Source organism: Rhodococcus sp. IEGM 1305 (assembly GCF_030058635.1).
In the GTDB taxonomy this organism is placed as follows: domain Bacteria; phylum Actinomycetota; class Actinomycetes; order Mycobacteriales; family Mycobacteriaceae; genus Rhodococcus_F; species Rhodococcus_F opacus_D.
Window position 1 is genome coordinate 1 of record NZ_JASHKX010000021.1, and the last position, 56,524, is coordinate 56,524.

The window sequence follows — 56,524 nt, forward strand, 5'->3', positions numbered from 1 at the left end:
CCGGGATCGCACCCGCCACCAGGTGTCCGAGGTCACGTCGCTGGGCCTGGTCCAGATGACGCGGAAGAAGCTGGGCACCGGGCTGGTCGAGGCGTTCTCGACGACGTGTGAGCACTGCCACGGCCGGGGCATCATCGTCCACGCCGAGCCGATCGAGGTGAAGACCTCCGAGGACAACGGTGCGCGCGGGTCGTCCCGCGGCGGCGACTCCGGTGGCTCCCGCAAGAAGCGGGGACGCGACAAGTCGTCCGGCGGGGAGACGTCGCAGCCTCCCGTGCACGAGGAGACCCCGACGGTGGACGCCACCGTCAAGCGGGCCCACCCGGTCGCTCTCGCGATGGCACACCACCATCACGAGGAGGAGGCCGCGCACGCACACAGCGGGCACGACGCGGAATCCGCCGAGCAGCCCGCCGCGGCGGTTCCCGAGCCCGAGCAGCCGGTCGCCGCCGAAGCGGAGACACCGGCGGCTGACCTGCCCGGCATCGAAGAAGCCGTGGCCGAAGCCCCGGCAGCGGTCGCTGCGGAAGCCGTCGTGGCACCCGAGGCGGATGACACCGTCGCCGAGGAAGCTGTGGTCGAAGAAGCCGTGGCCGAAGAGGCTGTAGCCGAGGAGTCGGCCGTCGAAGCCGCGCCGGCCGAAGCGGCTCCGGTCGCCGAGACCCCGGAACTCGTCGTGGAGCGCGAGCCCGAGCCCCAGCCGGAGCCGGTGGCCCCGCCGCGGCGAAGGAGCCGCCGGGTGTCGAGGGCAGCGGCGGCGCCGGTGTCCGAAACCCCGAGCGCCGGGACGGTGTTCGTGATCCCGACATCGGAGACCGGCGCGGAGCACGCACCGGAGCCGGAACCGGCCATGTCGGCGTCGGCCGTGAGCGCGCCGCCGGCGTCCTCGCCCGACGGCGCGGATTCGCAGGCAGCGCCGCGCAGGCCGCGTCGTCGCCGGGCGGCGGCACGTCCCGCCGGCCCGCCGGTGGACGCCGACAACTGACGAGGGAGCGCGGGAAGGCAATCGGCGCCGGTTTGTACGGAACGGTTGCCTTCCTGTAACCTTGACCAGTCGCTACTCGGCGATGAAGGTCAGCTGTGCCCTCACTTGTGAAGGCTGCGCGATCTCGACCGAGCTAGCCGTCACACCAGACCAGTCGCGCACACTGTGGCGCGAGCAAGTTCGAAGAAGCAAGGGGTAGCCCTCCGATGGCAACGTACGCGATCGTCAAGACCGGCGGAAAGCAGTACAAGGTCGCTGTTGGTGACCTCGTCAAGGTCGAGAAGATCGAGGGTGAGCCCGGCACTGCTGTCTCGCTTGCTCCCGTTCTCGTCGTCGACGGATCCGATCTGACGACCGACGCCGACAAGCTGGCCAAGATCTCGGTCACGGGTGAGGTCGTCGAGCACACCAAGGGCCCGAAGATCCGGATCCACAAGTTCAAGAACAAGACCGGCTACCACAAGCGTCAGGGCCACAGGCAGAAGCTGACGGTCCTCAAGGTCACCGGCATCAAGTAGCTAGAGCTTCAGAGCTGATTTCACCCGAGGAGGGTCAAGAACATGGCACATAAGAAGGGTGCATCCAGCTCCCGTAACGGTCGCGATTCAAATGCTCAGCGACTCGGCGTGAAGCGTTTCGGCGGCCAGTCCGTCAGCGCCGGCGAGATCCTGGTGCGTCAGCGCGGAACCCACTTCCACCCCGGCGTCAACGTCGGTCGTGGCGGCGACGACACGCTCTTCGCGCTCTCTGCCGGTGCCGTCGAGTTCGGCACCAAGCGTGGACGCAAGACCGTGAACATCGTTCCGGCGGCGGCAGAGGCCTAGTCCTGCCGCGAGTATGCATCGTCCCGTGAGGGACGTTTCAAGCTCCCAATAGGGGCGGACCTGGGTCGTGATACCCGGTCCGCCCCTATTGTTTTTTCACGAGTGAGATCAACACAATTGACTGAGGAAGGATCCGGCAGTCATGTCCCGATTCATTGACCGCGTCGTGCTGCACGTCAGCGCCGGAAAAGGCGGCAATGGCTGCGCCTCCGTACACCGGGAGAAGTTCAAACCGCTCGGTGGCCCGGACGGCGGCAACGGCGGGCGTGGCGGTGACGTCGTGCTCGAGGTGGACGGCAACGTCCACACCCTCCTCGACTTCCATTACCACCCCCACGCGAAGGCCACCAACGGCAAGCAGGGGATGGGTAGCAACCGTGACGGCGCCCAGGGCGACGACCTGATTCTGAAGGTCCCCGACGGCACCGTCGTCCTCGACGAGGACGGCCGGATTCTCGCCGACCTCATCGGCGTCGGCACCCGCTTCGAAGCCGCCCAGGGCGGCCGCGGCGGACTCGGCAACGCGGCCCTGTCCTCGAAGGCGCGCAAGGCGCCGGGTTTCGCGCTCCTCGGTGAGGACGGCGTCGAGCGGGAACTGGTCCTCGAACTGAAGTCCGTGGCCGATGTCGGGCTGGTCGGGTTCCCGTCGGCGGGCAAGTCCTCGCTCGTGTCGGTGCTGTCGGCGGCGAAGCCGAAGATCGCCGACTACCCGTTCACGACCCTCGTGCCGAACCTCGGTGTGGTGTCGAGCGGCGACACCACGTTCACGGTGGCCGACGTGCCCGGGTTGATCCCCGGCGCGAGCGACGGCCGCGGGCTCGGACTGGACTTCCTGCGCCACCTCGAGCGGTGCGCCGTGCTGGCGCACGTCGTCGACTGCGCGACGCTCGACCCGGGCCGCGACCCGATCTCCGACATCGACGCACTCGAGGCGGAACTCGCCGCGTACAAGGGCGCGCTGTCCGGCGACGCCGGGCTCGGTGACCTCGCGGACCGGCCGCGCATCGTGATTCTGAACAAGGCGGACGTGCCGGAGGCGGCCGAGCTGGCCGAGATGGTCACCCCTGACCTCGAGGCCCGCGGCTGGCCGGTCTTCACGATCTCGGCCGTCAGCCGAGAGGGATTGCGCCCGTTGACGTTCGCGCTCGCGAAGCTGGTTGCGGACTACCGTGAGGCGCACCCGAAGGCCGAGCCGAAGCGTCAGGTGATCCGCCCGGTGATCTCGAACGAGAACAGCTTCAGCGTCGTCGCCGACCCCGAGATTCCCGGTGGGTTCATCGTCCGCGGCACACGGCCGGAGCGCTGGGTGCGGCAGACGCAGTTCGACAACGACGAGGCCGTGGGTTACCTCGCCGACCGCCTCGCGCGGCTCGGTGTGGAAACCGAGCTCGTCAAGCAGGGTGCGGAGCCGGGCGCGTCCGTCACGATCGGCAACGTGAGCTTCGACTGGGAGCCCCAGACACCTGCCGGCGTCGATCTCACCCGCACCGGTCGCGGCACCGACCCGCGTCTGGATCAGGTCGAGCGCATCGGCGCGACCGAACGCAAGCACGCATCCAGGGTCCGTCGCGGTCTCGAAGGCCTCGACCCCGAAGACCAGTGAGCGCCACCCGGCGCACGATCGCGTCGGCGGGCAGCATTGTCGTGAAGATCGGATCGTCCGCGCTGACCAGCCTGGTCGGCGGGCTCGACGTCGGTCGACTCGACGCGCTGGCCGATGCGATCGAGGAACGGATGCGTGCCGGTTCCGACGTGGTCGTCGTGTCGTCCGGGGCCGTGGGTGCGGGTCTGGCCCCGCTGGGGCTGACCAAGCGGCCACGGGACCTGGCGACGAAGCAGGCCGCCGCGAGCGTGGGCCAGCTGGCGCTGGCCCACGCCTGGGGCACGTCGTTCGCCCGGTACGGCCGCACCGTCGGGCAGGTGCTGCTCACCGCGGACGACATCGCCCGCCGCGCGCAGCACCGCAACGCGCAACGCACCCTCGACCGTCTGCGCGCGCTGCACGCGGTCGCGATCGTCAACGAGAACGACACCGTCGCCACGGCGGAGCTGCGATTCGGTGACAACGACCGGCTCGCGGCGCTCGTCGCGCACCTGGTCGGCGCCGATGCCCTGGTCCTGCTGTCGGATGTCGACGGGCTGTACGACGGCGACCCCCGCAAGGGCAATGCCACGCTGATTCCCGAGGTGAACAGCCCCGAGGATCTCGACGGGGTGGTCGCGGGCTCGGGCGGCGCTCTCGGCACCGGCGGGATGGCGTCCAAGCTGTCGGCAGCGCGCCTCGCGGCCGATGCCGGTGTGCCGGTGCTGCTCGCCGCCGCCTCGGACGCCGGGGCAGCGCTGCGGGACGCCGGGGTGGGGACGGCGTTCGCGGCCCGGCCGTCGCGGTTGTCGGCGCGCAAGTTCTGGGTACGCCACGCCGCGGACGAGCAGGGGATCCTGCACATCGACGAGGGCGCTGTGCGTGCCGTCGTCACCAAGCGGCGGTCGTTGCTGCCCGCGGGGATCAGCGCGGTGTCGGGAAGGTTCTACGGCGGCGACGTCGTGTCGCTCCTCGGCCCCGACGAGCGTCCCGTGGCCAGGGGAGTGGTGGCCTACGACTCGGCGGAGATCAACGACATCCTGGGCAAGTCGACCCAGGAACTGCCCGCGGAGATGCAGCGTCCCGTCGTTCACGCGGACGATCTGGTGCCGCTCTGACGGTCACGCGGGCAGCGCGGAGGACGCGTCGAGCAGTGCGGTGAGTGCTTCCGAACAGCCGGCGTGGAGCGTGAGGGTGGCGAACTCGTCGCCGCGCGTGGCGCCCCTGTTGACGATCACGATGGGGATTCCGCGTTTGGCGGCGTGCCGGACGAACCGCAGTCCCGACATGACGGTGAGCGACGAGCCGGCCACCAGGAGTGCCTCGGCTTCGTCGACCACGTCGTAGGCGGCGGCGACCCTCGGTTTCGGGACGGATTCGCCGAAGTACACGATGTCGGGTTTGAGCAGACCGCCGCACGTCTCGCAGTCGACCATCCGGAAATGCTCGGTGCTGGTGATCACCGCGTCGGCGTCCGGTGCGATCTCCACTCCCTGTGCGGCAGCGACGGTTTCGGCGAAACCGGGGTTCGCGCGCTCGAGCCGGTCGGCGAGCGTGGCCCGCGAGATCAGGGTGCCGCACGTCAGGCACCGGACCTGGGCGTACGTGCCGTGCAGGTCGATCACCCGGCGACTGCCTGCCTTGGTGTGCAGCAGGTCGACGTTCTGGGTGATGACGGCACTCGCGGCACCCGCCCGCTCGAGCCCCGCCAGGGCGCGGTGGCCGGTGTTGGGCCGGGCGGCGTCCATGTGGCGCCAGCCGAGGTGGTTCCGCGCCCAATAGTGGCGGCGGAAATCGGGATCACCGGTGAACTGCTGGTACGTCATGGGATTGCGCGGTGGCGAATCCGGACCCCGGTAATCGGGTATCCCGGAATCCGTCGAAATGCCGGCGCCGGTGATCACACACAGGCGCCGGCCACCGAGTACGTCGATCAGTCGGGCGAACACGCACTCCAGGGTAGCGCCGGCTCAGTACCCGACGACAGGATCGATCAGAGCGGTGAGATTCTCACCGGCGACGAAGCGGGTGACGTTCAGCGCGACGTGCTCGGCGAATGCCGGGGGGCGCACCGACGGCGGGTTGGAATCGTGGGGGGTGATGATCACGTTGGGCAGATCCCACAGCGGGTGGCCGTCGGGAAGCGGCTCGGGATCGGTGACGTCGAGTCCCGCTCCGCCAATCGTGTTGTCCCGCAGCGCTTTCACCAGTGCATTGGTGTGAACGAGCGAGCCGCGCGCGACGTTGATCACCCACGCGGTCGGCTTCATCTGCGCGAATTCCGCCGCCCCGACCAGATGGTGCGTGGCGTCGGTGGCGGGAGCCCCGATCACGAAGTGATCCGCGCGGGCCCACACCTCGCCCAGGCGGGTGGTGGGAAGCGTCTCGATCGCGCCCGGCACCGGGCTGCCGGAGCGATTGACCGCGATGACGTCGGCCCCGACGCCCGCGAGCATCGGGATCAGTGCCCGGCCGATTCCGCCGGCACCGACGATGGCCACGGTGGTGCCCCGTAGGGTGCCGATCTTCGAATAGAACTCCTGCTGGCGCCAGGTCTTCGCCTCGAGGTGCTCCGGGAGTGCCCGCACCCCGGCCAGCAGCAGCGTCAGCGCGTGCTCGGCGACGGTGGCGGCGAACGCGCCCGCCGCCGACGTCCACAGCACGGTGGTGTCGGGTCTGATCACCTTCGCGGCGAACCACTCCTCGACACCCGCGGAGTTCAACTGCACCCAGCGGATGTTCTCGGGAAGCGGGTCCGGGAACCCGATCGGACCCGTGGTCCAGACCAGGGCGTCCGCGGAGTCGAGGGGGGCCACACGGGCACCGCCCCGGCGCACCGCATCCTCGAGGAGCGGGTCCGGGGCGGGTCCGATGGCTATAGCTGGAACAGCAGCGTCGTCGGCCATGGGGTCGAACTTACGCGGGAACCTCGATCAACGGGTAGACACCGTTTTCGTCGTGGACCTCACGCCCGGTGACGGGCGGGTTGAACACGCACAGCATGCGCATTTCGGTGTCGGGCTCGACACGGTGACGCTCGTGACCGTTGAGCAGGTACATCGAACCGGGGCCGAGTTCGTAGACCTTGTCGTTGTCGAGGTCGATCAACTTGCCGGTTCCCTCGACGAGCCAGACGGCCTCGACGTGGTTGGCGTAGTGGAACTCGTTGACCGAGCCCGCTTTGATCGTGGTCTCGTGGAACGAGAAGCCCACTTTGTCGCCGCCGAGGATGATGCGCTTGCTGCGCCAGTTTCCGTCCTCGCTGGTGATGTCGCGCTCGGTGTCGGTGATTTCTGCGGTGGTACGAACGATCATGTGAGTGTCAGTCCTCTCTCTAGCTGCAAACCTTGCCGGTGGCGTCGGCGAGAATCGCGAGTCCGTGGTCCAGTTCCTCGTCGGTGATGGTGAGCGCCGGCAGGAGCTTGACCACCTCGTCCGACGGTCCGGAGGTCTCCGCGAGCAGGCCCTCGTCGAAGGCGAGCTTGCAGACCTTGCCCGCGTTCTCCGGCTCGTCGAACACGAGACCCTGGACGAGGCCGCGACCGCGGGTGGAGACGGACCCGTCGAACTGGTTGGCCAGATCGGTGAACGCCTGGTGGATCTTCTCGCCCTTGGTCAGCGTCGTCTTGTGAAGGGTGTCGTCGGACCAGTAGTGGTCCAGGGCCACCTTCGACGTGACGAACGCCGGGTTGTTGCCACGGAACGTGCCGTTGTGCTCGCCCGGGCCCCACACGTCGAGCTCACGCTTGAACAGCGTCAGCGCCATCGGGAGGCCGTAGCCGCTGATCGACTTCGACAGGCAGACGATGTCCGGGGTGATGCCGGCGACCTCGAAGGAGAAGAACGGTCCGGTGCGTCCGCAGCCCATCTGGACGTCGTCGACGATCAGCAGGATTTCGCGCTCGGCGCACAGGTCCGCGAGGGCGCGCAGCCACTCTGCGCGGGCGACGTTGACGCCGCCCTCACCCTGCACGGTCTCGACGATCACGGCGGCCGGACGGTTCAGGCCACTGCCCGAGTCGTCGAGCACGCGGCGGAACCAGTGGAAGTCCTCGGTGACTCCGTCGAAGTAGTTGTCGAACGGCATCGGGGTGGCGTGCACCAGCGGGATTCCGGCGCCGGCGCGCTTCATCGAGTTACCGGTGACCGACAGGGCGCCGAGCGTCATGCCGTGGAAAGCGTTGGTGAAGTTGATGATCGACGAACGACCCGTCACCTTGCGCGCCAGTTTCAGTGCGGCCTCGACCGTGTTGGTGCCGGTGGGGCCGGGGAACTGGACCTTGTAGTCGAGACCGCGGGGTTTGAGGATCTTGTCCTGGAAGGTCTGGAGCAGGTCGCGTTTGGCCACGGTCGACATGTCGAGACCGTGCGTGATGCCGTCGCTGACGATGTAGTCGACGAGCGCCGACTTCAGGACCGGGTTGTTGTGGCCGTAGTTCAGCGAACCGGCACCGGCGAAGAAGTCGAGGTAGTCGCGGCCGTTCTCGTCACGGATCCACGATCCGGACGCCGACTCGAAGACGGCGGGCCAGCCGCGGCTGTAGCTGCGAACCTCGGATTCGAGGTTGTCGAAGATGTTCGTATCGAAGTTAGTCATGTTGCTGCATTCCTCCGGGGCATGCTCTTAGCCGATCGTGTACAGATCTTCGGCTTCGTGTCCATCGGGAAAATCGTTAGGGGAGAACAGTTCTTGCTTGTTGATCGCCGTATCTCGGCGACGCGCCAATGCTGTGAACAGCGCGATCGAGGCCTCGTTGTCGGGGCTGATCGTCGTTTCGAGATGGGTAATCCCTTCGGGTGCAAGTCGGTCGAGCAGCGCGCTCAGCATGCGACCTGCAATTCCCTTGCCGCGCTGGTCTGCGTCTACGGCGACTTGCCAGACGAACAGCGTCGCTGGGGATTCGGGGCGGATGAAGCCCGATACGAATCCCACGACGCGCTCGTCGACGACTGCGACGACCGACGAGCGGCTGAAATCTCTACACCACAACAGGTATGCGTAGCTCGAATTGAGATCGAGCACTTCCGTGTTCCTGGCGATCTCCCAGAGCCGGACTCCGTCAGTGATCTCTGGACTTCTGAACAACACCGCGTCCGGCGCGGTGGTCGGGATGGCACTCTTCTGAACAGGCGTCATTGGAAATTCGAACCTAACAACCATCCCCTTCGATTTCACGTGCCTCGCGAAATTGGACAGTTCAGGTGGCGGAGCTTTGCAGGTGAGACGTGCAAAGTGATGCTCATCACATTATGTAACTTTTGGGTGAACCGCAAGCGACACACTTCGCCTATTTGAGACTCGCGAGCGCGAAAGGGAGGACCGACGCGGCACCCGCCGCGCGGAGCGTCCGGGCGGCCATCGTGAGGGTCCAGCCGGTGTCCGTGAGGGTGTCGACGAGCAATACCGGTCCGGCGCCGGCAGGAAGGTCGGGGACCTCCCAGGCGTCGACGAGCCCGGCCACCCGGTAGGCGGAGTTGGCTGCGGACACCGGCGGATGCTCCGGGCGCAGCCGCAGAACTCCCAGGTCGGTGAGGCGTCCGACAGCGGCGAGCTGCCCCGCGATCGACGCCGACAGAAGGGGATGGGTGGCGGATTCGACCGCCATGACGGCGGTGGGCCGCTCGGCCCAGTCCCAGGAGGCCAGCACCTGGATGCAGGCCTTCAGGACGGCGTCGGGGGCAGGTCCGTCCGGTTCGTCGAGCAGGGCACGCAGCCGCTGTCCCCAGCCCAGGTCGGACAGCCGGCCCAGGACGCGCCCCGGTTCGGGGCCGTCCGTGATCTTCCCGGACAGCGCCACGCCGAGCTTCGCGAGGCCCGTAGGCCACTGTTTACGGGGCGCCAGGTCCACGCCTGGGCGCTCGAGACGCGTTCTGGTCTGTTGCACCGCCTCGGCGTCCACGGTCGCGTCGTGGCGCACTCCGGTGCAGTTGTCGCACCGGCCGCACTCCGAGGTCCCCGCCGCCAGACCCGGATCGTCGAGCTGCTCGCGCAGGAACGCCATCCGGCACGTGCTGATCCGCTGGTAGTCGATCATCGCCTGCTGCTCCGACTCGCGGGCGCGTTCGAGGCGCTCGTAGCGGTCCGCGTCGTACGTCCAGGGCTCCCCGGTGCCCACCCAGCCGCCGCGCACCCGGCGGACGGCCCCGTCCACGTCGAGCACCTTCAACACCATCTCCAGCCGGGTGCGGCCCAGCTCCACCAGCGGCTCGAGCGCCTGCGTGGACTGCGGCCGGTCGGTGTCGAGGACCTCGATCACCCGGCGTACCACGTGCTCCCGTGGGAACGCCACGGACGCGAAATAACTCCAGATCTGCTTGTCCTCGGATCCGGGCAGCAGGATGACCTCGGCGCGGTCGGTGGACCGTCCGGCACGCCCGACCTGCTGGTAGTAGGAGATGGGGGACGACGGCGCACCGAGGTGCACGACGAACCCCAGGTCGGGTTTGTCGAACCCCATGCCGAGCGCGGACGTCGCAACGAGGGCCTTGACGCGGTTGCCGAGCAGGTCCTGCTCGAGGGTCTCGCGCTCGGCGGCGTCGGTTTGCCCGGTGTACGCGGCGACCGTGTGGCCCTGCTCGGACAGCAGGCTCGCCAGATCCCGCGCCGCCGACACGGTGAGCGCGTAGATGATGCCCGAGCCGGGCAGGCTGTCGAGCTTCTGGGCGAGCCACGCCGCCCGGGCGGTGGCCTCCGGAATCTGCACGACCGACAGGTGCAGCGACTCCCGTTCGAGGCCGCCGCGGAGGACGAGGGTTTCGGCGCCGCCCACCCCGAGCTGCGTGGAGACGTCGGAGACGACGCGGTCGTTCGCCGTGGCCGTGGTGGCCAGCACGGGGATGCCCTCGCCCAGTTCGGCGATCAGTGTGCGGATCCGCCGATAGTCGGGGCGGAAGTCGTGACCCCAGTCCGACACGCAGTGCGCCTCGTCGACCACGACGAGGCCCGCGTCGGCGGCGAGGGAGGGGAGGACCTGGTCGCGGAAGTCGGGATTGTTGAGACGCTCGGGGCTGACCAGCAGCACGTCCAGTTCGTTGTCGGCGACCCGAGCGTGGATGTCGTCCCACTCGGTGACGTTCCCGGAATTGATGGTGGCGGCGCGCACGCCCGCCCGCTCGGCCGAGGCCACCTGGTTCCGCATGAGTGCCAGGAGCGGCGACACGATGACCGTGGGGCCGTGCCCGTGCGCCCGCAGGAGCTTCGCGGCGATGAAGTAGACCGCCGACTTGCCCCAGCCGGTCCGCTGGACGACCAGCGCCCGTCTGCGGCCCACCACGAGCGCCTCGATCGCCGTCCACTGGTCGTCGCGGAGGGTGGCGTGCTCGCCTGCCAGCTCGCGGAGCAGCCGTTCGGCCTCGTCACGGAGTGCGGGTTCGGTGGCGGTCGTCATGCCCCCATGGTGCACGACACGGGTGACACGCAGGATCCGGGCGACCGCAGGAGTTCGCTCAGGCGGGCAGCGCCGCCTCGATCTCGGCACGGGTGGGCGACGAGGTGGAGGCGCCTCGGCGGGTGGTGGCGAGAGCGCCCGCCGTGCACGCGAACGGGACGGCGGTCGCGGGCCCGCGTCGCCACGAGACGGCCAGGGCGCCGGCGAACGCGTCGCCCGCCCCGGTCGTGTCGACCACCTCGACCTCGGAGGAGTCGGTGTGGAGCGTTGTGCCGTCGCTGCCCGCGTAGTCCGCGCCCGACGGCCCCAGCGTGGTCACGACGTGGGAGACGGCGCCGGTGACCTCGGCGCCGAGTTGCGCCGCCTCGGTCTGATTGAGGAGGAGCACGTCGACCAGCTTGACGAGTTCGGCCGGAAGTGACTGCGCCGGTGACGGATTCAACATCACGACGGTGTCGTGTGCCGCGGCGTGTGCCGCCGCGGCAACGACGGTGCCCAGGGGGATCTCGAGTTGGCAGAGCAGGACGTCGGCGTCCGCGACGGCCGCGAGTTCGGCGGGGGTCAGATCCACCACGGTGCTGTTGGCGCCCGGAACCACGACGATGCTGTTCTCGCCGGCGGCGTCGACGGTGATCGCCGCGATCCCGCTCGGCCCGTCCACCTCACGCAGGTACCGCGTGTCGACCTCGGCGTCCACGAGGGCCTCCCGCAAGTCGAGAGCGAACATGTCGGAGCCGACGGCACCGATGAACGTCACGGCTCCGCCGGCCCTCGCGGCCGCGATCGCCTGGTTGGCGCCCTTGCCGCCGGGGGTGGCGGCAAAGGCGCTGCCCAGGATCGTCTCTCCCGGCGCGGGCAACCGTTCGGTCGCGGTCAGTAGGTCCATGTTGACGCTGCCGACCACGGCGACCCTGGGAGCGGACATACTCCGAGACTAGCCCGCGTCGGCGGCCGCCGTCTCCTGTGCGGGTGCTGCGGATGCGTCGCCCTTGGTGCGGCGGAGGCGCTTCAGGATGCGGCGGGCCTCGGCGTCCGTGGCCACGGCGGGCGGTGAACCCTCCAGCGGCTTCCGGGCGGTCTCGGAGATGAGCAGGACCGCGATACCGCCGACGACGGCCGCGACCATCATGTACATCGGCGCGACGAGGTCGCTGCCCGTCGCATCCTGCAACGCCGTGAGGACGAGGGGTGTGGTGCCACCGAAGATCGACACCGCGAGGTTGTAGCCGATCGCCAGGCCGCCGTAGCGGATTCCGGTGGGGAACAGCGCGGGAAGGACCGACGGGAAGACGCCGACGAACAGCAGCAGCAGCCCGCCGAGCATCGCGAGGCCGAGGAAGACGGTGAAGTAGTGCCCGACACCGATCAGCAGGTACGCGGGCAGCGACAGCGCGAAGAATCCGACGAAACCGGCCAGCAGCAACGGTTTACGCCCGACCCGGTCGGACAGCTTCCCGACGAAGCTGATGCACACCATCATGATGAGCATCACGATGATCATGAGGACGAGGCCGTGCGACTCGTCGTAGCCGAGCGTGTTCGACAGGTACGTCGGCATGTAGCTGAGCAGGCCGTAGTGCGCGATGTTGTAGGTGGCGACCAGGATGACGCACAGCACCAGCGGGCGCCAGTTCTCCACCAGGGTCTCGCGCAGTTTGCGTCCCGTGGATTCGTCTGCGAGCGAACGCTCTTCGGCCTGCTCCATCTGCTGGAACGCGGGCGTCTCCTCGAGCCGCAGCCGCAGGTACAGGCCGATCAGGCCCAGCGGACCGGCGAGCAGGAACGGAATTCGCCACGCCCAGTCCACCAGAGCGTCGGCGCTGACCACGGTGCTGATGATGGTGACCAGACCCGCGGCCGCGACATACCCCGCGAGGGTTCCGAATTCGAGGAAGCTCGAGAAGAACCCGCGGCGCTTGTCCGGCGCGTACTCGGCGACGAACGTGCTGGCGCCGCCGTACTCGCCGCCCGTGGAGAATCCCTGCACGAGCCGGAACAGCACCAGCAGAATCGGCGCTGCGAGCCCGATGGATCCGTAACTCGGGATCAGGCCGATGGCGAAGGTGCTGCCCGCCATCAGGATGATCGTGGTGGCGAGCACCTTCTTGCGGCCGATCCGGTCACCGAGCGGACCGAAGAACAGTCCACCGAGGGGACGGACGATGAACGCCGCGGCGAAGATCGCGAACGTCGACAGCAGCTGTGCGGTGCCGCTGGCCTCGGGAAAGAAGACCTTGCCGATGGTGGTCGCGAGGTAGGCGTACACGCCGAAGTCGAACCACTCCATGGCGTTACCGAGCATGGTCGCCTTGACGGCCCGTTTGACGGAGGCCTCGTCGGTGACCGTGACATCAGGTGATTCGGCCACCTCGGCCGACGTGATCGAGTGATCTGGTGCATTCATGTCGTGCGCTCCCCAGCGCAGTTATCACCCGCGCGGGGCACGTACCTGATGCACGCATCTTTTCGTCGCCCGCACGGCGATTGCTGGTCGGGTTCGGCAACCCACGGCCCTTCGGCGCGATGCGGCCCCCGCCGATCGGCTCTGGCTCGTGGCTCGGTCCCGCCCCACCGTCCGGGGTGCGGGACTACCAGCTGTAAGAGCGATTACCGTAGCAAAGGATTCCGGGGCTTGTCGGCCCGAGCCTCAGTACGCCCGAGCGTACTGCGCCGGAATCTGCGGCGTCACCTGGGCATTCAATACCAGTGCGGCTTTTCGCGGCCAATACGGGTCGCGCAGCAGTTCGCGCCCGAGGAACACGGCGACGGCTTCTCCCGACTCCACGATCCGCTCGGCCTGCTCCGGCTCGGTGATGAGCCCGACGGCGGCGGCCGGGACCGTGGTCTCGTTCTGGATGCGACGGGCGAACGGGACCTGGTAGCCGGGCCCGATCGGGATCCGGGCGGAGGCGACGCCGCCGCTGGAGACGTCGACCAGGTCGACGCCGAGATCGGCGAGGGCCTGCACGAGGGAGACGGTCTGATCCGGCGTCCAGCTGTCCGCGTCGAGGCCGGGCTCCTCGGACAGCCAGTCGGTGGCCGAGACCCGGACGAACACGGGCAACTCGGCCGGCCAGACCCCGCGTACCGCCTCGACGACCTCGAGCAGGAGGCGAATACGGCCCGCGAAGCTGCCGCCGTACTCGTCGGTGCGGTGATTGCTGACCGGTGAGAGGAACTGGTGCAGCAGATAGCCGTGTGCCGCATGGATTTCCACCACCTTGAAACCAGCACGCGACGCCCGCTCGGCGGCGGCCGCGAAATCGGCGACCACCTTCCGGATGTCGTCGGTCGTCGCCGCGGCCGGCGGGGTGTGGTCGCCGAAACCGATCGCGCTCGGCGCCACCGTCTGCCAGGACAGCCGATCGTCGCCGTCGAGGCTCCCGCCCCCGCGCCACGGGACGTGCGCGGAGCCCTTGCGCCCGGCGTGACCGAGCTGGATGCCCGGGACCGCGCCGAAGTACTCGAGCTGTGCGTTGATCTCCGCGAAGGCCTCGGTCTGGGTGTCGTTCCAGATGCCGAGGTCGGCGGGACTGATGCGGCCCTCCGGGCTGACGGCCGTCGCCTCGGTGAGGATCAGGCCGGCACCGCCGATGGCGCGCGTCACGAGGTGCGTCCGGTGCCAGTCGTTGGGAACTCCCACGTCGCGGCCCGTCACGTCGGCCGAGTACTGGCACATCGGCGCCATCCACACCCGATTGGGGACGGTGACTCCGCGGAAGGTGATGGGTTCGAACAGCACGCTCACTACAGCACTCCTGCCTCTGATGGTCTCGACCAGTCGCAACCTGCGCGGGGGACCAAATCATTCCCAGTCGTTCCCGCTCCGCGGTGTACAGGCCCCGGTATATAGGCTGTCTTCATGACTGCAGTGACCTCCACCTCGTCGGCCGGTGCCGCGGTGGATACCCGTGAAGCCGTCCACGCAGCGGCCCGTCGCGCCCGCACCGCGTCGCGGGTCCTCGCGCTGCTCACCACCGCGCAGAAGGATGCGGCGCTCCATGCGGCGGCCGATGCCGTGCTCGCCGCCTCCGCCGACATCCTCGCCGCCAACGCCGCCGACATCGAGACGGCCAGGGCGTCGGGCACCGAGGACTCCCTGCTCGACCGCCTGCGGCTGACCCCGGAGCGCATCGAGGGGATCGCGTCCGGGCTGCGTCAGGTGGCCGGTCTGCCCGACCCGGTCGGTGAAGTGGTGCGCGGTTCGACCCTCCCGAACGGTCTCGAACTCCGTCAGCTGCGGGTTCCGCTCGGCGTGGTGGGCATGGTGTACGAGGCCCGCCCCAACGTCACCGTCGACGCGTTCGGGCTGGCACTCAAGTCCGGCAACGCAGCCCTGCTGCGCGGCTCCTCGTCCGCGGCGAAGTCGAACGCGGCGCTGGTCGTGGCGTTGCGGGCGTCGCTGGCGGCGCAGCAGCTGCCGGAGGACGCGGTGCAGTTGCTGCCGAGCGACGACCGCTCCAGCGTGACGCACCTGATCCAGGCCCGCGGCCTCGTGGACGTCGTCATTCCCCGCGGCGGCGCAGGCCTGATCAGCGCCGTGGTGCGCGATGCGACCGTCCCGACGATCGAGACGGGCGTCGGCAACTGCCACGTCTACGTCCACTCGGCGGCCGACCTGGAGATGGCCGAACGGATCCTGCTCAACTCCAAGACGCGGCGACCGAGTGTCTGCAACACCGCGGAGACGGTGCTGATCGACGCCGCGATCGCCGAGACGGCGGTGCCGAAGCTGCTGCAGGCCCTGCAGACGCACAGCGTGACGGTCCACGGGGATCTGCCGGGTCTGGTGCCCGCGACCGAGTCGGACTGGTCGGAGGAGTACCTCACCCTGGACGTGGCGCTCAAGGTGGTCGACGATCTGAACGCCGCGGTCGAGCACATCGACCGCTACGGGACCGGCCACACCGAGGCCATCGTGACGTCCGACCTCGCGGCCGCCCGCGAGTTCACCGCCCGGGTCGACGCCGCCGCCGTCATGGTCAACGCGTCCACCGCCTTCACCGACGGTGAACAGTTCGGATTCGGCGCCGAGATCGGGATCTCCACGCAGAAGCTGCACGCGCGCGGCCCGATGGGGCTCCCCGAACTGACGTCCACCAAGTGGATCGTCTGGGGTGACGGGCACACCCGCCCGGTCTAGGCGTTTCGCCCACCCCCTTTCCCTCAGCCCCTCTGCCCGTCACCCCTTCTGAAAGGAGCGAGCGTGGATCGCGCACTGCCCACCACGACGCCGTTCTTCGCGAGCGTCGACGACGTCATCGCTCGGCTCGCCGAAACCGGCTACCTGTCCGACAAGGGCACCGCGACCGCGGTGTTCCTCGCCGACAGGCTCGGAAAACCCCTGCTCATCGAGGGTCCCGCCGGCGTCGGCAAGACTGAACTCGCCCGCGCCGTCGCCGAGACCACCGGCGCCGAACTGGTGCGGTTGCAGTGCTACGAGGGCGTCGACGAGGCGCGCGCGCTGTACGAGTGGAACCACGCGAAGCAGATTCTGCGCATCCAGGCGGGCAGCGACCACAGCTGGGACTCCACCAAGGCGGACGTCTTCTCGGAGGAGTTCCTGCTGTCTCGGCCGCTGCTGACCGCGATCCGGCGCGAGGACCCGACGGTGCTGCTGATCGACGAGACCGACAAGGCCGACGTCGAGATCGAGGGTCTGCTCCTCGAGGTGCTCAGCGATTTCGCGGTCACCGTCCCCGAACTGGGCACCATCACGGCCACGCGCAAGCCGTTCGTCGTCCTCACCTCGAACGCCACCCGTGAACTGTCCGAGGCGCTCAAGCGCCGCTGCCTGTTCCTGCATCTCGACTTCCCCGACGCCGAGCTCGAGCGGCGGATCCTGGCGAGCCGGGTGCCGGAGCTGCCCGAGGCGGTGGCCGAGCAGCTGGTCAGGACCATCCGCGTACTGCGCGGCATGCAGCTGAAGAAGCTGCCCTCGGTTGCCGAGACCATCGACTGGGGCCGCACCCTCCTGGCGCTCGGGCTCGACACCCTCGACGACGACGCCGTGCGCGCCACGATGGGCGTCGTCCTCAAACACCAATCCGACCAGCTACGGGCCGCTGCCGAGCTGCGACTGAACTGAAGGACTCCCCATGGCTGCTGGTGGTCCACTCGCGTCCCGGTCGAAGCCGGGCGGTCCCGCGGCGCCGCACGGGCTGCCGGGGCATCTCGTCGACTTCGTCGAGGCGTTGCGGCGGCGCGGCATCACGGTCGGTCCGTCCGAGACGGTCGACGCCGGTCGGGTGATGTCGGTCCTCGATCTGCTCGACCGCGAATCGTTGCGCGAGGGGCTTGCGTGCGCGCTGCTGCGGCGGCCCACCCACCGGCCCACGTTCGACGCGTTGTTCGAACTCTGGTTCCCGGCGGCGGTCGGAAGCCGGGCGGACGGGGCGATCGACACGAGTCTGCCGCGGAACGCGAAGGGTGAGATCGACTACGAGGCGCTGCGCGAGCTGATCGTCGAACTCCTCACCGACGGATCACCGGAGGCGATCGAGCTCACCGAGCTCCTGACCGCGCAGATGGTCGAGGAACTCGGCCAGTACCAGTCGGCGAACGGCCCGTCGTTCTCCGCGTACCAGGCGCTGCGGGACGTCGCGCCGGAAACCCTGCTGAAGAAGATCCTCGACGGACTCCTGGGCAATCAGCAGGACGGCGAAGCCCGAACGACGGAAAGCTACGAATCCGAGGTGGCCAAGCGCACCGCCGCCCAGCGGATCGCCGACTTCCGGAAGATGATCGAGAAGGAGACGCGGCGACGGTCGGCCGAGAACCTCGGCAAGGAGCGGGTGGCGTCGTACGGCGTGCCCCGGTTGGCCGAGGAAGTCGACTTCCTCCGCGCGTCCGACGCCGAACTGACGGCACTGAAACGCAACGTCACCCCGCTGGCCCGGCTGCTCGCCAGCCGCCTCGCCGTGCGGCGCAGCCGCAACCGGGCCGGTTCGATCGACCTGCGGCGGACCCTGCGCAAGTCGATGTCCACCGGCGGAGTGCCCATCGACCTCGTCCAGCGCAAGCCCCGCCGGGCGCGTCCCGAACTGGTCGTGATGTGCGACGTCTCGGGTTCGGTCGCCGGTTTCAGCCACTTCACCCTGTTGCTCGTCCACGCGCTGCGCGAACAGTTCTCCCGGGTGCGGGTGTTCGCGTTCATCGACACCACCGACGAGGTCACCCGCTTCTTCGACGCGGGGGCCGACCTCGGCAGCGCCATGTCGCGGATGATCCGGGAAGCCGACCTGGTCGGCTACGACGGGCACTCCGACTACGGCAACGCGTTCGGGGTGTTCGCCGAGCGGTTCACCCAGAGCATCACCTCGCGGACATCGCTGCTGGTGCTCGGCGACGGCCGCAACAACTACCGCGACCCGAATCTGGAGGCCCTGGCCCGCCTCGTATCGGTGGCGAAACACGCGCACTGGCTCAACCCGGAGCCCCGCGGCCAGTGGGGAACGGGCGACTCGGCGGCCAAGGTGTACAACGAGGTCATCAGCATGCACGAATGCCGATCCGCTCAGCAGCTGGCGTCGGTGGTCGCCGGGTTGCTGCCGGTGTGAACACGTAAGCTCGGCACTCGTGGAACAGGGAGCAGCGGGCGCGCGTCGGCGCCGCCTCGGAGTCATGGGCGGCACCTTCGACCCCATTCATCACGGTCACCTCGTGGCGGCCAGCGAGGTGGCGGATCGATTCAGCCTCGACGAGGTCGTCTTCGTGCCCACCGGACGTCCGTGGCAGAAGCAGGGCAAGGGCGTCAGCCCCGCCGAGGACCGGTACCTGATGACGGTCATCGCCACCGCGTCGAACCCGCGTTTCTCCGTCAGCCGGGTGGACGTCGACCGGGAGAAGGTCACCTACACCGTCGACACTCTGCGTGATCTGCGCAGCTACCACCCGGACGCCGAGCTGTACTTCATTACCGGTGCGGACGCCCTGGCGAGTATCCTGTCCTGGCAGGACTGGGAGGAACTGTTCTCGCTGGCGAAGTTCGTCGGGGTGTCGCGCCCGGGATTCGATCTCAACACCGAACATCTGGCCGGTCACCTGGACGCATTGCCGGAGGACGCGGTCACGCTGATCGAGATCCCGGCTCTGGCGATCTCCTCGACGGAATGTCGGCGGCGGGCCAGTCGACACCGTCCTGTGTGGTACCTCGTGCCGGACGGTGTGGTCCAGTACATCTCCAAACGGAACCTGTACAGGCCACCGGACTCCGAGCGTCTCGACGGCGCGACGACGATGTCCGAACCGGCCCCGGACAAGACCAAGAGTTAGTCAGCACTTTTCGAACCGAACTGGGAGAACATCGCGTGAGCGCAACGACCGAAGCCATCGAGATGGCACGCATCGCGGCAGTGGCTGCCGACGAGAAGCTGGCCTCCGATGTGGTGGTGCTCGATGTTTCCGAGCAGCTGGTCATCACCGACTGCTTCGTCATCGCCTCCGCCCCCAACGAGCGACAGGTCAACGCGATCGTCGAGAACATCGAGGATCGGCTGCGTGAGGCAGGTCACAAGCCGGTGCGGCGCGAGGGCACCCGCGAAGGCCGTTGGGCACTGCTCGATTTCGTCGACGTCGTGATCCACGTCCAGCACAACGAGGAGCGCAACTTCTACGCACTCGACCGGCTGTGGAAGGACTGCCCGACCGTGCCCGTCGAGGGTCTCGGGCAGCACGGCCCGGCCGACGCGAACGGTGCGGGCACCGCCGCCCAGGCGGAGGAGTCCGAGCTGTGACGGATGCCCCCCGTGCCCCGCGACGTCTGATCCTGCTCCGCCACGGGCAGACCGAGTACAACGCCGACAACCGCATGCAAGGACAGCTCGACACCGAACTGTCGGAGCTGGGTCGGTCGCAGGCCCGCGCCGCCGCCGGCGCGCTCGTCGGTCGCAGACCGATCTCCATCGTGTCCTCCGATCTGCGGCGGGCCTACGACACCGCAGTCGAGGTCGGCGACAACGCCGGTCTGCCGGTGCAGATCGACGAGCGCCTCCGCGAGACGCACCTCGGTGACTGGCAGGGGCTCACGCACCTCGACGTCGACGCGCGCGCACCCGGCGCCCGCGCCACGTGGCGCGGCGACGCGACGTGGGCACCGCCCGGCGGGGAGAGTCGCATCGACGTCGCACGCCGCAGCAAGCCGGTGGTCGCCGAACTCGTCGAGAAGCACGAGGACTGGGCGGAGAAGCCGGTGGTCCTGGTCGCGCACGGCGGTGTGATCGCCGCGCTGACCGCCGCACTGCTGGATCTGCCCGTCGACCGCTGGCCGGTGCTGGGCGGGCTGGGCAACACCAGCTGGGTACAGCTGAGTGCGTACGGAAACCCCGATTCGCTCAACTGGCGCCTCGACGTGTGGAACGCTTCTGCGAGTGTGGCCAGTGACGTCCTCTGACGCGGGTGCCGGTCCCGGGGAACGCCCCGTACTGCTCGTGCTCGCCGACTCGCTGTCGTACTACGGTCCCAAGGGCGGTCTCCCGTCCGACCACCCCGACATCTGGCCCAATATCGTTGCACGTCAACTTGGTTGGGATGTCGAGTTGGTGGCGCGGATCGGGTGGACCAGCCGCGACGTGTGGTGGGCGCTGACCCAGGACCCACGCGTGTGGTCGGCGGTTCCCCGCGCCGGTGCCGTCGTGTTCGCGGTCGGCGGCATGGACTCCCTTCCGTCCCCGCTCCCGACGGCACTGCGGGAACAATTGCGTTACGTCCGCCCACCCGCGCTGCGCCGCGTCGTGCGGACCGGCTACCAGTGGCTTCAGCCCAGGCTGTCCCCGCTGGGGTGGCCGGTGGCGTTGCCCCCGCGGCTGAGTGTCGAATATCTGGAGAGCTCCCGGGCGGCGCTCGAGTACATGCGTCCCGAGCTGCCCGTCATCGGCACCCTGCCGTCCGTGCATCGCAGCGAGGCCTACGGCAAGGTGCACGCGGGTCGCCCCGGTGCCGTTGCCGCCATCACCGCGTGGTCGGAGGAGAAGAACGTGCCCCTCGTCGACCTCGCGGAGGCGGTGCGCGCCAACGTCTTCAGCGATCAGGGTAATCCGGACGGCATCCACTGGGGCTGGGACGGACACACCGAGGTGGCTGCGTCGATGCTGACCGCGCTCCGCGCGGCGGGAGTCGTTCCGGACTCCGCCGAGGGTGCGGTTCCGGCCGACCCGGTGTCGAGCGGAGCCGAGTAGTCCGATGCCCGTCGTCGTCGTCACCGATTCTTCGGCCTCGATCCTGCCCGAACTCGTCGAGCAGTACGGGATCCAGGTGGTCCCGCTCCACGTCCTCAGCGGTGGCCAGGATTTCCGGGAGGGAATCGACCAGCTCCCCGACGACCTTGCCGGTGTCACCACGTCGGGCGCGTCGCCGAGCGAGCTGTCCGAGGCATACGCGACAGCGCTGGAACTCAGTGAGGGCGCAGGCGTTCTCGCGGTCCACATCTCCCGCCAGCTGTCCGGCACGTGGGAGGCGGGCCGCCAGGCGGCGCAGGAATTCGGCGGCCGGGTGCGGATCGTCGACTCCCAGTCTGCCGGAATGGGATTGGGCTACCCGGTCCTCGAGGCCGCGCGGGCCGCGAAAGATGGTGCGAACCTCGAGACCGCGTACCGGCGGGCGGTCGACGTCGCGAGCCGCGGGCGTTGCCTGATCGTGGTGGACAGGCTCGATCAGTTGCGTCGCGGAGGCCGCATCGGCACCGCCGCCGCGCTGCTCGGCACCGCACTGGCGATGAAACCGGTGTTGCATCTCGTGGACGGCCGGCTGGTTCTGAAGGAGAAGACGCGCACCTCGACCAAGGCGATGGCCAGGATGGTCGACGCCGCGGTGGAGCTGGCAGGTCTGGACAGGACGGCCGTCGCTGTGCATCACATGCATGCCCGGCAGCGCGCCGAGGCGGTGGCACAGCACCTGAAGGACCGGATTCCGCAGGTCAGTGATCTCGTCGTCACCGATTTCAGCTCGGTGATCGGTGCCCACGTCGGGGTGGGCGCCATCGGCATCGTGCTGTGCCCGGAACCCACCCTGCACCACGAAGACCGCGATTCATCCACAACGTCGCACTGATCCACAGGCCGATTCGGAAAGCCTGGTCGTCGCGGCAATTCGGTGGGCGGCGCACTCTACCGTCGCGTCCATGGGCATCAGGGAAGAACGTTCGAGGGGCCGGACGCGGCTCGCGTTCCTGACGTCGGGGGAACGCGATGCGGCGCCGCCCGACACACCGTCGGAGCCGGAGTGGCTGGCCGAGCCGATCGGGACCGTCCTCGACGGCGACACGACGTGGTCCGCCGAACGCCGGGGTGGATTCTCGCTGCCGGACCGGTGGCGGGACGCACGATTCGATCCCGGGCGTTCCGGGGCGCTGGTGCTCGTCGTGGTGGGGATCGTCGTTGCGACGGCCGCTGTGCTGGGAGTGCGCAGCGATCGGCCGGAGACACAGGCCGTTCCGTCGCTACCCGCAGCCGGGGTGCATTCCCTGACTCCGGCGCCGGTGACGACGGCTCCCGCCGCGGCGGCGTCGGCACCCGCGCCGGCGGAGGAGATCGTCGTCAGCGTCGTGGGACTGGTGGCGTCGGCCGGTCTCGTCCGGCTACCGCCGGGCTCCCGGGTCGCGGATGCCCTCGCTGCTGCCGGGGGAGTGCGCGACGGCGGTGACACCCTCGGATTGAATCTGGCTCAACGACTTTCGGACGGCGACCAGGTGCTGGTGGGTGCCGCGACCACCCAGGCGCCACCGAGTGCGGTGGGCGGCGCCGCCGCGGGATCGCCGGGGACCGCAGGCGCAGCGGCCGCCACGGGCGGAGGGCTCGTGAACCTCAACACGGCGACCGAGACGGAGCTCGACGCACTTCCCGGTGTCGGGCCCGTCACGGCGGCGGCGATCGTCGCGTGGCGCACGACCAACGGCACGTTCACCGACATCTCGCAACTGGGGGAGGTGGACGGGATAGGGCCGGTGCGGCTGGAGAAACTGCGCGGCCAGGTCACCCTGTGATGCCCGACGACGAACCGCGTCTTCTCGATCTGCGGCTACTGCCGTTCGCCGGGATGTGCTGGGCGGCAACGCTGATCGGCATCCTCGGAGGCTCCCGGGCGGCATGGGTCCTCGTGGCGACCCTGTCGGGAGCGGCAGTTCTCCTCGCCGCGGGACGCGCCCTGCGGGGACCGGGCCGGTGGACGGCCGCGACGTTGGCGGTCCTGCTGTTCGGGTCCTGCTGCGCCGCCGGGGTGGCCTGGCGGGTTCATGCCGTGGAGCGGCACCCGATGACCGAACTCGCCCGGAACGAGACGTGGGTGACGCTCGTCGTCACCCTCGTCGACGATCCCCGGGAGATCGCCGGCTTCGGACGGCACGTCCTCGTGAACGCGAACGTCGTCGAGATCCGCCGGGCCACCGAGACGATCCACTCGGGCGGTGCGGTGGTCGTCCTCGCCCCGGCGGAGGGGTGGCTCGGACTGCTGCCGGGGCAGGACGTGGTCCTGCGCGGGCAGGCGAGCCCTCCGCGGCACCGGGATCTGAGCCTGGCCACGGTCCGGGTGTCCGGACCGCCCGCGGACGTCGGTCCCGCGCCCCCGCATCAGCGGTGGGCCGGCGCCCTGCGTGCGCGGTTCGCCGCTGCCGCCGCCGTCCTGCCTGCCGACGAGGCAGGACTGCTGCCGGGGCTGGTGGTCGGCGACACCTCGGCGCTGTCCCGGGTGGTGAAGGACGACTTCACCGCGACCGGGTTGACGCATCTCACGGCGGTGTCCGGGGCGAACGTCAGCATTCTGCTGGGAGCGGTGCTGCTCCTGGTCCGAGCGGTGGGGCTCGATCCCCGCGCGGGTGCGGCGCTGGCCGCCGCGGCCCTGATCGCATTCGTGGTGATCGCGCGACCGTCACCCAGTGTGCTGCGCGCCGCGGCGATGGGCTCGGTCGCCCTGCTGGCGCTCGTGACCGGACGGCGGAAACAGGCGATGCCCGCGCTCGCGGCCGGGGTCATCGCCCTGCTGGCGTGGTCACCGGAGTTGGCGGTGAACTTCGGCTTCGTTCTCTCGGCGACCGCCACCGCAGGATTGATCGTGATCGCGCCGGTCTGGGTCGACATGCTGGTGGGCCGCGGCTGGCCGCGGGCGGTGGCCGAGACGGTGGCGGTGTCCGTCGCCGCCTTCGCCGTCACCGCTCCGATCGTCGCCGCGATGGCCGGGACGGTGAGCCTGGTGTCCGTCTGCGCGAACATCCTGGTCGCCCCCGTGGTCGGCGTGATCACCGTGGCCGGAGCGATCACCGCGCTGATCGCGGGGGTCAGTGTTCCCGTCGCGGAAGTGGTGGTGCGCGTGACCCAGTGGCCGCTGTGGTGGCTCGTCACCGTCGCCGAGCGGGGCGCGCGGATTCCCGGAGCCTCGGTTGCGGTGCCCTCCGGGCCCGCCGGTGCGGCGATCGTGCTCGGTGCCGTCGCGGCGCTCGGTGTGACGCTGCGCAGACGCGGACCGCGGCTGGTGCTGGCGGGAATCGCGATCGGTGTGCTGGTGCTGTGGGTGCCGGTCTGGCCGTCGTCGCTGGGTCGCCTTGTGTGAGCGCGCCCGAATCCGGGAAACCTTCGCAGAACTCGAGGAAAGGGACGACGACATGCAGGTGGGGTTCAAGCTGATGGCCGAGACGTTCGATCCGCGGGAGATCGTGCGGCAGGCGGTGGAGGCCGAACGGGCCGGCTTCGACTTCGTCGAGGTGAGCGATCACTATCACCCGTGGCTCTACAGCCACGGTCATTCGGGATTCGTGTGGTCGATGCTCGCGGCCGCCGCGGCACGGACCGACCGGATCGGTCTGGCGACCGGCGTCACCTGCCCGTTCGTCCGATATCACCCCGCGATCATCGCGCAGGCCGCGGCCACGACCGCCGTCCTCAGCGAGGGCCGGTTCACCTTGGGACTCGGTTCGGGGGAACGGCTGAACGAACATGTCGTCGGTGGCGGTTGGCCGTCGGTGACCATCCGGCACCAGATGCTCCGTGAGGCGATCGACATCATCCGCCTGCTGTGGTCGGGCGGCTACCACTCGTACGAGGGCAAACACCTCACTCTCGACGACGCCCGCGTGTTCGATCTCCCCGACGTGCCGCCCACGATCGCCGTCGCGGCGGGCGGCACGGAGGCCGTCGGGATCGCCGCGGAACTCGGCGACGGACTGTTCGCCACCGAAGCGGATCCGGACCTGGTGAAGGCCTACGCCGGGGCCGGTGGGTCGGGGCCCAGATACGGGGAGGTGCCCCTCGCGTGGGCTCGTGACGAGGAATCCGCGGTCGAGTCGGCGCACCGGTTGTTCCGGTTCGGGTTGACCGGATGGAAGGTTCAAGCGGAACTGCCGAATCCGATCAACTTCGAGGCAGCAGCGTCGTCGATCCGCACCGAGGACGTCCGCGACGCCATGGCCTGCGGGCCGGATGTCCGGCGGCACCTCGAGGTGGCAGGCACCTTCGTCGATGCCGGGTTCGATCATCTGGCGCTGATCAACGCGGGGCCGGACGTCGACGGCTTCTTCGAGTTCTTCGCCAACGAGTTGAGTGAGCCGCTGCGGGCGCTGACGACTTCCTGATATCGGCTGTGCCGCTGCAACTTTCGTCTCGTGGGCGCGCCGCTCGACACGCTCGGCGCGACCGGGGCGGAACGGGTTCTGTATCGTTTCGACTTCGATTCCCGATGTGCATATGCGACACCGAAACACCGACTACCATCCGGTGGCAGATGCCTGAGGTGAACGGTCTTGGAACGCACCCGCGTTGGAGGGCGAATGTCGGAATCGGAGCGGACAGATCTCGATGTGGACGACGAGCTCGACGCCGGGCAGGTGTGGAGAGCGCAGCGGGTCGTTGCCGCCCAGTCACTCGACGCCGAAGACTGCCGCATGCTCCTGTCCATGCTCGGCATAGCGGGTAACCCCGATGCACCGGAGGCGGACTGACGGCGGTCAGGTCACCTTCCGGTGATGGTGAGTGACGATTTCCTGCGCCACCGTCGCCAGTTTGAGATTCATGTCCTGCGAGGTGGTGCGGAGAATCTCCATCGCCTGAGTCTCGGGAATGTTGTGGAACGCCATCAGCAGTCCCACCGCCTTCCCGATTTCACGGTTGCTGGCCAGGCCTGCCCGCAGTGTCTCGGCCTCGGCGTGCTCGTGGACGGCCGCCAGCGCCACCGCCGCGAACGATGCGAGCATGATGCCCTGATCGACGGACGTGGTGTTCAGCGCTCCCGCCGTGTCGGAGAACAGATTGAGGGCGCCGACCTTGCGTCCGAGGATGACGAGTCGGAATCCGGCGGCACCGCGCACCGGTGTGTGGGCCAGCACCCGCGCCGACAGCCGCGGCCACTGCGACGTGGTGGCGAGGTCCGTCTCGAACTGGGGAGTGTCGCTGACGATGGCATCGACGCACGGTCCCTCGTTCTCGCTGCGCTCGAACTCGTCGACACGGAAGGCCACGTCGTCGCTCGCCGCGGCCGTCACATAGCGGGATCCCTCCCGGAGCATCAGGCTCGCGTGGTCACAGCCCTCGACGAGCAGCGGCGCGGCGTCGCAGATGGCTTGGTGGACGTGCCCGAAATCCTGGCCTGCGTAGAGAAGATCGGCGAGGGTCGCGAACGTCGCGGCCGACCTGCCGACCGCCTGCGAGCGCGTCGTCTCGGGCACTGTCTCTCGCATCGGTTCCTCCAGCGTGCGGGCATGCGCCCGGTTCACCGATTCAGTCTGCCAGAGAGGGCGGTCCCCGCAGGTCCCGGCCGCAGGAATTCCCGATCGGACTCCGGCGGCAGTCGTCCCGGGCGAAGATGACGGCATGGTTTCGCGCACCGAGGACCCACAGGTGACCATCGGCCAGGGAACGCTGCGGGGCGTCCGCCTGGGCGGCGTTCGGTCCTGGAAAGGCATTCCCTACGCCGCGCCGCCGGTCGGCGAGTGGCGGCTCCGCGCCCCGCGCCCGCCCGAACCCTTCACCGGCGTTCGCGACTGTTCCCGGTTCGGTCCGATCGCACCGCAGAACGAGCACGGCCCGCTGCCCATCGATCCCGGTCTGACCATCGACGAGGACTGCCTCACCGTGAACGTCTTCGCCCCCGCGACGGACACCGAGCGACCGCGGCCGGTGATGGTGTGGATCCACGGCGGGGCGTATTACCTCGGTTCGTCCGGACAGCGCATGTTCGATCCGACCCGTCTGGTCGAACGCGGCGACGTCGTGGTGGTCACGTTCAACTACCGGCTCGGTGCGCTGGGCTTCCTCGACTTCTCCTCGTTCTCGACCGGGGAGCATCCGTTCGAGACGAACCTGGGCCTGCGCGATCAGATTGCGGCACTGACCTGGGTTCGCGACAACATCGCGACATTCGGCGGCGACCCGGGCGACGTGACCCTGTTCGGGGAATCCGCCGGTGGCGGCGCGGTCACCACGCTGATGACGTCCCCGCCTGCGGAGGGACTGTTCCATCGCGCGATCGCCGAGAGTTCCCCCGCGACATCCGTGTACGGCGGTGACCGCGCGGCGAGCATCGCCGAGTCGTTCCTCGAGCTGCTCGACATCGCGCCCGCCGACGCGGGCCGTCTCCGCGACCTGCCCGTCGACGTGCTGACGAAGGCCTGCGTCGAACTCGTCCAGCAGGTGCCCGCGCGGGTCCCCGGCACCCTGGCGGTTGCTCCGACCGTCGACGGCGACGTGGTCCCGCACTACCCGGTGGCGGCATTCCGCAAAGGCCTCGCACACCGAATTCCGCTGCTGATCGGGACGAACAAGGACGAGGCGTCGATGTTCCGGCTCATGAAGTCGCCCCTGATGCCGATCACCCCGGACGCCGTGCATCAGATGTTCGTGGCGATCGCCGCCGACCATCCCGACCTCCCGGCGGACGAGGAACAGGAGGTGGCGGCCGCGTACCCCGACTACCCGAAGAAGCGCTCGGCCATGGAGATCTCGCGGGACGCCGCGTTCCGGATGCCGACGCTGTGGATCGCGGAGGCGCACAGCCGCGTCGCCCCGACCTGGCTGTACCGCTTCGACTACGCGACACCGTTCCTGCGCGCCGCGCGGATCGGCGCCACCCACGGCACCGAGGTGCCGTACGTCTTCGGGAACTTCGGTGTCGTCCCGCACGACCCCACATTCAAGCTCGGGGGGCACCGAACCGCCGGGCACGTGTCGGAGCGGATCCAGCGACGGTGGCTGTCGTTCGCCACCGAGGGCACACCGGACGGAACGGGAGCCGAGGTCGGCTGGCCGCTGTACGACGAGGCGGATCGCACGACCCTGCTGATCGGCAAGTCCGACGCGGTCGTCGCCGATCCGGACCGGGAACTCCGCCGGGCCTGGGGCGAGGAAGTCATCGGTTTCACCTGAGCGGCGGTGCCCCGGTTTCGTATCCGCGGAACGCGGGGATACCTCCTGAATGAGCCCTGCAGCAACGGAATCGGGTCGCGACCTCAGTGTGGGGGTCGAGGAGGAGTTCTTCCTCGTCGACGAGTCCGGTCATCTCTCCACCGCGGGACCTGACGTGGTCACGGAGGCCGGCCACGACATTCACGGGCTTCAGCGTGAACTCGCTCGATGCCAGATCGAGACGGCGACGGGCGTGTGCCACACCGGGGAGGAACTGCACGAGGAGCTGCGCAGCCTGCGACGCCGGCTGGCGAAGGCCGCGGCGGGCCGCGATCTGCTGCTGCTACCCAGCGGGACGTCCCTGATCGTCGAGGGATTGCCCCCGGCGATCACCCCGAGCCCGCGGTACGAGCAGATGGCCCGCCACTTCGGGTCGATCGTGGACACGGTGACCACGTGCGGCTGCCACGTGCACGTGGGGGTCCCGAGCCGCGACGTCGGTGTGCGGGTGAGCAACCTGGTTCGCAGTTGGCTGCCCGTACTCCTCGCGCTCGCCGCGAACTCGCCGTTCCACAGTGGGCACGACACCGCCTATCACAGTTGGCGGCACATCATGTGGTCGCGGTGGCCGTCGGCGGGACCGCCGCCGCACTTCGACTCCGCGGACGAGTACGAGGCGATGGTCGGCGCCATGATCGGAACCGGTGCCGCCATGGACCGGGGAATGATCTACTGGCACGTCCGGCTCTCCGACAAGCAGCCGACCATCGAGGTCCGGGTCGCGGACGTCGCCATGACCGCGGCGCACGCGGCGCTCTACGCGGTGGTCGTGAAGGGTCTCGTCGCGTGGGCGCTCCAGTCGCTGGACGACGGCCTCACCGTGCCGTGGCTGCGCGCCGAGCTGCTGCGGGCGCAGTTGTGGCGCGCGGCCCGTGACGGACTCGACGGGGAATGCACGAGCCCGGCCACGGATCGGGCCCTGCCGGTCCGCCGGCAACTGGAATTGCTGAACGACTGCGTGGCCCCGGGGCTCGGCGCGAGTGATCGGGCGTTCCTCGAGTCGGGGCTCGACACCGTGTTGCGCGAGGGCACGGGCGCCGAGCGGCAACGGGCCGAGTTCACGCGCGTCGGCACGCTGGCGGCGGTGGTCGACCTCCTGACGCGCGAAGTGGTCAGCTGACCGGAGGTGGCGGAGTCAACTCGGCGACGCCGGCGGTGGTGGAGCCGATGTAGCCGGGATGCAGCAGTCCGGCGGATCCGACACCCGTGAGCAGGGCACCTGCGCTGGTGTCCGGTCCGGTACGCAGCGGACCGGGGTCGTCGATCAACGCTTCCACGGTCGCGGTGTCGACGAGGCTGAGGTCGATGCGCTGCCCGGCGGGCTGGTAGACGGCGAGGACGACCGGGTCGGGGTAATGCGCGGCGGTGCGGCGCATGACGTGGAACGCGGGGTCGGTGCCCAGGGCGAGCACGGTGACATTCGCGAACGATGCGAGTCGGTCGGCGACCGCACGGCCCGCCCCGCTGCGCCACGTACGCCCGTACAGGGTGAGCGCGTCGGACAGGTGGCGCTGCTCGGTGTCACCTCGCGGGCTGCCGCCCGCCGGGTCGAGCAGGGCCCGCCACCGCTGTTCATAGAACTCGCACGCGGTGTCGAAGTCGTCGTCGGACCCGGCCGCCGCGACGTCGCCGCGCGAGGGCGCTGCGGGTTCGAGGACGGATCGACCACCGGCGAACAGCGTCTCGGCGTGGCCGGAGGCAGAACAGCGGGCGACCAATTGCACCGACCATCGGAGGAGCAGCCCGTCGCGGCAGGTGTACCGGAAACTCAGCTCGTACCGTTGCCCTGCCGTGCGATCGTCGTCGAGGTCGATCATGTGCGCGTAGTCCGCGCGGATGACGCCGTCCACCTCGGTTTCCGCGGTCATATGATCGAGTGTCCACCGCCGACGCGACCGCTGCGTGGCGATCGCCCGTGTTCGGCCTGCTCGGTCCCGGTTCCGGGGTGTCGGCGACCGTGTCCGCCACACGTGGCACGATCTTCGCGTGAGCACACCAACTCAGCTCGAACAGCTCCATCTCGTCCTCGGTGACGAGGAGTTCCTCGTCGAACGTGCGGTGGCGCAGGTCATCAGCCACGTTCGCGCGAACGCGGACGTGGCCGCGGGCGCTGATCTTCCCGTCAACCGGTTGAGGGCGGGCGACGCCGGGGCAGCCGAACTCGCCGAACTGCTCAGCCCCTCCCTGTTCGCCGAAGACCGCGTGGTGGTGCTCGAGGCCGCGGCCGAGGCAGGCAAGGACGCCGTGGCACTGATCCTCGACGCAGCCGGGGACCCGCCTCCGGGCGTCGTCCTCGTCGTCCTGCACTCGGGCGGCGGACGGGCGAAAGCGATGACCGGGGCGCTGGAGAAACTCGGAGCGGTGGTGCACTCGTGCGCCAAACTGAAGTCCGGCGACCTCATCGGGTTCATCCGCGGCGAGTTCCGCACCCTCGGCGTCCGGGTGTCGCCGGAAGTGGTGCAGACCGTGTTCGAGGGGGTCGGCTCGAATCTGCGCGAACTGGCGGCCGCGTGCTCGCAGCTCACCGCAGACACCGGCGGAAAGATCGACGTCGCCGCCGTTCAGCGGTACTACTCGGGCAAGGCCGAGGTGAGCGGTTTCGACGTCGCGGACAAGGCCGTCGCCGGCGACACCGCAGGCGCGATCGAGGCGCTGCGCTGGGCGATGCTGCGCGGCGTACCCCACGTGCTGCTGGCGGACGCGCTGGCCGACGCGGTGCACTCGATCGCCCGGGTGGCCCCGGCGGGACGGGGAGACCCGTTCCGGATGGCGTCGGAACTCGGCATGCCACCCTGGAAGATCAAGAAGGCGCAGGCCCTCGCGAAGGGATGGACACCCACGTCGGTGGGTGAGGCGCTACGTATCGTGGCGTCCCTGAACGCCGACGTCAAGGGCGCGTCGGCCGACGCGGACTACGCCGTCGAGAGTGCCGTCGGACGCGTCTCCCGGCTACGCCAGGTCTGACACGCAGACACGACAACAGCCGCTCGATCCGAGGATCGAGCGGCCGTTGGAGAGCCTACGACGGAAGAACCGTCAGATCTTGTTGATCGCCTGCGCGAGAGCAGACTTCTTGTTGGCAGCCTGGTTGGCGTGAATGACGCCCTTGCTGGCTGCCTTGTCGAGCTTGCGGCTGGTGGCGACGAGGAGCTCGTTGGCCTTGTCCTTGTCACCGGCCGCCGCAGCCTCGCGGAACGAGCGGATCGCCGTGCGCAGCGAGGACTTCACCGACTGGTTACGGAGTCGGGCCGCCTCGTTGGTACGGATCCGCTTCACCTGGGACTTGATGTTGGCCACGCGTAAAATCCTGTCGTCTTAAGCTGGTTACGGTCGAGAAAGCTCTGGGCGCACACATATGCACCGACAGGCGAGATTACCAGTGATCGGTGTCCGATCTCAAACCGGCGCCGGACGCGCCGGGAAATCCTGCGGCTGTGCTGCTGAACGGGTGTGCATGTAGCAGCATGTCTGGGATGACGCCCCCAGCATCGAAGTCGTCAACAGTAACGAAATCGTCGGCAACCTCGAAAGCCCCTGTCCGGAAATCGGGGGGAAGCACGCAGGCGGGTGCGAAGGCATCGGGAACCCAGCCGCGGACACGGGTGACCGCTCGGCCGCGCAAGCCCGCCCACGTGTTCGACGGGTACGCCGACGTCGGGCGCTACGGGCTGGCGTTCGACGAGATGTTCGACCGCGACGGCACCGTCCGCCCGCCGTACAAGGGCGTCTTCAAGGCGCTCGAGCCCGCGGACCGAGCCGACCTCGCCGCCCGATCCGACGCCCTGGGCAGGGCGTTCATCGACCAGGGTGTGACGTTCTCGCTGTCCGGTCAGGAACGGCCCTTCCCGCTCGATCTGGTCCCGCGGGTCATTGCCGCTGCCGAGTGGACGCGTCTCGAGAAGGGCATCAAGCAGCGCGTGCAGGCGCTCGAGATGTTCCTCGACGACGTGTACGGGGAACAGCGCATCCTGCGTGACCACGTGCTGCCGAAGCGGTTGGTCACCTCGTGCGAGCACTTCCACCGGGAGGCGTCGGGGATCGTCCCGCCGAACGGGGTGCGGATCCACGTCGCCGGCATCGACCTCGTCCGCGACGAGAACGGGGTGTTCCGCGTACTCGAGGACAACCTGCGTTCGCCGTCGGGGGTGTCCTACGTCATGGAGAACCGCCGCACGATGGCGCGGGTGTTCCCCGACCTGTTCATGTCGCACCGCGTGCGGTCCGTCGGCGACTACGCCTCCCATCTGTTGCGGGCGCTGCGCGCGTCCGCCGCCCTCAACGAGGCCGACCCGACCGTCGTGGTGCTGACACCCGGTGTCGCGAACTCCGCGTACTTCGAGCATTCGCTGCTCGCGCGCCAGATGGGTGTCGAACTGGTCGAGGGGCGTGACCTGTTCTGCCGCGACAACATGGTCTACATGCGCACGACCGAGGGCGAACGCCAGGTCGACGTCATCTACCGCCGCATCGACGACGACTACCTCGACCCGATGCACTTCCGGCCGGACTCCGTGCTCGGGGTGGCCGGCGTCCTGAACGCGGCCCGGGCGGGCAACGTCGTCATCTCGAGTGCCGTCGGGAACGGGGTCGGCGACGACAAACTCGTCTACACGTACGTCCCGCAGATCATCGACTACTACCTCGGCGAGAAGCCGTTGCTCGCGAACGTCGACACGTTCCGGTGCTGGCTCGACGAGGAGTGCGAGGAGGTCCTGGACCGAGTCGACGAACTGGTGATCAAACCGGTGGAAGGGTCCGGCGGCTACGGCATCGTCTTCGGCCCCGACGCGTCACCCAAGGAACTGAACACGATCGCCCGGAAGATCAAGGCCGACCCGCGCGGGTGGATCGCGCAGCCCGTCGTCCAGCTGTCCACGGTGCCGACCAAGGTCGGAGACGAATTGGTGCCGCGGCACGTCGATCTGCGGCCCTTCGCGGTCAACGACGGTGACGACGTGTGGGTGCTGCCGGGCGGGCTGACCCGTGTGGCCCTGCCCGAGGGGTCCCTCGTCGTGAACTCCAGCCAGGGCGGCGGAAGCAAGGACACGTGGGTGCTCGCGAGCCGGAGTTCCGACGAGGAGCGGGAACTCGCCGGTGAGGAGCTCGTGACCGAGCCGGCGCAGTCCGCCGAGGCCGAGCAGGGACCCGAACTCAGTACGACTCAGCTGCAGCAACAACAGCAACAGCAGCAGCAACAGGGCCAGGGCCAGGGAGGTGATCGCTGATGCTGGCGAGAAACGCGGAATCGCTGTACTGGATCGGCCGGTACGTCGAGCGGGCCGACGACATGGCCCGCATCCTCGACGTCGCCGTGCACCAGTTGCTCGACGACGCCTCGGTGGACCCCGACCGCACGTCCCGGTTGCTGCTGCGGGTGCTCGGCATCGAAGCTCCCGACACCCAGCTCGACGTCCGGTCGGTGACCGAACTGGTGGCGTTCAGCCGCAACCAGGTGGGCTCGATCATCGACTCCCTCGCCAGCGCCCGCGAGAACGCGCGGGGCGCCCGGGAGGTCACGTCCAGCGAGATGTGGGAGTGCCTCAACACCACGTACAACGGCCTCGCCGAACGGGAACGGGCGTCCAAGCGTCTCGGGCCGCACGAGTTCTTCCGGTACGTGGAGGAACGCGCGGCGATGTTCGCGGGTCTGGCCGATTCGACGATGAGCCGCGACGACGGATACCGCTTCCTGCTGCTCGGCCGCTCCATCGAGCGCGTCGACATGCTCGCGCGGATGCTGTTGTCCCGTGCGGGCGACCGCCCGTCCTCGCCGGCGTGGGTGACGGTGCTGCGTTCCGCGGGAGCTCACGACACCTACCTGCGCACGTACCGCGGCGCGCTGGACGCCAACCGGGTGGTCGAGTTCATCCTGCTGGACCGGCTGTTTCCGCGGTCGGTGTTCCACGCCATCCGGCAGGCGGAGTTGTGTCTCGCCGAGCTCGACCACCAGCCCGACAGCCGCGTCGGACCGAGAGCCGAGGCGCAGCGCCTCCTCGGCCGGGCCCGGAGCGAACTCGAGTTCCTGCCGCCCGGCGTGCTCCTCGAGGATCTCCAGGATCGGCTCGCGGGGTTGCAGGAAACCTGCCGCGAGCTCGGAGAAGCCATCGCACTGCAGTATTTTCACGCCGCGCCGTGGGTGGCGTGGACCGATGCACGGGCCGTCGGCGGCGACGCCGTCGTGGAGGGAGAGCTGTGAGCTGGCGTATGAGAGTCGTGCACACCACCGGGTATGCCTACGACGCACCGGTCACGTCCTCGTACAACGAGGCGCGACTCACCCCGCGCGGTGACAGCAGGCAGACGGTGATCCTGAACCGGGTGGAGACGACGCCGGCGACGCGGTCGTACCGCTACACCGACTACTGGGGCACTGCCGTCACCGCATTCGATCTCCATGCGCCGCACAGGGAACTCGAGGTAATCGGGCTGTCCGTGGTCGAGACCGAACCGTTCTGGGAGCCGGAGGAGAAGGTGGACTGGGACGAGCTGGCCAGCCCTCCGCTCACCGACCGGTTCAACGAACAGCTGAGCAACACCACGTTCGTGCCGCGCAGCCGAAAGCTCGACACCATCGCCCGGGACCTCCGCAAGGGCCGCACCCCCGACGAAGCCGTTGTCGCGGCGGCGGACTGGGTGCATCGGGAGATGGATTACGTTCCGGGCACGACGGGCGTCCACACGTCCGCGGTCGACGCCTGGGCCGAACGGCAGGGTGTGTGCCAGGACTACGCGCACCTGACGCTGGTTCTTCTGCGCAGCATGGGAATTCCGAGTCGCTACGTGTCCGGCTATCTGCACCCGAAACCCGATGCGGCGGTGGACGACACGGTGGCGGGGGAGAGTCACGCGTGGGTCGAGGCGTGGACCGGTGCGTGGTGGGGATACGACCCCACCAACGCCGTCGCGGTGAACGAACAGCACGTGTCGGTGGGTATCGGACGGGACTACGCGGACGTTCCGCCGCTCAAGGGCATCTTCTCCGGGGGCCGCGCGACAGATCTCGAAGTCGTCGTGGAGATCACACGCCTGGCGTAAAGTGCCAGCCAGATCTATCTGTGGAAAGCAGGACTAACGATCCATTTCGACGAAGGTGGGTTCAATGTCTCCAACCGCACAGGAATACGTAGAAGTCGAACCGATCTCGGATCTCAAGAAATACGTAGCTGAGGCGGTCGGAACGTTCGTACTGGTCTTCGCGGCGGTGGGTACGGCGGTCTTCGCCGGAGCCAAGGTCGGGAACCTCGGTGTGGCACTGGCATTCGGACTGACGCTCCTCTTCCTCGTCTACGCCATCGGCCCCATTTCGGGCTGCCACGTCAACCCGGCCGTCACGGTCGGACACCTCGCTCTCGGCCGGTTGTCCGTCATGAAGGCGGGGTTGTACGTCGTCGCCCAGGTCATCGGCGGTCTCGTCGCCGGTGTGGTGGTGTACGCGATCGCGCAGAGCCTGCCCTCGTACAACCGGGCCGACGACGGTCTCGGCGCCAACGGCTGGGGCGCCCACAGCCCGTCCGCCATCAAGGGACCGCTCGGCGGGGTCATCGAGAACGGTTACGGCATCGGTGCGGCGATGATCGTCGAAGTCCTGCTCACCGCGCTGCTCGTGTTCGTGGTCCTCGCCTCCACCGACCAGATCTCCGACGTCCCCCTCGCCGGTGTCTCCATCGGTTTCACGCTCGCCGTGATCCACCTCGTGTCGATCCCGATCGACAACACGTCCGTCAACCCCGCCCGCAGCCTCGCCGTCGCGCCCTACCAGAACGGCGCGCTCGCCCAGGTGTGGCTGTTCATCGTGTTCCCGTTGATCGGTGGCGCGGTGGGAGCGCTCGTCTACCGGTCACTGTTCGGCCGGTACGACCGACTGCAGAGCTGACAACCGGCCGACCCGTCCCGGACCGGCGCGACCTGCGAGCCGCACTTCTCGCGTGCGTCGTTCTCGCGCTCACCGGGGCGGTCCCTGCGACCGCGACCGCCGAGGACGCACCGCGGCCGGGACCGACCTACGTGGCCCTCGGCGACTCCCGGGCAGCCGGGCCGCTCATCGACTTCACCGAGCACCGCGACCTGTGCCTGCGATCACCGGACCTGAACTACCCGGCGAAGCTGGCGCGGCTGATCGGTGCGGCCACCGTCACCGACGTCACCTGCTCCGCCGCGAAACCCGCCCACGTGATCAGCACCCCGCAGTTCGTGGGGACGGGATTCGCTCCACCGCAGATCGAGGCGCTCCGCCCGGACATGGACGTCGTGACGCTCAGCATCGGTGGGGGCGGTTCCCATCACCTGCCCGTGTCGGTGCGCTGCGCCGCTGTCGTTCCCGGCGCGGATGCCGGTTGCCGCGACAACCCACGGGCGGAGCAACTGGCGGTCGAGGGGATCGCGACGATGGCACCCCAGGTCGACGCCGTGGTGGCCGCGATCGTCGCGAAGGCACCGAACGCCGAGGTCTTCCTGATCGGGCACGGCGGTTCCGTCGGACGGCGTGGCTGCTGGCCGAACATGCCCGTGTCCGACGCGGACGCCGTTTGGCTCGAGCGATACTTCGCCCGCTTCAACCAGATCTACGTCGATGCCGCGGCCAGATACGGCGTGCGTTACATCGACATCGCGAAGGCCGCCGTGGATGGTGGGCACGACGCCTGCGCGCCGGCGGGGCAGCGGTGGTTCGAGGGCATCCTGCCGCAGTCACCCGCGGAACCGGCGCATCCCAACGCGCTCGCGATGACTGCGATCGCCGAGATGATCGCCGACGATCTGCGCCGGTGACGGCGTCACTGCCAGCTGAAGTCCGCCCGCAGTCGACGCGCCACGATCTCGAACGTGTCCTGTGCCATCACGGCGCCCTCGCGGCGGATCCCCGCCTCCGGCACGTCCAGCACCCGGTCCAGGCGGATCCAGCTCGGACGACCCTCCACATCCCACGCCCCCGAGCCGACCGCGATCCAGTCCCGGTCGCCGTCGTGCTTGCTCTGCGAGGACAGCATCAACCCGAGCAGGGTGTCGCCGTCACGTCCGACGACGAGCACGGGCCGGTCCTTGCCCTGGCTCGGATCCTCCTCGTATGCCACCCACGTCCAGACGATTTCGCCCGGATCCGCGCGACCGTCCAGGTCGGGGGAGTACTCCACCTTCCGTGCCCGATGGGCCGTCGGGGCGGAATTCGCGGTGACCGGACGACCCGGGGCCGGCTTCGGCGCGGCGGCCGTCGACCCGGTCAGGACACCGGCCGCGCGGTCCAGCGCGCCGGACTTCTGCAGCGCCTGGATCAGCTGCGGGCCCTTGTCCCGTGCAAGTCGGCCCAACGTCTTCCCGATGCTGCTCCACGTGCTCGCCATGGCCGCCGAGCCTAGTGCGTGTATGCCGCGGCAGCCGCAACGCGGTGGCTTGGATATCCTGACAGGTGACAGTGGCCCGGAACCGGGCCGGTGCCGGTCCAGGTAAGGGGTCCCCCATCAGCAGCTTCGCCGACAAGACGTTCACGGATCCTGCCCGGATCCGGAATTTCTGCATCATCGCGCACATCGATCACGGCAAGTCGACCCTGGCCGACCGCATGCTTCAGCTCACCGGTGTGGTCGAGGAGCGGCAGATGCGCGCCCAGTACCTCGACCGTATGGACATCGAGCGCGAGCGCGGCATCACGATCAAGGCGCAGAACGTCCGGCTGCCGTGGAAGGTGGGCGACGAGGAGTTCGTCATCCACCTCATCGACACCCCCGGGCACGTCGACTTCACGTACGAGGTCTCCCGCGCACTCGAGGCCTGCGAGGGTGCGGTCCTGCTGGTGGATGCCGCGCAGGGCATCGAGGCCCAGACGCTCGCCAACCTGTACCTGGCGATGGAGAAGGACCTCACCATCATCCCGGTGCTCAACAAGATCGACCTGCCCGCCGCCGACCCGGACCGGTACGCCGAGGAGATCGCACACATCACCGGGTGCGAGCCGGGTGACGTGCTGCGCGTGTCCGGCAAGACCGGCATCGGGGTGAAGGAACTGCTTGACGAGGTCGTGCGGCAGATCCCCGCCCCCGTCGGCGACCCTGACGGTCCGGCGCGCGCCATGATCTTCGACTCGGTGTACGACGCCTACCGCGGAGTCGTCACCTACGTGCGCGTCGTGGACGGCCGGATCTCGCCGCGCGAGAAGATCACCATGATGTCCACGGGCACCACCCACGACCTGATCGAGGTCGGCATCATCTCGCCCGAACCGAAGGCCAGTATCGGCCTCGGCGTCGGCGAGGTGGGGTACCTCATCACCGGTGTGAAGGACGTCCGGCAGTCGCGAGTCGGCGACACGGTCACCGCGGCGCGGGGCGGTGCGACCGAACCCCTCGTGGGCTACCGCGACCCCAAGCCGATGGTCTACTCCGGCCTCTACCCGCTCGACGGTTCGGACTACCCGGTGCTGCGCGACGCCCTGGACAAGTTGCGTCTCAACGACGCCGCCCTGGCCTACGAGCCGGAGACGTCGGTGGCGCTCGGATTCGGATTCCGCTGCGGATTCCTCGGACTGCTGCACATGGAGATCACCCGCGACCGCCTCGAGCGCGAATTCGGGCTCGAACTGATCTCGACGTCGCCGAACGTGGTGTACCGGGTGGTGATGGAGGACGGCTCCGAGCACGTCGTCACCAACCCGTCGTACTGGCCGGAGGGCAAGATCCGCGAGGTATACGAGCCGATGGTGAAGTGCACCGTCATCGCGCCGAGCGAGTTCATCGGCGCGATCATGGAGCTCTGCCAGAACCGGCGCGGCGAACTCGGCGGCATGGACTACCTGTCCGAGACCCGGGTCGAGCTTCGCTACGAGATGCCCATGGGCGAGATCATGTTCGACTTCTTCGACGCCCTGAAGTCGCGGACAAAGGGGTACGCCAGCCTCGACTACGAGGAGGCCGGCGAGCAGCAGGCCGATCTGGTGAAAGTGGACATCCTGCTGCAAGGCGAGGCCGTCGACGCGTTCTCCTCGATCGTGCACCGATCCGCGGCCGGCGCGTACGGCGGACGGATGACGTCGAAGCTGCGTGAGCTGATTCCCCGCCAGCAGTTCGAGGTGCCGATCCAGGCGGCGATCGGCTCGAAGATCATCTCGCGTGAGAACATCCGCGCGATCCGCAAGGACGTGCTCGCCAAGTGCTACGGCGGCGACATCAGCCGTAAGCGCAAGCTGCTCGAGAAGCAGAAGGAAGGCAAGAAGCGGATGAAGACCATCGGCCGGGTCGAGGTTCCGCAGGAGGCCTTCGTGGCCGCGTTGTCGTCCGAATCGGTCGGGGACAAGCCGAAGAAGTAGCACCGACCGCTCGGTTGTTCTCCTCCGTCGACGTCTGATCGAAAGTAGGTGCGCACGTGGCCCTCGAAACCTGGCTCACCCGGACACTGGGAATCGAGGTGCCGATCCTCGGCGCCCCGATGGGCGGACGGGCCGGCGGGGCCCTCGTCGGCGAGGTGTCGAAGGCGGGCGGGCTCGGCCTGCTCGGCGCGGCGCGCTACGCCACCCCGGAGTGGGTGGCGAAGGAGACGGCGGTCGCGCGGAGCATCGGCGGCGACGCCTTCGGCATCGGGTTGATGACCTGGGCGCTCGACGACGACGACGCCCTGCTCGACGCCGCGCTGGCGGAGAACCCGCGGATCGTGTCGCTGTCGTTCGGCGATCCCGCGCCCTATGTGGAGCGGGTGCACGCTACCGGGGCGCTCGTGGTGTCGCAGGTGAACACGATCAACGATCTGCGGGTCGTGGAGGCGGCGGGCGTCGACTTCGTCATCGCCCAGGGCGGCGAGGCGGGCGGCCACACCGGCCGGATCGGGACGCTGCCCCTGCTGCAGGAGATCCTGGACTCCACCGCGCTGCCCGTGCTCGCCGCGGGCGGCATCGCGACCGGCCGTGGTCTCGCCGCCGTTCTCGCCGCCGGCGCGGAGGGCGCCATGATCGGGACCGCGCTGCTGGCCAGCCCCGAGACCATCGGACCGGAGTACGCCCGCGGCAGGCTGATCGCGGCGGGCAGCGCGGACACCGTGTACACGTCGGTGTTCGACCAGGCGCGCAGCCAGCCGTGGCCGGCCCGGTGGGGTGGCCGGGCCCTGAGCAACGCGTTCACGTCCCGCTGGCACGGCGAGAACGCCCCGGACACCGAACTCGCCGCCGCCTACGACCCCGCGGATCCCGACCTCGGTGTCGTGTACGCCGGGGAGGCGGCTGGTCTCGTCACGTCGGAGCGGCCGGCGGGTGTCGTGGTACGGCAGATCGCGGCCGACGCGGAGCGGTTGCTGCACCGTTTCGCGGAGTAGTCCGGAGTCGCAGGTCTCGGCCGGATCACCCCGTGTAGTGGGCAGGGTGGAAGCCGCTCGCCGCGGCCTTCTCGGCGCGGATGACGTGGACGACCGCGTTGATCAACGCCAGATGGGTGAACGCCTGCGGGAAGTTACCCAGGTGCCGACCCGACTCGGGATCGATCTCCTCCGCGTACAACTCGAGGGGGCTGGCGAACCCGAGGAGCCGCTCGCACAGGCGCTTCGCGCGGTCGAGTTCGCCGATCTCCACGAGCGCCGACACGAGCCAGAACGAACAGATGGTGAACGTGCCCTCCTTGCCCGTGAGCCCGTCGTCCGTGGTCTCCACCCGGTAGCGCAGCACCAGCCCGCCCTCGGTCAGCTCGTCCGCGATGGCGAGCACGGTGGCGCGTATGCGCGGGTCGTCCGAGGGCAGGAACCGCAGGAGCGGAGCGAGGAGGAGTGAGGCGTCGAGTTCGTCGCTGCCGTAACGCTGGGTGAGGACTCCGCGTGCGTCGACGCCGTGCTCGAGAATGTCGGCCTTGATCTCGTCGGCGAGGTCGGCCCACCGGTCCGCATAACTCGTCTCGCCCTGCTGCTCGGCGAGTTTCGCGCCCCGGTCGAGCGCCACCCAGCACATGATCTTCGACGACGTGAAGTGCTGCGGCTCGCCGCGCACCTCCCAGATGCCGCGGTCGGGGAGCTGCCAGTGCTCGATCGCCTCCTCGACCTGACGTTTGAGCATCGGCCACAGCGTCTCCGGCACCCGCTCACGCGATCGCACGTGCAGGTACACGGAATCGAGGATCGTTCCCCAGATGTCGTGCTGGTCCTGGTCGTACGCACCGTTTCCGATCCGCACCGGACGCGCGCCGTCATAGCCGGACAGGTGCGGCAGTTCCTCCTCGACGAGTTTCCGCTCGCCGCCGACGCCGTACATCACCTGCAGCGGCCGGTACTTGCCGTCGTCGGCACTGGACACGTCGTAGAGGAACGCGAAGAAGTCGTCGGCCTCCCGGTCGAGTCCGAGGCTGTACAGCCCCCACAGTGCGAATGTCGAATCGCGCACCCATGCGTAGCGGTAGTCCCAATTTCGTTCGCCCCCGGGGGTTTCCGGAAGCGACGTGGTCGACGCGGCGAGCAGCGCGCCGGTGGGGGCGTACGCCAACCCCTTCAGCGCCAGGGCGCTGCGCTGCAGGTAGCCACGCCACTTGTGGTCGGGGAAGCGGCCGGTCGTGATCCATTCCCGCCAGAACTTCGCCGTCTGCCACATCTTCTCGGCAGCCTCGTCATAGGTCTGCGGCGCAGGCATGTGCGACCAGGACAGTGCGACGAACACGTTGTCGTCCTCGACCATCCGGGTCCGGGCCCGGGCCTCGCGCCCTTCCAGCCCGAGCTTCATGTTGCTGGTCAGCCGGAGTGTGGGGTGGTCGCCCGCACCACTCGACTTGCAGGTGGCGGTGGCTTCCTCGTAGACCTTGCCCGTGTACTCCCACACCGCGTCGCCGCGGTGGTAGTCGAACGCGGGCTCGCAGCTCATCTCGAGATCCACGGTGCCGTTCACGCATTTGACGGTCCGCAGCAGGACATGTTCGGCATCCCAGTCCGTGGGGGTGCGGCGATGGGAGCGGGACCGCTGCTCCACGTTGTGCCACGGGCCGAGCACGAGTGCGTCGCGGACGATGAGCCACCCCGTTTCGGTCTGCCACGTCGTTTCGACGATCAGTCCGCCCGGCAGGTAGCGGCGGGCGGCGGGCACGTTCTGCCCGTACGGCGCGATCCGGAAGTGGCCGGCGCTGCGGTCGAGGACGGCGCCGAAGACGCTGGGGGAGTCGGGCCGGGGGATGCACATCCACTCGACCGCCCCGTTCCGGGCGATCAGGCACGTGGTCTCGCAGTCCGACAGGAACGCGTAATCGTCGATCGGCGGAAACGCGCGACGGTGACGATGCGCGGCAGAGCGGGGCTGGTCGTCCGAGTGCGCATCGAGAGACACCATCTGCTCATCATCGGCCGTCGTCGTCGCGGCGTCCACCTGTGCGCCGACCACGTGCCGGCGAACGATAGGGTGGCACGGTGGACCGGATGGCGAGTTGGTGGGACGGCTTCGAGCTGTGGATCGCCGGGCTCCCGTTCGTTCCGCAGGTCGCCCTCGTGCTGCTGGTGATGGTGCCGGTGTGCCGAGGACTGGCGTGGCTGCTCGATCGTGGCCTGGCCGCAGTCTTCGTCCTGCTCAGGCGGGACGTGTCGAAGGTGGAGGAACCCTGATGCCGCGCTCACGCGTCACACTCGCGCTGCTCGCGCTGCTCGTCCTCGTCGTCGTCGCATGGCTGGTCACCCGGTAAATCCCGTTCGATGTGGGCGGTTGGTTCAGCCTCTGCTACAGTCCACGGCGTGTCTGAAGCCGCTGTACACCAGGTCCGCCATGAATTGGCGTTGATCGCTGTCGGCATGCTCGCAGTCGCCGACATCGACTGTTGTTGATTTTTCCTCGCACACAGCACTGCGCGCGAGTGACACCGTGCACGCTCGACCGGTCTCGCGCTGCTGATTTTCGTTCGCATTCCTGATTCCGCTCGGGCGATCCCTGCGTTCCTCCTCTCGAACCCCCTCCCAAGTTTGTGCACCACCCCTCTGTGACAGATCCCCAGGAAGGTTTCTCCCATGAAACGCCGTTCTCGTAGTCTTCTCACGGCCCTCGTGACGCTCGGAGCTGTGGCGCTGACCGCGTGCAGCGGCGGCGCCAGCGACACCGTCGGCGGCGACTCGGCCGGTGCCGACGGCAGTGCGGGCACCATCAACCTGTACGCGTACGCCGTGCCGAAGCCGGGCTTCGACAAGCTGATCCCCGCGTTCAACGCCACCGACGAGGGCAAGGGCGTGGCCTTCCAGCCGTCCTACGGTGCCTCCGGTGACCAGTCCCGCAAGGTCAAGGACGGCGCCGAGGCCGACTTCGTCAACTTCTCCGTCGAACCCGACATCACGCGGCTCGTCGACGCCGGCCTGGTGGACAAGAGCTGGAACCAGGACGCCTACAACGGGATTCCGTTCGGTTCGGTCGTCACCATCGTCGTGCGCGAGGGCAACCCGAAGAACATCCGCGACTGGGACGACCTGTTGCGGCCCGACGTCGAGGTCGTGACCCCCAACCCGTTCAGCTCCGGATCCGCGAAGTGGAACCTGCTGGCACCGTACGCAGCGAAGAGCAACGGCGGCCAGGACCCGGAGGCCGGTCTGGCCTACATCACGTCGCTGGTGAACGACCACGTGAAGATTCAGCCGAAGTCGGGCCGCGAGGCGTCGGAGGCGTTCCTGCAGGGCACCGGTGACGTGCTGCTCAGCTACGAGAACGAGGCGCTGTTCATCGAGGGCAACGGTGACCCCGTCGAGCACGTGACCCCGCCGACCACGTTCAAGATCGAGAACCCGGTCGCGGTGCTGTCGAACAGCAAGAACCTGGAGAAGGCCAACGCGTTCAAGGACTTCCTCTACACCACCGAGGGCCAGAAGCTGTGGGGCGAGGCCGGATTCCGCCCGGTCGATCCCGCGGTGGCAACCGAGTTCGCCGACAAGTTCCCCGAACCGGCCAAGCTGTGGACCATCGCCGATCTCGGCGGCTGGTCCAAGGTCGACTCCGAGGTGTTCGCCAAGGACACCGGGTCCATCGCAGTGATCTACGACAACGCAACCAAGTAAGACCGACGTGAGCGACACGACGACGGCGACGGGCGGACGCGGCACCACGGTGCCGTCTCCGCCCGTTCCGCCTACGCGCAAGAAGGTCGCCCGGGTCACCGGTGCGGTGGGACCGCTCGGCATCGGTATCGCGACACTCTGGCTGAGCATCATCGTGGTCCTGCCACTCGCCGCGCTCACCGTGGCCTCGTTCGGCGACGGAATCGGCGGCTTCGTGGACGCGATCACCTCGCCCGTGGCGGTGGCGTCCCTGCGCGTCACCGTCGTGGTGTCGGTGGTGGTGGCCGTGATCAACGTGATCATGGGCACGCTCATCGCATGGGTGCTGGTGCGCGACGAATTTCCCGGCAAGCGGGCCGTCAACGCGCTGATCGACCTGCCGTTCGCGCTGCCGACCATCGTGGCCAGCATCGTGCTGCTGTCGCTGTACGGCCCGGAGAGCCCGATCGGGGTCCACCTCAACGCGACGCAGCCCGGTCTGATCGTGGCATTGGCGTTCGTGACGCTGCCGTTCGTGGTCCGCTCGGTGCAGCCGGTGCTGATCGAGGTGGACAGGGAAGTCGAGGAAGCCGCGGCCTCACTCGGCGCGGACAACTGGACGATCTTCCGGAGCGTCGTGCTGCCCACCCTGACTCCGGCCATCATCAGCGGCGCGGGGCTCGCATTCGCCCGCGCGATCGGCGAGTACGGGTCCGTCGTCCTGATCGGCGGAAACATTCCCCGAGAGACCCAGGTCGCCTCCCAGTACATTCAACAGCAGATCGAAATCGATCGGCCGGCCGCCGCGGCGGCCGTGTCGGTGGCTCTCCTGGCCATCGCGTTCGTGACGTTGTTCGCCCTCCGGGTCTTCGCCAGCCGGGGGCAGCGTCGTGAGGAGCAGGCGGAATGAAGCTCTCGGGGTCCACCCGGATCACCCTGCGTGCAGTCGCGCTGCTCTATCTGTTCGGCCTGCTGGTGGTGCCGATCGTCATCATCCTGTTCCGCACGTTCGAGAACGGGATCGGCGCCTTCATCGAGTCGATCAGCACCCCCGCCGCGATCTCCGCACTCAACCTGTCCCTGCTGATCGTGGCCATCGTCGTCCCGGTCAACGTGGTGTTCGGGATCGTCACCGCCCTCGCGCTGGTCCGGGGCCGCTTCCCCGGCCGCGGCCTGGTGCAGGCGGTGGTCGACCTGCCGTTCGCCGTCTCACCCATCGTCGTCGGTGTGTCACTGATCCTGCTGTGGGGTGCCAACGGCTGGTTCGGCGGGCTCGAATCGCTGGGGTTCAAGGTGATCTTCGGGCTTCCCGGCATGGTCATCGCCACCCTCTTCGTGACGTTGCCGTTCGTCGTGCGGGAGGTGGAGCCCGTCCTGCACGAGATCGGCGAGGAGCAGGAACAGGCCGCCGCGACGCTCGGTGCGAGCCGCTGGCAGACGTTCTGGCTGATCACACTGCCCGCCATCCGCTGGGGCCTCACCTACGGTGTGGTCCTGACCGTCGCCCGCTCGCTGGGCGAGTTCGGTGCGGTGATCATGGTGTCCTCGGGCTTCCCCGGTGTGTCGCAGACCCTGACCCTGCTCGTGCACTCGCGCTACATCGACGACCACAACACGTTCGGTGCCTACTCCGCAGCCACCCTGCTGATGGGGATTGCGCTGATCACCCTGCTTCTGATGACCCTGCTCGACCGCAAGAGGAGCACCACATGATTACCGTGACCGGCGCCCGGAAGAACTACGGGTCCTTTGCTGCTCTCGACGACGTCACGATCGACATCCCCTCGGGTTCGCTGACCGCGCTCCTCGGGCCCAGTGGCTCGGGCAAGTCGACGCTGCTCCGATCCATCGCCGGGCTGGAGTCCCTCGACTCCGGCACCGTCGTGATCGGCGGGAACGACGTCACCGACATCTCCCCGCAGAAGCGGGACATCGGCTTCGTGTTCCAGCACTACGCGGCGTTCAAGCACATGACGGTGCGCGACAACGTCGCGTTCGGCCTGAAGATCCGCAAGCGGCCCAAGCCGGAGATCGACAAGAAGGTCAACGAGCTTCTCGAGATCGTCGGCCTCGACGGCTTCCAGCACCGTTATCCGGCGCAACTGTCCGGCGGTCAGCGTCAGCGGATGGCGCTCGCGCGGGCCCTGGCCGTGGACCCGAAGGTGCTTCTCCTCGACGAGCCGTTCGGCGCGCTCGACGCGAAGGTCCGCACGGACCTGCGCACCTGGCTGCGCCGGTTGCACGACGAGGTGCACGTGACCACCGTGCTGGTCACCCACGACCAGGAGGAGGCGCTCGACGTCGCCGACCGGATCGCGGTCCTCAACAAGGGCCGGATCGAGCAGATCGGTGAACCGGAGGACCTCTACGACCGCCCCCACAACGATTTCGTGATGTCGTTCCTCGGGTCGGTGGCCAAGCTCAACGGTCAGCTGGTCCGGCCGCACGACATCCGCCTCGGCCGCGATCCCGACCTCGCCCTCGCCCAGGAGGCAGGCACGGCCGAATCGCTCGGCGTCACCCGGGCCACCGTGGAGCGAGTGGTGCACCTGGGATTCGAGGTGCGGGTGGATCTGCGTAACGAGGCGACCGGCGAACCCTTCTCGGCGCAGGTGACTCGCGGCGACAGCGCGGCACTCGGCCTGCAGGAAGGCGAGACCGTGTACGCGCGGGCGACGCGGGCTCCCGAACTCCCGGAGGCCGAAGTTCCGGTCTCCCTGTAACTCCCCGCCGATGTAGGAGGCGACTGTGGCGACCCCGGTGAATCCCGTCCGTGACAACGTTCTGATCGTGCACTGGCACGATCTGGGCCGTCACCTCGGGTGTTACGGCGCGTCCGGGGTACGTAGTCCGAACCTCGACCGGCTCGCCGCGGAGGGTGTGCTGCTGACGGACTCGCATGCGGCGGCGCCGCTGTGCTCGCCGTCGCGTGGCGCCCTGTTCTCGGGCCGGTACCCGCACAGCAACGGGCTGATCGGCCTCGCACACCACGGCTGGCAGTACCACGACGACGTCCGCACGCTGCCGTCCCTGCTGGCGGAGGCGGGCTGGTACACGTCCCTGTTCGGGATGCAGCACGAGACCGCGTATCCCAAGCGGCTCGGCTTCCACGAGTACGACGTGACGAATTCGTACTGCGAATACGTCACCGATCGGGCGTCGAGGTGGCTGTCGCGGTTCCCTCCGCAACCGTTCCTGCTGACCGCCGGCTTCTTCGAGACGCACCGCCCGTACCCGGTCGACAGGTATGTCCCCGCCGATCCCGAGGGTTTCGACGTTCCGTCGTACCTGCCCGACCGGCCGGAGGTCCGTGAGGATCTGGCCGGATTCCACGGGTCGATCGAGGTGGCCGACGCGGCCGTCGGCAGGTTGCTGCAGACGCTGGACGCCGAGGGGCTCGACGAGAGCACGTGGGTCGTGTTCCTCACCGACCACGGCGAGGCGTTCCCCGGTGCGAAGTCGACACTGTATGCGCCGGGCACCGGAATTGCGACGCTCATCCGCCCACCGCGGAGGCTGCGGGCGTCGCCTCGCGTCTACGACGACCTGTTCAGCGGGGTGGATCTCGTTCCCACCCTTCTCGAACTGCTCGGCGTCCCGATCCCCGCGGCCGTGGAGGGTGTCTCCCACGCCGGGCAGTTGCTGGGCCGGTCGGAGTCGGCGGCACGCGACGTCCTGTTCACGGAGAAGACGTTCCACGACAGCTTCGATCCCATTCGCGCGGTGCGCACCAAGCAGTTCAGCTACATCGAGAATTACGCGCCTCGGCCCAAGCTCGATCTTCCCCTCGACATCGAGAACAGCCTGTCCGGTGCGGCGCTGGGCACCGAGCATCTCCGGCCGCGTCCGAGCCGGGAACTCTACGACCTGGTCGCCGACCCCGGCGAACGCGACAACCTGGCCGACACCGAGGACTTCGCCGGGACGCAGGCCGAATTGGCGCTGGAACTCGCGACGTGGCGACGGGCCACGGGCGACTCGATCCCGAGCGAGGAAGAGGGAACGGCGTACGCCCGGAAGGCCATGGAGGAATACCTCGCCACTCTCGAGCGGGTGCCGGACGTGCGTTCGGCCTACAGTTCGGACCGCGGAATTCTCGACGAGCCGCGGAGCGGTGTAGCCACGTAGGGGCGGATGATGCGGTTCCGTGCTCGCGACCTGCGCGGCAGTGGTGCACTGGAAGTGTGAGCGTCGACTGCCCGCGGTGCACTCCGCCGAAGCTGCTGCGCGAGATGGTGCGCCGCCTCGGCTACTCGGCGACACTCTCCGGGTCCGGCGAGGCAGCGGTGACGGGTATCAGCCAGGACTCTCGTCTCGTCCGGGCCGGCGACGTGTACGCGGCGCTGCCGGGGCGGCACCGGCACGGGATCGAGTTCGCGGTCGAGGCCGCGGCGCGCGGTGCTGTCGCGATGCTCAGCGACCGCGGGTCGGACATCCTGCCGACGATCGTGGTGGACGATCCGCGTCGTGCTCTCGGTCCGTTGGCAGCGTGGGTGTACGGCAATCCGTCCGAGGCACTCGACGTCTACGGTGTGACGGGGACGAACGGGAAGACCAGCACCGCGTACCTGCTGGACGCGGGACTGCGTGCGGCAGGTGTCGGCACCGGCATGATGACGGGGATCGCCGTCCGGGGACCGAACGGGTCACGCACCGCGACCCGGACCACGCCCGAGGCATGCGAGCTCCAGCAGACCCTCGCCGCGTTCGCCGAGCACCGGATCGGGGCCGTCGCGATGGAGGTGTCGAGCCACGGCCTCGCCCTGCACCGAATCGACGGAACGTCGTTCCGGGTGGGGGTGTTCACCAACCTCGCCCGCGACCATCTGGACTTCCACCCCGACATGGACGCGTACTTCGCGGCGAAGGCCCGATTGTTCGAACCGGGGCGCTGCGCCGCGGCAGCCGTCGGCGTCGACGACGAGTTCGGACGCCGCCTCGCCGCCACCGTCACCGTGCCCCGCGTGACGTTCTCGTCGAGGACGACCGCGTCCGACTTCTCCGCGTCCGCCGTGCACGCGGACGAGGGCGGTACGTCGTTCACGCTCCACGGCGCCGGGGCGCCGAAACCGGTGCGGCTCCGGCTACTGGGAGTGCACCAGGTGGACAACGCACTCGCGGCGATCGCCGCCCTCGCGGTTCGCGGGGTGGACCTCGACTCCGCGGTCGCCGGGATCGAGAACCTCGACACCGTGCCCGGACGCCTGGAGGCAGTGGACGCGGGCCAGGCATTCCTCGCGTTCGTCGACTACATGCACAACACGGCCGGTCAGCGACGTCTGTTTCCGTACCTCCGCTCGCTGACGCGAGGCCGGGTCATCGCCGTCGTCGGGGCGACCGGTGAGCGCGACCCCGGCAAGCGGGTGCCGCTCGGCGCGACCGCGGCCCGTTTCGCCGACACGGTCATCGTCACCGACGAGAGTCCGTACTCCGACGACGGACGTGGCGCGAGGTGCACGCAGTGGTGGCGACGCCGAAGTGCTCGTCGTCCCCGACCGCGCCGAGGCGATCGTCGCCGCCGTCACCCTCGCCTCGCCGGGCGACGTCGTGGTGGTCGCAGGCCGTGGGCACGACCGGGTTCAGGCGTACGGGCCGCGCCGACGTGTGTTCGACGACCGGATCGCACTCCAGGAGGCACTCCAGCGGCTCGCCGCCGGCTAGACCAGTGGCGTCTCGTGCCGGGCGAGTTCGGCGAGAATCCGCGCGACGAGATCGTCGAGATCGGCGCCGGTGGTGTCGAATGCGAGATCCGGGTTCTCGGGGGCCTCGTACGGGGCGTCGATCCCGGTGAGGCCGCGGAGCTCGCCTGCGCGCGCCCGGGCGTAGAGCCCCTTGGGGTCACGCCGTTCGCACTCGTCGACCGGCGTGCTCACGTGGATCTCGAGAAACGGCAGTCCCGCGGCCTCGTTGAGCGCCCGTGCGATCGTGCGGTCCGAGCGCAGCGGCGACACCATCGACGCGATGGCGACCACCCCGGCGTCCGCGAACAACCGGGTGAGGTGACCGACGCGGCGGATGTTCTCGGCCCGGTCGCCGGGCGAGAACCCGAGGTCGTCCGAGATGCCGTGCCGTACGTTGTCGCCGTCCAGCAGGTACGCGGTTCGTCCGGCGTCGACGAGGGTCCGCTCGAGTGCGACCGCCACCGTCGACTTCCCGGACGCCGGCAGCCCGGTGAGCCAGATGGTGGCGCCCCGCTGCCCGGTCGCGGACCAGCGCCGATCCCGTTCCAGTGATGACGGGTGCCACTTGATGTCGTGCCGGGTCTGTTCGCCGGGCACGACTTCCCGGGCTTCGCCGACGGTTCCGGCGCCGACGGTGTCGTTGCTCTGCTCGTCGATGAGGATGAACGCGCCGGCGTCGCGATTGGTGGCGTAGGGGTCGGGGAGCACCACCGTGCTCGTCCGGAGCGTGATCCGGCCGATGTCGTTGAGGGCGAGTTCGCTGGGGGAGTCGTGCTCTTCGAGGGTTTCCGGATCGAGCCGGGTGTGCAATTCCTGAACGGTGGCGCGCACGGTGCGGGAGGTGTGCTTGAGCGCCACCCGGTCGCCTGCCCGCAGCGGTGTCTCGCTCAGCCAGCACACGGTCGCGTCGATCTCGCGGGCCGGGACGGGTGCGGTCGCGTCGGCGGCGGCGCTCACGACGAGGTCGCCGCGGGCCACGTCGAGGTCGTCCGCGAGTTCGAAGGACACCGACAGCGGGGCGACCGCGACGGACCGGTTCGGATCGAGGGTGTCGAGGATGGTGACCGTGCTGCGGGAACCCGCAGGCAGGACCACCACCTCGTCGCCGACGGACAGGGTGCCCGCGGACAGCCGGCCGGTGTAGCGGCGTCGCCGATCGTCCGTGGGACGCGCCACCCACTGGATCGGCAGTCGCAGTTCGGACGGGACCGCGGACGGTGCGGCGAGTTCCACCTCTTCGAGATACTCGAGGATCGTGGGCCCGTCGTACCAGGGTGTCGAATCCGACCGTGTGACGACGTTGTCGCCGCGGGTGGCGGACACCGGGATCACCGTGAGGTCGCGGCCGCCGAGCCGGTGCGCGAGCAGACCCAGTTCGGATTCGACTTCCTTGAACCGGGTCTCGTCGAAGTCGACGAGGTCGATCTTGTTGACCACCGCGACCAGGTGCGGCACGCCGAGCAGGTCGGCGATCCGGGCGTGGCGTCGGGTCTGCCGGAGCACCCCGGCGCGGGCGTCCACGAGCAGCACGGCGACGTGGGCGTTCGACGCACCGGTGAACATGTTGCGGGTATACCGTTCGTGCCCCGGCGTGTCCGCGAGCACGAAACTGCGGGTCGGCGTGGAGAAGAACCGGTACGCGACATCGATGGTGATGCCCTGTTCGCGTTCGGCGCGCAGCCCGTCGGACAGGGCGGCGAGGTCCGCCTCGCCGTCGGCGTTCGTCACCGCCTCGAGGTGGTCGGTGGGCAGGCTGCCCGTGTCGTGGAGGAGCCGTCCGATCAGGGTGCTCTTGCCGTCGTCGACGCTGCCCGCGGTGGCGAGCCGCAGCAGCTGACGGGGCCGGCCGGTGGTGGTCATCAGAAGTACCCCTCGCGCTTGCGGTCTTCCATCGCGGCAACGGAAGTTCTGTCGTCGGCCCGGGTCTCGCCGCGTTCGGAGACCGTGGCCGCGGCGATCTCCTCGATCACGCCGGCGACGTCGCCGGCGTCCGAGCGCACGGCGCCGGTGATCGTCAGGTCCCCGACCGTGCGGTACCGCACCCGGAGCCGTTGCACCAGTTCGTCTTCGGTGGGCAGCGTGTACTCGGACAACCCCAGCAGGATGCCGTCGCGCTCGAACACCTGCCGCTCGTGGGCGAAGTAGATCGACGGCAGCGCGAGGTTCTCCAGTTCGATGTAGCGCCAGATGTCGAGTTCGGTCCAATTGCTCAGCGGGAACACACGGACCTGCTCACCTCGGCGAATCCGCCCGTTGTACAGCGACCACGGCTCGGGCCGCTGCGAACGCGGATCCCACTGCCCGAACTCGTCGCGGAAGCTGAGCACCCGCTCCTTCGCGCGGGCGCGTTCCTCGTCGCGGCGCGCGCCGCCGAACGCGGCGTCGAAACGGTGCGCCTCCAGGGCGTCGAGCAGGGTGCGGGTCTGCAGCCGGTTCCGGGACGTGCCGGGCCCGCCCGATTCGGTGACGCGGCCCCTGTCGATCGACTCCTGCACCGACGCGACGATCAACCGGTGACCGTCCTCGGCGAGCCGGCGATCGCGGAACTCGATCACCTCGGGGAAGTTGTGCCCGGTGTCGACGTGCAGGACGGGAAACGGCAACGGGGACGGCCGGAACGCCTTCTCCGCCAGCCGCAGCAACACGATCGAGTCCTTGCCGGCCGAGAACAGCAGAACCGGTCGCTCGAGTTCGGCGACCACCTCGCGGATGATGTGCACGGCCTCCGCCTCCAGCGCACGGAGTTCGTCCAGCCGTGCGGCGCTGTCCAGCGGCGCCGCGGCGCCGATGGCGGTCACAGCGGAAGTCCGTTCGCGGCGGCGTCGGACCGATACCGCAGAACCCATTCCTTGGAGCGGCCGTCGCTCTGCCGCTTCAGCGGCGGCGGGGGCGCGAGATCGGCGTCGAGGCCGAGTTCGACGAGCACCTTCGCCGCCGTCGCCTGGGGCGCCGCGACGAGATCGTCGAAACCGATGTCGATGTGGTCGAGTCCCTCGACCTCGAACCAGTTGCGCCACTGCTCATCTTGATCGCGCAGAATCCGGACGAGGTGGGCGATGCCGCCCGCGTGGTACTCGGCGCCGTCGTGCGGGGCGGGTGGGGTGGCGTCGTCGCGCCACACCTGAGTTTGCACCGCCCGCCACATCGACACCGCCTGCGCGACGACGTCACGCCGGTAGACATGGATGAAGGCGAGGTCGCGGCCCAGGATGTCGTCCAGGGCGGACCGCAGGTCGTCACCGGAGCGGTCCGGAAGTCCGGCGGCGCGGTCGAGGACGAGCGGCACCTGGTTCCACATCAGCTTTCCGCCCCACACCCCGTTGGGAGTGCGACCGAGGCTGAGCAGTTGATCGCGCCACTGCTCCGCGGTGCGGGTGTCGGCGGTCCCCGGTTCGAGCGGGGCGAGCAGCGAGAGCACCGCCTCGTCGGTGACACCCTCGAACCACTGCCGCGGCTGCGGTGATCGACTGGTGGACGGCAGGTATTGGAAGAACTCCTCGGGGTTGCCGGCGACGGTCGTGGCGCGAAGAGATTCGACGAGCAGAGTGCTGCCGCTGCGCTGTGATGCGCAGACGAGATATGAGCGTGGCTCCGACATGCCGGAAACTATAAACGCGAAATTCGGTGCCGAAATCTGGAGGAAATCGAATTAGCGTGATTGAAACACTTGGCATTTTCTGCTGCGTGTGAGTCTGCGATATCAGCGCTGTGGCGTTGTTTATTTGAGCAGGTCGGAGCAGTGTTCTGACGTAGAAATTCAGTTCGTGCCGTGCCCCGGGAATGGGCCCGCGAATGGTGAATATGAATCAGGCTGATCGAAAGAGTGAAACGGACGCTTACGGTATTCAGCCTTTTCGGCAGATGAGTACCGGACACCGGGCGTGGTGGATGAGACTCTGGCTCGTCGAGCCCACGATCGACGCGGTGAACGGATTTCGCCCGTGGCTGCCGACGGCGATCAACTGCGCACCGAACGAGTATTCGAGGAGCACTTTCATCGGCCCACCACGCTCGAGGCAGCGCGTGACTTCGACATCGGGGTACTTCTCGCGCCACCCGGCGAGGCTCTCGGCGAGCCACGCCTCCTCGTGCTGGACCAGATCGGACCAGTCGGTGAAGCGACGTTCCTCCGAGTACCACGCACCGAGGGTGGAGTGCTCGGCCCATGTGTGCACCGCGACGAGGGGAGCGCCGAAGAATGCCGCGAACTCGAACGCGTGGGCCACCGCCATGTCGCTCAGTTCGCTGCCGTCCACACCCACCACGACGGGGCGGGTTTCGCTGACCTCGTGGCCCTGGATGCCGCGCCAGACGACCACCGGACATTCGGCTCGGTTCGACACCCGCACGACATCGGAACCGGCGACCACCGATTTCATCTCACTCGTGGCCGCGGGCCCGAGAACCAGCATCCGGGCCGTCTTGGACAGTTCCACCAGCGCGTGGGCGGGCGGACCGGGGTGGGTGCTGCGCTCGACTTCCAGGTCTTGCTGCCCGTCCAGGACGATGCGCTCGGCGGCGTCGAGGAACTCATCGCCTTCGGGGTGACCGTCCGCGGAATTCGGATGCTTGGGTAACACGTGGACGAGGCGCAGCGGCTCCTCGAAGCGCCTCGCGGCGGATGCAGCCCACGCCGCCGCCTCCAGCGCGCCGTCCGATCCGTCGATGCCTGCCACGATGCCGCGTCGAATCCGTGCTGTGCTCATGGGGGTGCTCCTCACCTCCATTCCAGTTTGGTCCAGGACGGCGGCGACGCGCCAGAGGTAAATCGGCCGGCGGCCGATCCCGGCGCGATCTCGATGCGATCGACGCGTCCGCGAGGATACTCGAGTGAACGGCGAGCGACGACAGCCAGAAGGAGAGCGACAGCCCACCATGAAGACGCGGACGAGCGGCTCGGGAGAGGGAGGCGAAGGTGACACTCCCTCGCAGTTGATAGATGCGCGAATCGAGGAGCTGGGTGATTGGCGGGGCGAGACGCTCGCCCGGATCCGTGCCCTCGTCACGCAGGCCGACCCCGACGTCGTCGAGGAGTGGAAGTGGCGAGGGGTGCCGGTATGGTCGCACGCCGGAATGATCTGCACCGGTGAGACGTACAAGAATGCGGTGAAGGTGACGTTCGCCCAGGGCGCTTCGCTGAACGACCCGTCAGGCCTCTTCAACTCCAGCCTCGAAGGCAACACTCGGCGTGCCATCGATTTCCACGAGGGCGACACGATCGACGCCGAGGCGTTCCAGGCGCTCGTCCACGCCGCCGTGGCGCTGAACATCTCCTAGCGTACGGGCCAAGGGTTTTCGGCCGCTGCGACCCGTTTCACCTGGGGTTTCCCTGTGTTTCGGTGGCGCGGTGAACCGGAGGCACGGGTGAACCGTGTGTACTGCTGAGAGGTGGTGACCGATGCCGGATGCCCAGACCGAGCTGATGCACGCCCTGTACGAGGAGCATGCCCCCGCGGTGTGGCGGTATGCCCTGCGGCTGACCGGCGACCGCGCCCGCGCCGACGACATCGTGCAGGAGGTCCTGCTGCGAGCCTGGAAGCATCCGAACGTGCTCGACCAGTCGGAGTCGTCGGCCCGGGCGTGGTTGTTCACGGTCGCCCGGAACCTCGTGTTCGACGAGCACCGCAGCGCCCGCTCCCAGCGTGAGATCGGGATGAGCTCGACACCCGAACGCGCCGCCCCGGACAGCTCGGACGGCGCACTCGACGCCTGGATGATGGGTGATGCGCTGGCCCGGCTCAGCCCCGACCATCGTGCGGTTCTCGTGCTCGGCTACTACCGGGGAATGTCGACCCACCAGATGGCCGACGAACTCGGAATACCGGAGGGAACGGTGAAATCCCGCATGCACTACGGATTGCGGGCCCTTCGATTGGCTCTGCAGGAAATGGGGGTGACCCGATGACGTTCGACGACTTCGAGTCGCACGAGGATCCCTACGTCCGCTGGGACGCCGCATATGTGCTCGGTGCGATGTCCCCGAGCGATCGGCGCGAATACGAGGCGCACCTCGCCCACTGCGCACAGTGCTCGCAGGCCCTGTCCGAACTGGCGGGCATGCCCGGGTTGCTGGCCCTGATCACACCGGAAGAGGCGTTCGGCACGCTGCCTGGGAACGCCGCGCCCGCGGATGCGGAGACCCCCCCACCACGTGTGCTGACCCAACTGGTGGGGACGGTACAGCGGCGCCGACGGCACCGGCGAGCGGCGACGGCCCTCGCGGCGGCGGCCGCCGTGATCGCCGTCGCCGTCCCGGTGGGGGTGCTGGTGACGCAGGACCGGACCCCGGCCGCCCCGGTCACGGCCATGCCCGTCCCGGACCACACCACCGAGGCGGTGTTCACCCCCGTGGTTCCGACGACGATCACCGCGAGCGCATCCGTCGCGTCGACATCCTGGGGCACCGTCGTCTTCGTCGAGTGCTCCTACGAGGACACGTGGCCCGGCGACGGTCGCTACGGCGCCGACACCGAGGGCTACGCGCTGACCGTCACCGACCGCACTGGAATCGTCACCACACTGGCCACCTGGACCGGTGAGGCCGGCACGACGGTGCGGCCCACGGCCACCACCAGCCTGCCCGTCGACGCGATCGCGAGCATCGACGTGCGATCCGACGACGACCATGAGGTACTGCTGACCGCGGCGTTGTGAGCGAGCCGCCAGGGAGTCGGGTCGGTTTTCATACCTCCTGCACGCTCCACCGTCGTGTTTCGTTCGTCACGAACGTTTCCGGAAAAA

The 56,524-nt window shown here is 68.8% G+C and carries 54 protein-coding genes and 2 pseudogenes; 38 read left to right on the forward strand and 18 right to left on the reverse strand.

Features of this window, described 5'->3' with window-relative positions:
- The 5 genes and pseudogenes from QM693_RS24525 to proB all read left to right on the forward strand — a co-directional run.
- Positions 1 to 985: pseudogene (locus tag QM693_RS24525) on the forward strand (ribonuclease E/G); the annotation flags it as partial.
- A 206-nt stretch (positions 986 to 1,191) separates the two neighbouring features.
- A complete protein-coding gene (gene rplU, locus QM693_RS24530; protein ID WP_005248081.1) occupies positions 1,192 to 1,503 on the forward strand; it encodes a 50S ribosomal protein L21 in 312 nt (103 codons plus the stop codon).
- A 42-nt stretch (positions 1,504 to 1,545) separates the two neighbouring features.
- The gene (rpmA, locus tag QM693_RS24535; RefSeq protein ID WP_005248077.1) at positions 1,546 to 1,809 is read left to right on the forward strand and encodes a 50S ribosomal protein L27; all 264 of its coding nucleotides are present in this window, start codon (positions 1,546 to 1,548) and stop codon (positions 1,807 to 1,809) included.
- A gap of 142 nt (positions 1,810 to 1,951) precedes the next feature.
- Positions 1,952 to 3,412 carry a GTPase ObgE gene (obgE, locus tag QM693_RS24540; protein WP_283353667.1) on the forward strand — a complete coding sequence of 487 codons (1,461 nt, stop codon included), beginning with the start codon at positions 1,952 to 1,954 and terminating at the stop codon, positions 3,410 to 3,412.
- Positions 3,409 to 4,509, forward strand: a complete 1,101-nt coding sequence (proB, locus tag QM693_RS24545) for a glutamate 5-kinase (RefSeq protein ID WP_283353668.1) — start codon at positions 3,409 to 3,411, stop codon at positions 4,507 to 4,509. The genes obgE and proB overlap by 4 nt, the downstream gene beginning before the upstream one ends.
- 3 nt (positions 4,510 to 4,512) lie before the next feature.
- On the opposite strand, the gene QM693_RS24550 is transcribed toward proB, so the two are convergent.
- The 9 genes from QM693_RS24550 to QM693_RS24590 all read right to left on the reverse strand — a co-directional run bounded on the left by QM693_RS24550 (position 4,513) and on the right by QM693_RS24590 (position 14,527).
- Positions 4,513 to 5,340 (reverse strand): NAD-dependent protein deacetylase, encoded by an 828-nt coding sequence (locus tag QM693_RS24550; protein WP_283353669.1) that lies wholly within the window; start codon positions 5,338 to 5,340, stop codon positions 4,513 to 4,515.
- Between the two features lie 21 nt (positions 5,341 to 5,361).
- Positions 5,362 to 6,297, reverse strand: a complete 936-nt coding sequence (locus QM693_RS24555) for a D-isomer specific 2-hydroxyacid dehydrogenase family protein (protein WP_105415006.1) — start codon at positions 6,295 to 6,297, stop codon at positions 5,362 to 5,364.
- Positions 6,298 to 6,307: 10 nt separating this feature from the next.
- Positions 6,308 to 6,706, reverse strand: a complete 399-nt coding sequence (locus QM693_RS24560; protein WP_005248060.1) for an ectoine synthase — start codon at positions 6,704 to 6,706, stop codon at positions 6,308 to 6,310.
- 19 nt (positions 6,707 to 6,725) lie between these two features.
- On the reverse strand, positions 6,726 to 7,988 hold the full coding sequence (gene ectB / locus QM693_RS24565; protein WP_283353670.1) for a diaminobutyrate--2-oxoglutarate transaminase: 1,263 nt from the start codon (positions 7,986 to 7,988) through the stop codon (positions 6,726 to 6,728).
- Positions 7,989 to 8,015: 27 nt separating this feature from the next.
- Positions 8,016 to 8,528 (reverse strand): diaminobutyrate acetyltransferase, encoded by a 513-nt coding sequence (gene ectA / locus QM693_RS24570; RefSeq protein ID WP_009474013.1) that lies wholly within the window; start codon positions 8,526 to 8,528, stop codon positions 8,016 to 8,018.
- Between the two features lie 151 nt (positions 8,529 to 8,679).
- Complete coding sequence (locus QM693_RS24575) at positions 8,680 to 10,779, reverse strand: RecQ family ATP-dependent DNA helicase (RefSeq protein ID WP_283353671.1); 2,100 nt, start codon at positions 10,777 to 10,779, stop codon at positions 8,680 to 8,682.
- 58 nt (positions 10,780 to 10,837) lie between these two features.
- A complete protein-coding gene (locus QM693_RS24580) occupies positions 10,838 to 11,704 on the reverse strand; it encodes a ribokinase (protein WP_283353672.1) in 867 nt (288 codons plus the stop codon).
- 9 nt (positions 11,705 to 11,713) lie between these two features.
- Positions 11,714 to 13,183, reverse strand: a complete 1,470-nt coding sequence (locus QM693_RS24585; protein WP_283333615.1) for an MFS transporter — start codon at positions 13,181 to 13,183, stop codon at positions 11,714 to 11,716.
- Positions 13,184 to 13,426: 243 nt separating this feature from the next.
- Positions 13,427 to 14,527: an NADH:flavin oxidoreductase/NADH oxidase gene (locus QM693_RS24590; RefSeq protein WP_283353673.1), complete on the reverse strand. Its 1,101-nt coding sequence runs from the start codon at positions 14,525 to 14,527 to the stop codon at positions 13,427 to 13,429.
- Positions 14,528 to 14,641: 114 nt separating this feature from the next.
- Between QM693_RS24590 and QM693_RS24595 the strand changes: the two genes are divergently transcribed.
- The 12 genes from QM693_RS24595 to QM693_RS24650 all read left to right on the forward strand — a co-directional run bounded on the left by QM693_RS24595 (position 14,642) and on the right by QM693_RS24650 (position 25,699).
- Positions 14,642 to 15,922 carry a glutamate-5-semialdehyde dehydrogenase gene (locus tag QM693_RS24595; RefSeq protein ID WP_280782399.1) on the forward strand — a complete coding sequence of 427 codons (1,281 nt, stop codon included), beginning with the start codon at positions 14,642 to 14,644 and terminating at the stop codon, positions 15,920 to 15,922.
- Positions 15,923 to 15,985: 63 nt separating this feature from the next.
- Entirely contained in the window at positions 15,986 to 16,867 is an 882-nt protein-coding gene (locus tag QM693_RS24600; protein ID WP_005261286.1) for an AAA family ATPase, read from the forward strand.
- 10 nt (positions 16,868 to 16,877) lie between these two features.
- On the forward strand, positions 16,878 to 18,338 hold the full coding sequence (locus tag QM693_RS24605; protein WP_283353674.1) for a vWA domain-containing protein: 1,461 nt from the start codon (positions 16,878 to 16,880) through the stop codon (positions 18,336 to 18,338).
- Between the two features lie 64 nt (positions 18,339 to 18,402).
- Positions 18,403 to 19,053, forward strand: a complete 651-nt coding sequence (gene nadD / locus QM693_RS24610; RefSeq protein ID WP_005261284.1) for a nicotinate-nucleotide adenylyltransferase — start codon at positions 18,403 to 18,405, stop codon at positions 19,051 to 19,053.
- Between the two features lie 35 nt (positions 19,054 to 19,088).
- On the forward strand, positions 19,089 to 19,514 hold the full coding sequence (rsfS, locus tag QM693_RS24615) for a ribosome silencing factor (protein WP_105415022.1): 426 nt from the start codon (positions 19,089 to 19,091) through the stop codon (positions 19,512 to 19,514).
- Positions 19,511 to 20,170 (forward strand): histidine phosphatase family protein, encoded by a 660-nt coding sequence (locus tag QM693_RS24620; RefSeq protein WP_280782402.1) that lies wholly within the window; start codon positions 19,511 to 19,513, stop codon positions 20,168 to 20,170. The genes rsfS and QM693_RS24620 overlap by 4 nt, the downstream gene beginning before the upstream one ends.
- Positions 20,157 to 20,954, forward strand: coding sequence for a diglucosylglycerate octanoyltransferase (gene octT / locus QM693_RS24625; RefSeq protein WP_283333619.1), 798 nt, complete (start codon positions 20,157 to 20,159; stop codon positions 20,952 to 20,954). The genes QM693_RS24620 and octT overlap by 14 nt, the downstream gene beginning before the upstream one ends.
- Before the next feature lie 4 nt (positions 20,955 to 20,958).
- A complete protein-coding gene (locus QM693_RS24630) occupies positions 20,959 to 21,825 on the forward strand; it encodes a DegV family protein (RefSeq protein ID WP_283333620.1) in 867 nt (288 codons plus the stop codon).
- 70 nt (positions 21,826 to 21,895) lie between these two features.
- Entirely contained in the window at positions 21,896 to 22,756 is an 861-nt protein-coding gene (locus tag QM693_RS24635) for a ComEA family DNA-binding protein (RefSeq protein ID WP_283353675.1), read from the forward strand.
- Entirely contained in the window at positions 22,756 to 24,315 is a 1,560-nt protein-coding gene (locus QM693_RS24640) for a ComEC/Rec2 family competence protein (protein WP_283353676.1), read from the forward strand. The genes QM693_RS24635 and QM693_RS24640 overlap by 1 nt, the downstream gene beginning before the upstream one ends.
- A 52-nt stretch (positions 24,316 to 24,367) precedes the next feature.
- On the forward strand, positions 24,368 to 25,333 hold the full coding sequence (locus QM693_RS24645; RefSeq protein WP_283353677.1) for an LLM class F420-dependent oxidoreductase: 966 nt from the start codon (positions 24,368 to 24,370) through the stop codon (positions 25,331 to 25,333).
- Between the two features lie 195 nt (positions 25,334 to 25,528).
- Positions 25,529 to 25,699: a hypothetical protein gene (locus tag QM693_RS24650; protein WP_198602055.1), complete on the forward strand. Its 171-nt coding sequence runs from the start codon at positions 25,529 to 25,531 to the stop codon at positions 25,697 to 25,699.
- 6 nt (positions 25,700 to 25,705) lie between these two features.
- Here the strand turns inward: QM693_RS24650 and QM693_RS24655 are convergent, their stop codons facing one another.
- Positions 25,706 to 26,434, reverse strand: coding sequence for a GAF and ANTAR domain-containing protein (locus tag QM693_RS24655; protein ID WP_283353678.1), 729 nt, complete (start codon positions 26,432 to 26,434; stop codon positions 25,706 to 25,708).
- A gap of 133 nt (positions 26,435 to 26,567) precedes the next feature.
- On the opposite strand from QM693_RS24655, the gene QM693_RS24660 reads away from it, so the two are divergent.
- Both QM693_RS24660 and QM693_RS24665 read left to right on the forward strand, forming a co-directional pair.
- Complete coding sequence (locus tag QM693_RS24660) at positions 26,568 to 28,118, forward strand: carboxylesterase/lipase family protein (RefSeq protein WP_283353679.1); 1,551 nt, start codon at positions 26,568 to 26,570, stop codon at positions 28,116 to 28,118.
- A gap of 49 nt (positions 28,119 to 28,167) precedes the next feature.
- Positions 28,168 to 29,277 carry a carboxylate-amine ligase gene (locus QM693_RS24665; RefSeq protein WP_283353680.1) on the forward strand — a complete coding sequence of 370 codons (1,110 nt, stop codon included), beginning with the start codon at positions 28,168 to 28,170 and terminating at the stop codon, positions 29,275 to 29,277.
- Here the strand turns inward: QM693_RS24665 and QM693_RS24670 are convergent.
- On the reverse strand, positions 29,270 to 30,025 hold the full coding sequence (locus QM693_RS24670; protein ID WP_283353681.1) for a hypothetical protein: 756 nt from the start codon (positions 30,023 to 30,025) through the stop codon (positions 29,270 to 29,272). The genes QM693_RS24665 and QM693_RS24670 overlap by 8 nt on opposite strands.
- A gap of 118 nt (positions 30,026 to 30,143) precedes the next feature.
- Here QM693_RS24670 and holA point away from each other — a divergent pair, with 118 nt between their 5' ends.
- Positions 30,144 to 31,121: a DNA polymerase III subunit delta gene (holA, locus tag QM693_RS24675; RefSeq protein WP_283353682.1), complete on the forward strand. Its 978-nt coding sequence runs from the start codon at positions 30,144 to 30,146 to the stop codon at positions 31,119 to 31,121.
- A 72-nt stretch (positions 31,122 to 31,193) separates the two neighbouring features.
- Here the strand turns inward: holA and rpsT are convergent, their stop codons facing one another.
- Positions 31,194 to 31,454, reverse strand: coding sequence for a 30S ribosomal protein S20 (gene rpsT / locus QM693_RS24680; RefSeq protein ID WP_005248015.1), 261 nt, complete (start codon positions 31,452 to 31,454; stop codon positions 31,194 to 31,196).
- A 305-nt stretch (positions 31,455 to 31,759) separates the two neighbouring features.
- On the opposite strand from rpsT, the gene QM693_RS24685 reads away from it, so the two are divergent.
- From QM693_RS24685 to QM693_RS24705, 5 genes are all read left to right on the forward strand, one after another.
- Positions 31,760 to 33,382 carry a circularly permuted type 2 ATP-grasp protein gene (locus QM693_RS24685; RefSeq protein WP_283353683.1) on the forward strand — a complete coding sequence of 541 codons (1,623 nt, stop codon included), beginning with the start codon at positions 31,760 to 31,762 and terminating at the stop codon, positions 33,380 to 33,382.
- Positions 33,382 to 34,353 carry an alpha-E domain-containing protein gene (locus tag QM693_RS24690; protein ID WP_283333628.1) on the forward strand — a complete coding sequence of 324 codons (972 nt, stop codon included), beginning with the start codon at positions 33,382 to 33,384 and terminating at the stop codon, positions 34,351 to 34,353. The genes QM693_RS24685 and QM693_RS24690 overlap by 1 nt, the downstream gene beginning before the upstream one ends.
- Before the next feature lie 8 nt (positions 34,354 to 34,361).
- A complete protein-coding gene (locus tag QM693_RS24695) occupies positions 34,362 to 35,192 on the forward strand; it encodes a transglutaminase family protein (protein WP_105415044.1) in 831 nt (276 codons plus the stop codon).
- Between the two features lie 64 nt (positions 35,193 to 35,256).
- The gene (locus QM693_RS24700; RefSeq protein ID WP_283353684.1) at positions 35,257 to 36,030 is read left to right on the forward strand and encodes an aquaporin; all 774 of its coding nucleotides are present in this window, start codon (positions 35,257 to 35,259) and stop codon (positions 36,028 to 36,030) included.
- A gap of 131 nt (positions 36,031 to 36,161) precedes the next feature.
- A complete protein-coding gene (locus QM693_RS24705) occupies positions 36,162 to 36,923 on the forward strand; it encodes an SGNH/GDSL hydrolase family protein (protein ID WP_283353685.1) in 762 nt (253 codons plus the stop codon).
- 5 nt (positions 36,924 to 36,928) lie between these two features.
- Here the strand turns inward: QM693_RS24705 and QM693_RS24710 are convergent, their stop codons facing one another.
- Entirely contained in the window at positions 36,929 to 37,492 is a 564-nt protein-coding gene (locus QM693_RS24710) for a type II toxin-antitoxin system PemK/MazF family toxin (RefSeq protein ID WP_283353686.1), read from the reverse strand.
- Positions 37,493 to 37,557: 65 nt separating this feature from the next.
- On the opposite strand from QM693_RS24710, the gene lepA reads away from it, so the two are divergent.
- Together lepA and QM693_RS24720 are read left to right on the forward strand one after the other, a co-directional pair.
- A complete protein-coding gene (lepA, locus tag QM693_RS24715) occupies positions 37,558 to 39,450 on the forward strand; it encodes a translation elongation factor 4 (protein WP_280782419.1) in 1,893 nt (630 codons plus the stop codon).
- A 56-nt stretch (positions 39,451 to 39,506) separates the two neighbouring features.
- Positions 39,507 to 40,445 (forward strand): NAD(P)H-dependent flavin oxidoreductase, encoded by a 939-nt coding sequence (locus QM693_RS24720; RefSeq protein ID WP_283353687.1) that lies wholly within the window; start codon positions 39,507 to 39,509, stop codon positions 40,443 to 40,445.
- A 25-nt stretch (positions 40,446 to 40,470) separates the two neighbouring features.
- On the opposite strand, the gene QM693_RS24725 is transcribed toward QM693_RS24720, so the two are convergent.
- Positions 40,471 to 42,426, reverse strand: a complete 1,956-nt coding sequence (locus QM693_RS24725; RefSeq protein ID WP_283333633.1) for a glycoside hydrolase family 15 protein — start codon at positions 42,424 to 42,426, stop codon at positions 40,471 to 40,473.
- Between the two features lie 86 nt (positions 42,427 to 42,512).
- On the opposite strand from QM693_RS24725, the gene QM693_RS24730 reads away from it, so the two are divergent.
- The 8 genes and pseudogenes from QM693_RS24730 to QM693_RS24760 all read left to right on the forward strand — a co-directional run bounded on the left by QM693_RS24730 (position 42,513) and on the right by QM693_RS24760 (position 49,763).
- Complete coding sequence (locus QM693_RS24730; RefSeq protein ID WP_005247996.1) at positions 42,513 to 42,695, forward strand: hypothetical protein; 183 nt, start codon at positions 42,513 to 42,515, stop codon at positions 42,693 to 42,695.
- A gap of 87 nt (positions 42,696 to 42,782) precedes the next feature.
- Positions 42,783 to 42,911, forward strand: coding sequence for an Ms4533A family Cys-rich leader peptide (locus QM693_RS37895; RefSeq protein WP_368681004.1), 129 nt, complete (start codon positions 42,783 to 42,785; stop codon positions 42,909 to 42,911).
- Positions 42,912 to 43,091: 180 nt separating this feature from the next.
- Positions 43,092 to 44,123: a sulfate ABC transporter substrate-binding protein gene (locus QM693_RS24735; RefSeq protein WP_283353688.1), complete on the forward strand. Its 1,032-nt coding sequence runs from the start codon at positions 43,092 to 43,094 to the stop codon at positions 44,121 to 44,123.
- A 49-nt stretch (positions 44,124 to 44,172) separates the two neighbouring features.
- Positions 44,173 to 45,012: a sulfate ABC transporter permease subunit CysT gene (gene cysT, locus QM693_RS24740; RefSeq protein ID WP_280782465.1), complete on the forward strand. Its 840-nt coding sequence runs from the start codon at positions 44,173 to 44,175 to the stop codon at positions 45,010 to 45,012.
- Positions 45,009 to 45,815, forward strand: a complete 807-nt coding sequence (cysW, locus tag QM693_RS24745; protein ID WP_009473976.1) for a sulfate ABC transporter permease subunit CysW — start codon at positions 45,009 to 45,011, stop codon at positions 45,813 to 45,815. The genes cysT and cysW overlap by 4 nt, the downstream gene beginning before the upstream one ends.
- Entirely contained in the window at positions 45,812 to 46,825 is a 1,014-nt protein-coding gene (locus tag QM693_RS24750) for a sulfate/molybdate ABC transporter ATP-binding protein (protein ID WP_009473975.1), read from the forward strand. The genes cysW and QM693_RS24750 overlap by 4 nt, the downstream gene beginning before the upstream one ends.
- Positions 46,826 to 46,850: 25 nt before the next feature.
- Positions 46,851 to 48,230 carry a sulfatase family protein gene (locus QM693_RS24755; protein ID WP_283353689.1) on the forward strand — a complete coding sequence of 460 codons (1,380 nt, stop codon included), beginning with the start codon at positions 46,851 to 46,853 and terminating at the stop codon, positions 48,228 to 48,230.
- Between the two features lie 56 nt (positions 48,231 to 48,286).
- Positions 48,287 to 49,763, forward strand: a pseudogene (locus QM693_RS24760) (UDP-N-acetylmuramoyl-L-alanyl-D-glutamate--2,6-diaminopimelate ligase).
- Here the strand turns inward: QM693_RS24760 and cysC are convergent.
- From cysC to QM693_RS24780, 4 genes are all read right to left on the reverse strand, one after another.
- Positions 49,760 to 51,643: an adenylyl-sulfate kinase gene (cysC, locus tag QM693_RS24765; RefSeq protein ID WP_283353690.1), complete on the reverse strand. Its 1,884-nt coding sequence runs from the start codon at positions 51,641 to 51,643 to the stop codon at positions 49,760 to 49,762. The pseudogene QM693_RS24760 and the gene cysC overlap by 4 nt on opposite strands.
- Positions 51,643 to 52,581: a sulfate adenylyltransferase subunit CysD gene (cysD, locus tag QM693_RS24770; RefSeq protein WP_283353691.1), complete on the reverse strand. Its 939-nt coding sequence runs from the start codon at positions 52,579 to 52,581 to the stop codon at positions 51,643 to 51,645. Before cysD ends, cysC begins: the two co-directional genes overlap by 1 nt.
- Positions 52,578 to 53,381, reverse strand: a complete 804-nt coding sequence (stf0, locus tag QM693_RS24775) for a trehalose 2-sulfotransferase (protein ID WP_283353692.1) — start codon at positions 53,379 to 53,381, stop codon at positions 52,578 to 52,580. Before stf0 ends, cysD begins: the two co-directional genes overlap by 4 nt.
- A gap of 247 nt (positions 53,382 to 53,628) precedes the next feature.
- Positions 53,629 to 54,489, reverse strand: a complete 861-nt coding sequence (locus tag QM693_RS24780) for a universal stress protein (protein WP_280782427.1) — start codon at positions 54,487 to 54,489, stop codon at positions 53,629 to 53,631.
- A gap of 169 nt (positions 54,490 to 54,658) precedes the next feature.
- Here QM693_RS24780 and QM693_RS24785 point away from each other — a divergent pair, with 169 nt between their 5' ends.
- The 3 genes from QM693_RS24785 to QM693_RS24795 all read left to right on the forward strand — a co-directional run bounded on the left by QM693_RS24785 (position 54,659) and on the right by QM693_RS24795 (position 56,437).
- Positions 54,659 to 55,060, forward strand: a complete 402-nt coding sequence (locus QM693_RS24785; RefSeq protein WP_280782428.1) for a DUF1801 domain-containing protein — start codon at positions 54,659 to 54,661, stop codon at positions 55,058 to 55,060.
- A 121-nt stretch (positions 55,061 to 55,181) separates the two neighbouring features.
- Positions 55,182 to 55,688 (forward strand): sigma-70 family RNA polymerase sigma factor, encoded by a 507-nt coding sequence (locus QM693_RS24790; protein WP_280782429.1) that lies wholly within the window; start codon positions 55,182 to 55,184, stop codon positions 55,686 to 55,688.
- The gene (locus tag QM693_RS24795) at positions 55,685 to 56,437 is read left to right on the forward strand and encodes an anti-sigma factor family protein (RefSeq protein ID WP_283333641.1); all 753 of its coding nucleotides are present in this window, start codon (positions 55,685 to 55,687) and stop codon (positions 56,435 to 56,437) included. Before QM693_RS24790 ends, QM693_RS24795 begins: the two co-directional genes overlap by 4 nt.
- Positions 56,438 to 56,524: the final 87 nt, after the last annotated feature.

Excerpts from the sequence above, each read along its gene's own strand:
- rplU (WP_005248081.1), top strand. The coding sequence starts at position 1,192 with ATGGCAACGTACGCGATCGTCAAGACCGGCGGAAAGCAGTACAAGGTC.
- rpmA (WP_005248077.1), top strand. The coding sequence starts at position 1,546 with ATGGCACATAAGAAGGGTGCATCCAGCTCCCGTAACGGTCGCGATTCA.
- obgE (WP_283353667.1), top strand. The coding sequence starts at position 1,952 with ATGTCCCGATTCATTGACCGCGTCGTGCTGCACGTCAGCGCCGGAAAA.
- QM693_RS24555 (WP_105415006.1), bottom strand. The coding sequence starts at position 6,297 with ATGGCCGACGACGCTGCTGTTCCAGCTATAGCCATCGGACCCGCCCCG.
- QM693_RS24560 (WP_005248060.1), bottom strand. The coding sequence starts at position 6,706 with ATGATCGTTCGTACCACCGCAGAAATCACCGACACCGAGCGCGACATC.
- ectB (WP_283353670.1), bottom strand. The coding sequence starts at position 7,988 with ATGACTAACTTCGATACGAACATCTTCGACAACCTCGAATCCGAGGTT.
- ectA (WP_009474013.1), bottom strand. The coding sequence starts at position 8,528 with ATGACGCCTGTTCAGAAGAGTGCCATCCCGACCACCGCGCCGGACGCG.
- QM693_RS24575 (WP_283353671.1), bottom strand. The coding sequence starts at position 10,779 with ATGACGACCGCCACCGAACCCGCACTCCGTGACGAGGCCGAACGGCTG.
- QM693_RS24580 (WP_283353672.1), bottom strand. The coding sequence starts at position 11,704 with ATGTCCGCTCCCAGGGTCGCCGTGGTCGGCAGCGTCAACATGGACCTA.
- QM693_RS24585 (WP_283333615.1), bottom strand. The coding sequence starts at position 13,183 with ATGAATGCACCAGATCACTCGATCACGTCGGCCGAGGTGGCCGAATCA.
- QM693_RS24595 (WP_280782399.1), top strand. The coding sequence starts at position 14,642 with ATGACTGCAGTGACCTCCACCTCGTCGGCCGGTGCCGCGGTGGATACC.
- QM693_RS24605 (WP_283353674.1), top strand. The coding sequence starts at position 16,878 with ATGGCTGCTGGTGGTCCACTCGCGTCCCGGTCGAAGCCGGGCGGTCCC.
- nadD (WP_005261284.1), top strand. The coding sequence starts at position 18,403 with ATGGGCGGCACCTTCGACCCCATTCATCACGGTCACCTCGTGGCGGCC.
- QM693_RS24630 (WP_283333620.1), top strand. The coding sequence starts at position 20,959 with ATGCCCGTCGTCGTCGTCACCGATTCTTCGGCCTCGATCCTGCCCGAA.
- QM693_RS24635 (WP_283353675.1), top strand. The coding sequence starts at position 21,896 with ATGGGCATCAGGGAAGAACGTTCGAGGGGCCGGACGCGGCTCGCGTTC.
- QM693_RS24640 (WP_283353676.1), top strand. The coding sequence starts at position 22,756 with ATGCCCGACGACGAACCGCGTCTTCTCGATCTGCGGCTACTGCCGTTC.
- QM693_RS24645 (WP_283353677.1), top strand. The coding sequence starts at position 24,368 with ATGCAGGTGGGGTTCAAGCTGATGGCCGAGACGTTCGATCCGCGGGAG.
- QM693_RS24650 (WP_198602055.1), top strand. The coding sequence starts at position 25,529 with ATGTCGGAATCGGAGCGGACAGATCTCGATGTGGACGACGAGCTCGAC.
- QM693_RS24655 (WP_283353678.1), bottom strand. The coding sequence starts at position 26,434 with ATGCGAGAGACAGTGCCCGAGACGACGCGCTCGCAGGCGGTCGGCAGG.
- QM693_RS24660 (WP_283353679.1), top strand. The coding sequence starts at position 26,568 with ATGGTTTCGCGCACCGAGGACCCACAGGTGACCATCGGCCAGGGAACG.
- QM693_RS24665 (WP_283353680.1), top strand. The coding sequence starts at position 28,168 with ATGAGCCCTGCAGCAACGGAATCGGGTCGCGACCTCAGTGTGGGGGTC.
- QM693_RS24670 (WP_283353681.1), bottom strand. The coding sequence starts at position 30,025 with ATGACCGCGGAAACCGAGGTGGACGGCGTCATCCGCGCGGACTACGCG.
- QM693_RS24690 (WP_283333628.1), top strand. The coding sequence starts at position 33,382 with ATGCTGGCGAGAAACGCGGAATCGCTGTACTGGATCGGCCGGTACGTC.
- QM693_RS24695 (WP_105415044.1), top strand. The coding sequence starts at position 34,362 with ATGAGAGTCGTGCACACCACCGGGTATGCCTACGACGCACCGGTCACG.
- QM693_RS24700 (WP_283353684.1), top strand. The coding sequence starts at position 35,257 with ATGTCTCCAACCGCACAGGAATACGTAGAAGTCGAACCGATCTCGGAT.
- QM693_RS24710 (WP_283353686.1), bottom strand. The coding sequence starts at position 37,492 with ATGGCGAGCACGTGGAGCAGCATCGGGAAGACGTTGGGCCGACTTGCA.
- QM693_RS24725 (WP_283333633.1), bottom strand. The coding sequence starts at position 42,426 with ATGGTGTCTCTCGATGCGCACTCGGACGACCAGCCCCGCTCTGCCGCG.
- QM693_RS24730 (WP_005247996.1), top strand. The coding sequence starts at position 42,513 with ATGGCGAGTTGGTGGGACGGCTTCGAGCTGTGGATCGCCGGGCTCCCG.
- QM693_RS37895 (WP_368681004.1), top strand. The coding sequence starts at position 42,783 with ATGTGGGCGGTTGGTTCAGCCTCTGCTACAGTCCACGGCGTGTCTGAA.
- QM693_RS24735 (WP_283353688.1), top strand. The coding sequence starts at position 43,092 with ATGAAACGCCGTTCTCGTAGTCTTCTCACGGCCCTCGTGACGCTCGGA.
- cysW (WP_009473976.1), top strand. The coding sequence starts at position 45,009 with ATGAAGCTCTCGGGGTCCACCCGGATCACCCTGCGTGCAGTCGCGCTG.
- QM693_RS24750 (WP_009473975.1), top strand. The coding sequence starts at position 45,812 with ATGATTACCGTGACCGGCGCCCGGAAGAACTACGGGTCCTTTGCTGCT.
- cysC (WP_283353690.1), bottom strand. The coding sequence starts at position 51,643 with ATGACCACCACCGGCCGGCCCCGTCAGCTGCTGCGGCTCGCCACCGCG.
- stf0 (WP_283353692.1), bottom strand. The coding sequence starts at position 53,381 with ATGTCGGAGCCACGCTCATATCTCGTCTGCGCATCACAGCGCAGCGGC.
- QM693_RS24780 (WP_280782427.1), bottom strand. The coding sequence starts at position 54,489 with ATGAGCACAGCACGGATTCGACGCGGCATCGTGGCAGGCATCGACGGA.
- QM693_RS24785 (WP_280782428.1), top strand. The coding sequence starts at position 54,659 with ATGAAGACGCGGACGAGCGGCTCGGGAGAGGGAGGCGAAGGTGACACT.
- QM693_RS24790 (WP_280782429.1), top strand. The coding sequence starts at position 55,182 with ATGCCGGATGCCCAGACCGAGCTGATGCACGCCCTGTACGAGGAGCAT.
- QM693_RS24795 (WP_283333641.1), top strand. The coding sequence starts at position 55,685 with ATGACGTTCGACGACTTCGAGTCGCACGAGGATCCCTACGTCCGCTGG.